We start from the raw sequence: 57,671 nt of genomic DNA, 5'->3' as shown, positions 1-57,671 counted from the left end.
AATTTAGTAATTATTGAGAGTACATTCAAAAACGAATTAAAAGAGGAGGCTAAAAAAAAATTACACTTAACAGCAAAATTAGCAGCAAAAATTACAAAAGAAGCAAAGGTAAATCAAACAGGACTAATCCATTTTAGTGAAAGATATACACTAAATAAAGATCTATGCGAGCTACTAAACGAAGCAAAACAAGAATATCCAAATGGAGAGATATTTTTAACAAAAGATGGAATGAGACTTAAAGCAAATAAAGATAAATTTATTATAAAATAATAGTACTTAATAAGGAGACATCATATGATAAATGCAAAGAATATCACTAAAACATATGGCTCATTTGCAGCTCTCTTTAATGTAAGCTTCAAAGTTAACGAAGGAGAGGTTCTTGGAATACTTGGTCCAAATGGAGCAGGAAAATCGACATTAATCAAAATTCTAACATCATTTCATTATCCAAATAAGGGCAATGTAAAAATTTTCGGAAAAGATATTACAGAAAATTCAAAAGAAATATTGCAAAATGTAGGATACATACCTGAAAAACTGACTCTTTATCCTGAATTATCTGTTAAAGAGTATTTAAATTTTATATCAGAAATCAAAGGTGTTAAAAATCCAAAAAAAGAAATAGATAAGGCAATAGGTATTTTTAAGCTTGAAGGTGTCCAAAACAAACTAATATCGGCACTATCAAAAGGATTTAAGCAAAGAGTAGGCATAGCTGGTGCTATAATCAATAATCCCAAACTTGTAATACTTGATGAACCTACAAATGGGCTTGATCCAAACCAAATTATAGAATTTAAAGAATTTTTAAAAGAACTTACAAAAACTAGTACAATACTGTTTTCTTCTCACATTTTAAGCGAAGTTGAATCAATTTGTAAAAGAATAATTATTATTAATAATGGAGAAATTATTGCTGATGATACTAAGGAAAATATAGTTAAAAACAGACTTAAAGAAACTGAGCTAGATCTCATTATTTATAAAGATTCTGGAACAACAAAAGAACATTTAAGTAACAATGACATATTTACCTCAATTAAAATAGAAGAGTACGAGACAGAAATAAATGTTTCATTAAGACTTGCACCTGATAAAACTGAAAAAGAACTTTTTAATTATGTTGTAAGTAAAGGAATGATAATAAAAGCAATGATTCCAAAACATGAAAGTTTAGAAAAAATATTTAGTAAACTAACAAAGGAGAAAAAATAATGAAAATAGATCTAAGACAATCCTTAGCTTTGTCAAAAAAAGAATTAAAAGTTTTATTTGGCACACTAACTGCATATGTTGTAATGTTATTTTTTCTAATATTTATAAATTTTTCTTTTATTTTTTTATCAGGATTTTTTATTAAAGACAATGCATCATTAATGTCTTATTTCTCATCAATGCCTATCATTTTAATGTTAGTGCTTCCAGCTCTCAGTATGGGAGTATTCTCAGAAGAGCATAAAACAGGAAGCATTGAATTACTTTATGCACTACCAATAAGTCCACAAGAGATAGTACTTGGCAAATTTATCACACTTAAGATATTTACATTAATACTTTTTGCTCTCACACTACCACTAACAATAATGACAATTTTCATGGGCGAATTTGACCTTAGTATAATATTTCTTCAATATTTAGGAATAATACTTTATTCTTACTCAGTGCTTAGCATGGGAGTATTTATATCATCTATTACTAGAAGTCAAATAGTGTCTTACATACTAAGTGTATTTATCTTAATCATAATAGTCTTTTCAGGAAAGTTAGTAATGATATTTGGAAAAGACAATATATTTGGACAAATACTCAACTTTATCTCAATTACTAATCATTTTAGTTACTTTAATATGGGAATATTAAACTTATCAGATCTTATCTACTTCATTACATTTTCAGTTACATTTTTGATGTTAAGTTCATATAGCATAAGATTAAAAAAATGGAGATAATTATTTTATGAAAAATAAACATAAAGAGATTCTAAATTTAACCTTAAATCTTACAATAATATTTTTGCTCTTTTGCAACATATCTATTTTTATTTTTAAAATAGATTTTACTAAAAACAGAGCTTTTACAATTTCTAAAGTTACAAAAGATTTGATTTCAAATGCAAATGAAAACATATATATTACTTACTATAATTCTGCAAGTCTTGGAAATTATTTTGCATTTCCAGAACAAATAAAAAACTTTCTAACAAGCTTTGCTGATTCTTCAAGCGGAAAAGTAATTTATAGAGAAATAGATGCTGACAAATTAACCACTCCTTTAGAACAAATTGGAATTCCATCCCAACAAATCGATCTAAGAGAAATCAATCAACTTTCAATACTCAAAATATACTCAGGAATTGAAATAATTTATGAAGGCAAACGCGAGGTACTCCCAATAGTAACAGAAATTAGCAACTTAGAATATGATCTTGCAAGCAGCCTGGATAAGCTAATAAATAATACAAAAAAAGTATTAGGACTTGTGTTTGGAGATGCCAAATTAAAAGCAACACACAAAAATTTCATAGAAATAATGCAGAAAGCTTTCAAAACAGAAGTTAAAGAAATAAATCCCAATAATGAAGAATTAAAAGACATAAATGGATTATTTATAATTGGCTCTAAAGAAATAAATGGAGAGACTTTGAGAAAAATTGACGAATTTATTGTTAATAACGGAAAAGTCTTATTTACTACAAGTAAGATTGATTATAATCCTCAAAACCCATATAACACAACTTCAATCAAATCCGAACTTTTCAATCTAATTGAAAGTTACGGCATCAAATATAATGATAATATTATACTTGATAAAAAAGCACCAAGTCTTTTTTTAGGGGGTAATTTTCAAACTTACTACCCATGGATCTTGATTGATAAAAGTAATATCATAGATCTCGGTAATCCCTTACTTAAAAACTTCTATGATGCCATAATTCCTTGGGGTAATTCAATAGATCTGATAGAAACTAAAAACAATGGCGATATAAAATATTTACCCCTATTTGCAAGCTCTAAAGAATCTTGGCAAATTAATGATGAAGAAGTTGCAAGCATAGCTATGCATTCATTTAACGTTCCAAAAACCTTTGAGAAAGAAGATAAGCAAAAAATTCTTGGATATTCAGTTGAAGGACAAATTAAAAGTTTCTATAAAGATAAAAAATCTGAAAATTCAAAAATAATTTTATTAGGCTCAAGCATGATATTTAGTGATTATATGTATAATGGTTCACCCTCAAACTTTGAACTTGCCGGAAGAATTTCTGATTACTTGATGCAAAAGGAAGCGTTTTTTAGCATTAAATCAAGAGAAGTACGTTCAAAATTAAAATTTATAAATTCATCAAAAGAAATGTTAAATGCAAAATTTTCATTAATAATCATAAATTTAATTATATTGCCTATAGCAATAATAATATTTGGACTTATTAGATTTACCAAAAAAAGAAGAATCAATTAATCAAGGAGAGTTTATGGACAATAAAAAAATGTTGCTAGGAATGAAAGAAAACATAAAAATAGTAATAATTGTAATATTAATATCCACATTTTTGTTAGGAATAATATTTTCCAATCAAAATCAAGTTGCAAGGCTTCTAGAAGAAAAATTTTTTACAGTAGATTTCAATCAAACTGCAAAAATCGAGACAGAACTTGACGGAATAATTACAAAATCGGGAAAAGGTTGGGAACTTCAATATAACGACATAAAACTTCCAATTGATGACAAAAAAGTCAACTCTATGATCCAAGATCTAGAAAAACTTCAAAAAAATCAACTTGTAAGTAGAGATCCAAAAAAACATAAAGAACTAGGAATAAAAGAAAAGCCAGATTTTAAATTCTTCGACGATAAAAATAATTTGCTAACAGAAATATTTATTGGAAATTCAGACGAAGGGGATTCAAGATTATCTTACATAAAAAACAGTGATTCAAACGTATATTTAACAAACAATATCTTCCTATCTTACAAAGGCAACTCTTACAATACATTCTCAAATACTAAACTTTTTGATGAACAAAACACAAAAATAGAACGTTTATCTCTCAAAGTATTAAATAAGCCAAAAAAAACTGAAGAAGATACAATACACAATGATTATAATATATCTATTCAAGACGGTCTTTACTTCTTCAATAAAGAAATACTACGCAATGAAAAAGTCTTACAAATGATCCAAGAATTCACAACAGATGGTATTGAAATAGATAAAACCAAAATCAACGACTATGATCTCCAATATAATATTGAAATACAATGGAATAACAAAGGTGTTAATAATATTGATGTTTATTTCAATAAAGATGAAAAAAACAGAGACATCCTACTAAAGAGAGATAATGATGTATATTACTATATCACTAACAAGTGGACTTTCTTTGACATATTTAACTTAGAGAAAAAGATAAAAATTAAAGATAATGATCCTAATGAAGCTAATCTAAAAGATAATAACGATCATCATGATCACCACCATTAATATCTCGATATATGCAATATAAAACAAAAACAGAAAAACAAAAATAGGCAAGAGATATTACAAAGAGATAAAAATGTAAAATGTAGACTATCCTGCTCTTTGGCAGGATATTATAATATACAACTAAACTAACAAGGGCATTACTCAATTCAAAATTAACTTTAATTCTTCTTATAAAAACACTATTTTTAAGAAAAGTCGGTTCTAATTTATCAGTCAGTTTATAAATTAAATCATCTTTTGATTTATAAATCAATATTCCATTTACCGATGAGAGTAAATAATAAGAATTAACCAAATCATTATCAAATAAAGTTTTATCGAAATAATTTTCTAAATCTAAATCCTTAAAAAAATCTATGTTATATGATTTTACATCATCTATTAAATCATCAAAATCAAAATTAATCTGATTTAAAAATTCATTAATAAAATAAAAAAAAGTCAAAAATAAAAATAAAACTGAAGCAACAAAAAACAAAAAATAATATCTAATTAAATAAATAGCCTACTCTCTTACTAGTAAACGCTTAATTTTTTGTAAAATCTCATATTCTTTTTTAATTTTAAAACTATTACCCTTAGAACTAGACTCAAGATCACTTTCCAATTTACTAATAAAACTAATTAATATAACCCGTTCTTCATCACTCAACTTAATCTTACTCAAATACTCATTATCATTAAACTTATTTATTATAGTCTCAACATCAGAAAAACTAAAATCGGAAACATAATTCTCATTGCTGACCTCTTGTCCCTTTAAAGAACACAAATCCAATTCTTCATCCTGCTCAAACTTTTCTTCCAAATCACTTACCTCAGCATCATAGAGATTTTCTTCCTCTAAATCTTCAATACAACATTGCAAGTCTACACAATTTAAATCTGCCTTTAACACATCTTCAAAATTATCAAGCTTTTTTAAACCAGAAGAAATATTATCAATTTCTTGATTTTGTCTCAAAATATCATTACCAACAACAGTATCTCTTTTACTCAAAGATGCATCATCACTCAAATTCACATCCACACTATCAATTTTATGAACAGCAATATCATTAAAATTACTTAATTCTTCATCTCCTTCCTTAAATTGCTCGTCATTTAAATCTTCTAAGCTTTTGTCTAAATATTCAATTTTATCTAAACTATCACCCAAAGAATAATCATGATCCCTCAAATTATCTTGCTCATAAGATGAAACATTCTCTTCTTCTACAATTTCTATACTAGAGGGTTCTTCATCAAGTATAAAATTACCTAAATGAGCACTATTGTTTACCTCCAAGTCAATATTAACAGAACTTTGATCAACTATAGATTCTCTTAAAATTTTATCCTCTCTATCTAAGCTTGTTACCAAATCCTGAACCTTACTATCATCTCCATTAACAACATTAACTAAACCAAAAGAAGAAGACTCACTTAACGAATCATTATCCTGGAATGTAGTAAAATCAATACACACAGGCTCTATATTTTCTTCATCTTTTTTATTAGATAACGAATCAACAACATTATAAATATTGTCATCTGAGTTTGAAGACAAAGTATGATCGATATTCACACTACTAGATTCATCTCTAAGAGCTTTGTCAAAAGAAACACCTATATCTGCACCATTATCCGATTTATTACTATTACTAAAACTTTTTTTGTTATCCCTTGAAATTTCATTAAGACCTTCAAGCAGAGCATCTAGCTCTTCTTGATTAAGTGAAACATTTGGTAAATTATTTTCTTTTCTTACTAATTCACCAAACTCATTCTCTTTAACATTAGTCTCATTCTGAAAATTCATAAGATTCATTGTTTTTAAACTAGGATTATCAAGTTCCTCATGAGCACTCAAACTACGCGTAAGTATTTCATCTTCAACCTTTGAAATACGACCTTCAACTTTTTTTAAATAATCAACTAACTCACTATGTCTTTGTTTTAAAGAATAATCAAGTCTTAATAATTTTTCATCTAAAAGATCTTCAATCTCCTCAGAACGCAGAGAAATAACTTTACCATTAACTGAATGCTGTAAAAATACACCATCTATATCGAAATCAACTTCTCTAGGGCCCTCCTTGATAAAAAAAGAATTTTTATGATTTGTCATATTAAAAAGTTCTTCTCCAACTCTATTCAAACAAAGATTATAACAACCTATAGTCAACAACTATATACTTGTAAATATAATATATTAAAGATATAATTACAAGATAATATGTCTTTAACAAAAAAAATTATGTTATCTACTTATACAGGAGTAATAAGTTATTTTATAATTACACCAATCTTTGGAGAGACAGGGATTATTAATTACAACAAATTAAATAATAATCTAATTTTAATGAAAAGCCATACTGAAAAATTAAAAGAAATACAAAAAAACTTAACAACAAAGTACATTAATTTGCAAATATCTAAACCAACAATTCTAAAAGAAGCTAGTAAATTAGGATATTATCCTAAAAATTCCATAATCATAAAGGATCTTGATGAAGATGAAAACTACTACCAAGGCAATTTTTTAAATATAAAACACACATCAGAAAACAAAAACATAGGCAAAAATTTTTACTTAATCTCAATAGTAATTTCACTAATATTTTACTTTTTATTAAGTTATCTAGACAAAATAAAATTTTAAATAAAAGAAAGTAAAAGGAGATAGAATTACAGCTGCATTTATTCTAAAAAATATATTATATATGTTGCTTAATGCTATTATATCAACATTTTTTTGCATATCATTGCTAAACATATTTTCTAATAATAATTCAAACATCCCATTTATACAAAAGAATATATTTAAAGATTATTTGGAATATATTGGAATACTTAAGAGCATCGAAAGCTATAAATTAATATACGACTTTGACCCAAACATTCCCCTAAGCAAAAGTTATTTTGTTAAACATATTGCAAGTAACTTATACATAGTTTATGAAACAAAGTATAAAGGAATAATATGGGGAACACCTCACAATTCCCCTCTTACAAACGGTAAATCACCAATGAAAACAATTTTTAGCAAAATGAAAAATACATTAAAAATATCAATACCAGGTATCGTACTGTCTTATGTCATAGCCATTTTTTTTATTATCATTTGGACTTTATTTATAAAAAACAAAATTTTAAATAATATTTTAGAATACATAATGTTATGCTTGCATTCACTACCAAGAAATCTGACTGTAATATTAATCGTTTCTCTACTCTACTATCTAAAAGTAAATCCAAAAAATTTAATAATAGGTGGATTTGCATGGTTTTTTTCATTTTTCATATTTAATGCAGTCATTTTTAAACAATCCCTAGACAAAAATTTATCCGAATTTTATATAATATCTGCAAAATCAAGGGGAATAAAAATTTTTAAAATAATAACAGTCCATGCATTAATTCCCTCTTTAGTTCCATTAATTACCAATCTTAGACCTACTCTAGCAACAGCTTTCTTGGGTTCCTCTTTTATTGAAATAATGTTTGGAATTGATGGAATTGGGGCTCTAACAATTAATGCAATAAAAAATAATGATTATATTGTTTATAGAGATTTGTTATTCGTTGGTGTATTTATTATGCTCATACCAAATTTAATAACAGATATTCTAACATATAATGTTAATCCCTATAAGGACGTACTAGAATAATAATGTATAAATTCAAAAAACTATATGTTATAGTATCAGGAATCTTCATCTCATTTTTAATGATAACTCCTAAGTTAATTAATGAAGGTTCAAAATTTGCAATATACAAAAAAGATCCAAATAAAACATACATTCAAACAATAAACAAACTACCTCAAACACCAACAGCCTCACATCCTCTAGGAACGGATAAAATGGGCAGAGATATATTAGCAAGACTAATACTTGCCACTAGAAACTCTATTTTACTTGCTTTTAGTTATGCAGCAATTTCTGCAATAATTGGAATTTTTATAGGAATAATAATAGGAAACTTAAAATTTAAAACTTGTCTGATAATTTCAAAACCAATAGAATCACTACAAACAATACCATTTTCTTACATATTAATGCTAATTTTTTACTACTTTGCAAAACAAAAAAATTATAACATATTAGAAATTTCATTTACTCTAGCCTTAATACACGGATGGATCAAATTTTCATTCATAACAAGAAATAACACACTAATAATTAAAAATCTTGACTACGTGCATGCAAGCAAGATTATAGGTGCAAGTCAATTTAGAATAATCACATATCACATATTTCCGGAAGTTTTAACATCAATATCATCAATAATTCCCCTACAAATCTCAAAAAGTCTAACTACATTTGAAGTAATAAATTTTTTACAACAAGAAGATAAAAGCTCTTATCCAAGCCTTGGAGAACTTTTAGGATATATAGAAATGGGAAGAGAATACTTTTGGATATGGTCAAAACCCTTAATCATATTACTCATCATTAACATTATACTAACATCAATAAGTTTAAAACTTAAAAAACATATGAAATCCTTCATTTCATCATAAACTACAATCAAACAAGTCTTGGTGCAAATTTCTCTAAAAAACAATTCTTGCAAGTCTTACTACGTGAAGTACAAATATCTCTCCCATGCTTATTAATAGCCATAGAAAATTTATATTGCTTATCATAAGATATTTTACTCTTTAAATCTAATTCAATTTTTAAAGGTGTTCTTTCAAATGTAATCCCATGTCTGATAACAACCCTACTAAAATGAGTATCTACAATTATAGCCGGCTTATCATAAACAACTCCAAGAATAACATTAGCGGTTTTCCTACCTACTCCTGGCAAAGACACAAGATCAAAAATATTATTTGGAATAATACCTTTAAAATTTTCTAAAACCATTCGTGCACAATTTATAATATTCTTAGATTTATTTGAATAAAATCCTAACTTATAAATTAAGTTCTCAACATTTATCAAATCAGCATTCGCCAAACTCCCAAAATCCCCATATCTTTTAAAAAGCTCAGGTGCAATCTTATTGACCATATTATCAGTTGTCCTTGCACTCAAAATTACCATTATCAAAAGCTCATAACTATTTCTGAAATTTAAAAAAGGTTTAACATCTGGATATCTGGATAGAGTTTCATCTACAATCAAATCAATATCAAGCATAAAATAATTATAAAACATCCACAATTTTAACAAAACATAAAGTAACAATATTTTTATTGACAAGGGGTTTTCAACATGATATACTCAAATTTAGGCTCAAAAGCGCTAATAGCTCAACTGGACAGAGCAACAGACTTCTAATCTGTAGGTTTTAGGTTCGAGTCCTAATTGGCGCGTAACTTTTTCGGGACATGGCCTAGCGGCTAAGGCACCTGCTTTGGGAGCAGGGGAGCGTGAGTTCGAATCTCACTGTCCCGACTGTTTCTATAATAATATAAAGGAAGAACAAAACTTTGTTCTTCCTTTTTCAATTACTTAAACAATGTCTAGTCAAAAAAAACAATTTAAGATACTTTTTTTAAAGTATTTAGATCCAAAATAATAATCTTTTTAGATGCATCTTGCAAATAAACATGCCCTGCATTAACAGTAAAACTTGTAAATGGCAAAACTTCATCCTCTGATAAAATAAACTCACTCAAATCCCTTGAAGAAAACTTTGCTAATTTCCAAACATTATTATCCTTAACAACTACCAAAATCATTTTTGAATCAACAAAAAGAGAAGAATCTCTACTTAACTCAAAGTTTGCCTCAGATTCAACTTTTAGATCTTTTGCCTTATTAAGCAACTGAAGCTTTGCAATACCTGAACAAAGTTTTATAGCTACAAAATCATCCTCTCTCTCATAAACTCCATATCTTCTAATACCATACTGAGAAATTTTCTTACCCAATTGGTCTTTATCTGAGTCAATTAACCTAAGGACTCCTAAATTCGTATTGGGATTTAAAACCTCTAAAAATACAGGTTTATGATTTTCATTTTCAAGAAACAATTTATCTACAGCTTCTTGTTGAACCAACTGATCTTTAGAATTTAAAGGCTTATTGGACAAGGGCTTAGATGATAGATTATTTGAAACACTAGAAGTACTCTTAGAAGTATCATCAGTAGCTTTCTTAAGTTGTTTTTTCAACTCTTCAGCCGAATTCAATTTTTTATCTTTGGCTGATAAACTTACTTCCCTGGGTTTTGGAAAATTCCTATCTTTTTTAACTATATCTTTTTGCTTATCTAATTTTTTCTGTGACTTCTTAAGCCCTTCTGCTTTATTCTTTAAAATATTCCTCCCGACTATTTTGTCATTAATTTGCTTCTTAATACCTGTCTTTTCAACATCATCAGTAACCTTCTCAAATTGCTTTTTTAAATCTTCAGACGACTTTATTTTTTCATCTTTTTTTGAGGAACTTACTTCCCCAGGTTTTGGCAAATTCCTATCTTTAACTGCATCCCTTTCAATTATTTTATCATCAATCTGCCTCTTAATTTCTTCCCTCTCAGCATCATCAGTAACCCTATCAAGCTGTTCTTTCAAATCTTCAATAGTTTCAGTTAATTGCAATTTTTCATCTACTTTTGGCGAAATTATGTCCCCAGGCTTTGGCAAATTCTTATCTTTGTTCTCCTTATCAATACTTTCTTGTATTTTATCTTTAACTATATCCCTTTGCCTATCCAACCTATCCTGAGAACTATTTAATTTTTTCTGTGATTTCTTAAGCTCTTCTGCTTTATTCTTTAAAATATTTCTCTCGACTATTTTGTCATCAATTTGCTTCTTAATACCTGTCTTTTCAACATCATCAGTAGCCTTCTCAAGTTGCTCTCTTAAATTATCAATAGTCTCTGTTAATTCATCATCAATGCTTCTCAAAGTAACAGACTCAACATCAATCTTTTCCTGATCAATATCACGAATTTCATCCTGTACATCGGTTAGATCTCTTGCAAAGTCCGTACCAACTTCTTCATTTTCACTTAAAAGAGATATTACCACCTTCTCTGTAACTATTTTGTCAAGATCAACATCTGATTCAATGTTGCCTGATAAAATATTTCTCTTAAGAGGAATAAAAATATGAGTTTTACCAGCCCATTGGCTATAAACTCTTGAGAGTCCTACATTATGCTTACTTAAATCTTTAAGGGCAGGCTGAATATAAGAATCACTATAATACTCCAAATCACCTCGGTAAGTAGCATTATATATTGTAATAGCTTTAGCAAGTAATTCTGCACTCTCTTTACTGTAACTAAAACCTTCCATTAAATACCCTATGAGTATTTTTCTAAGATTTAAAATACTATCAAGAGAAGATCTCTCACCAATAATAAAAACATCTGAACTACTCTTTTCATCCTCACTGTCAATATACCTATCAACATAATATTTATTGTAATAATTAGATTTGTTATTGATTAAATTCCTAGCTAAAAATTCACCAATACCTACTATTTGCTGATAAGTATCTGTAGAATCATAAGGACCCCGATAATTAACAAATTCAAGATCCATATTAATAAAATCTTTCAACTTTTTCTTATCAACTTCTCTAGAATGAAAAGTAAAAACATTGAAAAAGATGAACAAAAAAATAAAAAGTACCCATATTCTTTTCATAATAAAATTCTCCCATAGTCAATTATAAACCCTATTATTAACTAAATCAGCATAAATTAAACATCAATTCTAATACACTATAATAAGATGTATTTAACAAATGATAACATAAAACTAGCAACAAAATGAATCAAAGCACTACAATAATTTCATTAACACACTGATTAATTTTGTCAGAAAAATTTTGTCGCTTTATAAATTTCAAAAGAGTTAAATATTTATTTCTATACTTTTTAAGATTATCCTCTGTAGAATTCAAAATTATCTTGCGCAAGCTTAGAAGAACAGCATAAGCTATCTCTAAACTGCCCTGATAATTCAATATTACATAATGAATATAATTATACACAAGTTCATCTTGCCCATAATAATATTCAAACTTAGCAATACTTTTAACCAATTGAATTACATTGCTAATATCCTTTTCTTCAATCGCTATATTAATAAAACTCTTAACTGAATCTGCATCATCAACATATATAAAATACTTATAAAGTTGCCCTCTTTGAGCTATTCTATCTATTCCATTTTTTGGAGCAAGCCAATTATTAATAGCTTTTTTATATAAACCCAAATATTTTTTAGGAAAACTACCATATTTAATTACCAGAGAATCTAGAGTACTTAAAAAAGTATCATAAGCCCTCCTATTGTAAGGAGAATTCAACATTTCATCAAGAGCCAAATAAATATCTTCATGATCTACTAAATATTTTTCGATAAAATCTATTCTATTTTGATGATACCTATTACCTAATGTATGATTCCAAACAATAACATCAAGTTCATCTTTATATTCATAATAGTAAGTAGCTAATATCCAATTAAGCCCACCAGTAGCAATGATTCCAACATTAGCTACAAGCCCCGATATTTCCTTCATACCATCATATCTATCAACCGGGTTGAAATATTCATCAAGAGCTAAAACACCATTTGATTTCATAACAATAAAAAGATTTTTGTTATCATAAAGCACAGCTTCCTTAAGCTTTAAAGATAAATTTTTAGAAAACATAAGTTCAAAGTTTTTACTTAAATTAAAAAAACCCCCATTATCAGACACTGCAACATATTCTCCATTAAACTTTTCAAATAAAAAATTAATAGGATAGTTCAAACTAATAGAATTTAACATATCACCAAAATCACTATCATACACAACAACATCTCCAGATTGATATCCAACAATTATCTCATTATTAGTACTTATAATTAATACATTGGGAAAAGAAATAAGAGAAACACTCCATATTTTCTCTCCCTCAGGATTAAAAGCAAACATTCTATAATGTTCATTTGCAATATAGAAATTACCATTTTCAAGAACAACAGAAGAAGTCACTGCCTTTCCTTCTATACTCACCTCAAAAATTTTCTGGCCATCACCAAGTCTTAAAGCAATAACTCTCTCATTAGCCTGAGGAATTAAAATATAACCATTCCCCATTGAAGGAGCTTTTATAGGAGAAGCATCTAAACTATATCTCCATATAAGCTTTCCTCTTCTAATCTTTTGAACTTCATTACGTCCTGTAATAATATAATACCCACTACCAAAATCCTTTAAGAGAAAAGGATAGGGAACTCGATCTAACCTATAAGAATATTTCTTATCTAAAGACATAGTATAAGTTATCAACCACCTATCCTTTGTTAACACCGTAATAGTATTACGTAGCTCATCAAGAATAGGACTTCCTAAAATCTGCCCCGTTAAAGCTTTCTGAAAATAAAGGTTAACATTTGCTGAAAGGGAAAAACAAACACCTAAAAATATAAAAATACAAATATTTAACTTCAAAACCATAAACATCCTGTAATGGTTAAACATATAACTAAAGTTTCAAGCTGGCATGTCCTTCATAAAACTTATCCCTTAACTCCTTAACTTTAGGATCATCAATATACTCTGAAAAAGTCATAAAACGATCAATTATACCATTAGGTACAAACTCAATAATTCTATTAGCAATGGTATCAATAAATTGATGGTCATGAGACGTAAATAATACAACTCCTTTAAAATCTCTAAGACCGGTATTTAAAGATGTAATTGCTTCAAGATCTAAATGATTGGTCGGTTGATCTAACAATAATACATTAGCCCCACTAAGCATTATCTTTGAAAGCATACACCTTACCTTTTCACCCCCTGAGAGGATATTAACTTTTTTTAAAGCCTCATCTTGACTAAAAAGCATTCGTCCCAAAAATCCTCTAATATAAGTTTCATCCTGATCCTTTGAATACTGCCTTAGCCAATCTACCAAACTTAAATCCACACTAAAATATTCTTCATTATCCTTCTTAAAGTACGCAAAATTAACAGTAGTGCCCCATTCATAATGCCCCTTATAATCTCTATCTTCATTGGTGATTACATCAAAAAGAAAACTTGCCGAGATTGGACTGCCTAAAAAAACAATCTTTTGCCCAGGTTCTACAACAATGCTAAACCTGTTTAAAATATGTTGTCCTTCAAACTCCTTAGTCAAATTTTTAATTGTAATAACATTTTTTCCAAGATCTCTCTCACTCTTAAAGTTAACATAAGGGAATTTCCTTGAAGATGGTTTTAGATCTTCAACTTTAATCTTATCAATTAACTTCTTTCTCGAAGTTGCTTGTCTAGATTTTGATGCATTACTTGAAAACCTTTGAATAAAACTCTTAAGTTCTGCTATTTTCTCTTCAGATCTTTTCTTAGCATCTTTTAGTTGCTTATTAAGAATTTGACTGGTTTCATACCAAAAATCATAGTTACCAAGATAAACTTGAATTTTTCCATAATCAATATCAACAATATGAGTACAAACTTGATTTAAAAAGTGCCTATCATGTGACACAACAATAACTGTATTTTCAAAATTAATCAAAAATTCTTCTAGCCACTTAATCGATTGAATATCAAGATTATTAGTAGGTTCATCAAGAAGTAATATATCAGGCTCTCCAAACAGAGCTTGCGCTAAGAGTACCCTTACTTTTAAAGCTCCCTCAATATCTCTCATTAAATTAGAATGAACCGACTCATCTATGCCCAGACCTCTAAGAAGTACCGCAGCATTAGACTCAGCCTCATAACCTCCAAGTTCGGCAAATTCAGCCTCAAGTTCTCCAGCCCTAATTCCATCTTCATCGCTAAAGTCAGGCTTTTCATAAATTTCATCTTTTTCCCTTTGCACAGCATAAAGCTTCTTGTGACCCATGATTACAGTATCAATAACCCTAAAATTATCATAAGCAAACTGATTTTGCTCAAGCACAGCCATTCTTTGATTTTTTGCAATTGACACTTCACCTTTGCTCGGTTCAATCGTTCCACCTAAAACTTTCAAAAACGTACTCTTACCTGCACCATTAGCTCCAATTATCCCATAACAATTTCCAGAAGAAAACTTAAGATTAACATCTTTAAATAAAATTCTCTCTCCAAATGCAACTTCTAAATTACTCACTGTTATCAAACTATTTTTCCACCTAAATTTGACATTTTATTAAAAGAATTATCTTTAAAATCAGATTAAGTTTCAAGTATTATCTAAATATATTGACTTAATACTTCAATTTTTCGTATATTTATATTATCAAATTAAGGAGATGTTTGAAAATGAAAAATATTAAACCTTTAGCTGATAGAGTTTTAATAAAAATAAAAGAAGCCGAAAGTAAAACAATTTCAGGACTATATATACCAGAAAATGCAAAAGAAAAAACAAACATTGGGACAGTTATAGCTATTGGCTCTAACAAGGAAGACATTACTGTTAAAGTTGGAGATACAGTGCTTTATGAAAAGTACGCTGGAGCTGCTGTCAAGATTGAAGAAAAGGAACACTTAATCCTAAAAGCAAAAGAGATAATAGCTATTATAGAAGAATAAAAGAACAGAGAAACTAAAGTTTAAGTTTAGTTTCTCTTACAAAGGCAAAACCTTAAAATGAGCGGTTTACGTCCTATTATCCTAGTCAAACAAATCAAATTCAGGTTGATATATAACAATAATAATGTTACTTCTCAAGGTAGTAACTTTTTTTAAAAGTGAATTTTTATAAATGAGTAAATCACTTTATGATTTATTCATTTGTTACTTTACTAATGAATAAATTAATATTTAAAGATAAAACCATATATTCAAGTAAATTTAAAGATATTTATTATAATCCACAATACGGACTTGAAGAGAGTATTTATGTATTCATCAAAGGCTGTGAACTAGACATAGACTTAGCAGATCTACAAAGTGCAACAATTGCAGAATTAGGATTTGGAACTGGTCTTAATTTAATAGCACTTTTAAAATATTTAAAAGAAAATAACCTCAAAACAAAAATTAATTATTATTCAATTGAAAAATTTCCACTGAAAAAGGAACAAATCAAAAAAGTATCACAATTTTTTAGCAAAGATATAAATTATTTTAAGACACTGCTTAAAAAATATCCTAACACCCCAACAAAAAACATAAAGTACAAAATAACAAACAATATTAATTTAAAAATTTTAGTTGGAGAGGCCAAAGAAAAGCTTAAAGAGCTGCCAAAATACATAGATTACTGGTTTTTAGATGGGTTTAGTCCAAGCAAAAATCCCAAAATGTGGAATAAAGAAATATTCACCATAATTACAAAAAAGAGCAAAATTGGAACTAAACTTTCAACATTTTCTGCAGCAAGAATTGTAAAAGATGGCCTAAAACTCGCTAATTTTAATTACTCTAGAATAAAAGGATTTAACAATAAAAAACATATGATAAAAGCACAAAAAAAACAATAAAAGGGCAAAAATGTGAATGTTAAAAACACATCTTAATGATTATACACAAAAGCTGTCTTAATAAACAAAATACTAAAAATACTGAACGTAAACGCAACATAATTACAAGTAAAATCATAACTTAAAAGGTTTTTACTATTTTTTTAAATTATGAATATAATTGTTAATTTTTGCAATAAAAGAATCAAATTCTTCTAATTTTGACTTCTCAAGATCAATAATCTCCTCAGGAGCATTTGATAAAAAGTCTTGATTTTGAAGCTTTGCCAAAACTAAATGCTTAAGTCTCTCATATTTCTCTAGTTGTTTACCAAGCTTTACAAGCTCTTTCTCAATATCTATTAGACTCTTAATATCTGCAAAACTCTCAAAATCAACATTAGGAACTCCTATCATACCAACATAATTTTCATTGTAAAAGATGCAATCAAAGTTAATTAGCTTCTTTGCAATATGCTCATGTTCCTTAAAATAGCTCTCGTATTTAAAAGTATTACCAAATCGCAAAGCAACATTAATCTTAATATTAGGAACTATACTAAATTCACTCCTAAGAGTTCTAATTGACACAATAAATTCTTTCAATAAATTGAACCGATGATACTCTTCCTTAAAATCTCTTTGACTAACACACTCAGGATACTTTTCTAATGCTAATATATTTTGCAAAGACGTAAACTTAGAATAAATCTCTTCGGTAATAAAAGGTATAAAGGGATGCATAATGAGTAAAGATTCTTTCAAGAAAAATATCAGTTTAGAAATAGTTATATTTTGAAAATTAATATCATTACTATTTAAATTAATTTTACTAATTTCAATGTACCAATCACAAAAATCATTCCAAAAAAATTCATATACTGCTTTAGCAGCCTCATTATACTTATAATTTTTAAAAGCCCAATCTATAACGGCAACAGTTGAATTTAAACTCGTAAGTAACCATTTATCGATATCATCTAACTCAAAATTGTCTAATACTAGCCTACCCTCTAAATTTGATAAAATAAATTTAGACGCATTAAATACTTTATTTAAAAACTTAGCTCCAAACATAAAATCTTTAGTGTCAATATTCAAATCCTGACCTTGCACAGATAAAAATGCAAGAGTAAAACGTAAAGCATCACTTCCATACTGATCGATAATTTCAAGAGGATCTATGCCATTACCTAAAGATTTTGACATTTTTCTACCCTTTTTATCTCTTAAAAGGGGTGTTATATATATATCTTTAAAAGGAACTTGTCCTGTAAACTCAAGTCCTGCCATTACCATTCTTGCTACCCAGAAAAATATTATGTCATAAGCAGTAACCAAAGTATTCGTAGGATAATAATTTTTAAAATCAAGAGTAACTTTTGGCCAGCCAAGAGAAGAAAATGGCCATAACCAAGAAGAAAACCAAGTATCAAGTACATCTGGATCTCTAAAGAAACTTCTGCCCTTATATTCTTCTCTTAGAGAAGGATCAAATTCACTAACAATAATCTCTCCTGTTTTAACATCATACCAGGCAGGAATTCTGTGTCCCCAAACTAACTGTCTAGATATACACCAATCTCTAATATTTAATAACCAATGTTTATATGTATTTTCCCACTTTTTAGGATAAAACCTAATCTCACCATTTTTTAAAGCTTGCAAAGCAGCATCAGCTAATGGTTTCATTCTCACGAACCATTGATTTGATAAATAAGGCTCAATGATCTCTCCAGATCTATGACAATGCCCAACCTGATGTTTATGATTCTTAACATCTATTAAAAATCCTCTGTCTCTTAAATCCCTTTCTATCTTGTCTCTTGCAACACTCACACTTAAACCTTGATACTCAATTGGAACACTTTCATTAAGTTTTGCATTCTTAGTTAAAATATTTATCTTAGCAAGATCATGCCTTTTTGCAATTTCAAAGTCATTAGAATCATGAGCAGGTGTTATTTTTAAAGCACCACTACCAAATTCCATATCAACATAACTATCTGCTATTATTTTAACCTTTCTATTTGCAATAGGAATTGTAACGTCTCTACCAATCAAAGATTTATACCGATCATCATTAGGATTAACAGCAACAGCCACATCTCCAAACATTGTCTCAGGTCGAGTGGTTGCAACTTCAATAAAGTTACCATCATCTAATAAATACTTAATAAAATAAATTTTTCCAATAACATCTCTGTACTCAACCTCTTCATCACTAACAACACTTCCAGACCCAGGATCAAGGTTGACAAGATATTCTCCCTTATAAATAAACCCCTTATTATATAAATCAATAAAAACCTTATTAACAGCCTGACAAAGCCCAGCATCAAGAGTAAATCTCTCTCTGGAATGATCATAGGAAGCTCCGAGCCTCTCTATTTGATTAACAATTATTTCTCTATGTTTATCTTTTAATTTAAAAATTTCTTTAATAAATTCTTCACGACTAAAATCATCCTTACTTTTTCCAAGCTCTTTAAGCTGTTTTTCAAAAATCGCTTGGGTTGCAATTCCAGCATGATCTGTCCCAAAAAGCCAAAGAGTATCAGCTCCCTGCATTCTCTTGTAACGAACAAGAATATCTTGCAAAGTAAAATTAAGGGCATGTCCCATATGAAGAATGCCTGTAACATTTGGAGGAGGTGCTACTATACTAAACTTAGGCTCAATCCCATAATTAGGAATAAATACCCCATTATCTAGCCATCTTTTATAAATTCTATCTTCAAAAACCTTAGGATTATAATTTTTTGAAAGGTTATCACTCATTACTTAAGATTATCTCCTATAATATCCATTCGACTTAAATTTTTAAAAAGCTCCTCATAATTACTTGATTTCATAATATTATGAAAATACTCGCTACATCTTTCATCTTCATTAAAATAAATTTTAAAGTACTTTTTAAGTTTATTAAAATCCTTAGTAAGACTCCAAGTAGAATGAAAATCTGTTATATGCAATTTTAATATATTTAATCTAAAATTTAAATCATTACTCAAAAAGTTAGGAAAACCTTTTCTAAATAAGTTTAAATTTCTAAAAATTCCACGACCAAACATTACTCCATCAATAGAATGTTTCTCTACAATCTGATGAGCTTGCTCTAAACTCAAAATATCTCCATTACCAATAATTAATGCAGAAGGATTGATTTGATCCCTCAGATTAACAAGTTTATCAAATACAGAAACATCTATAGGACCTTCACTTTGATTAATAGCAAGCCTGGGATGCACGGTCAACATATCAATACCTAACTTAAGTAAAAATCCCAACCAATCTTCAACCTCAGAATAAAAAAAACCATGTCTTGTTTTAACACTAAGAGACAATCCAAATTTTAAACATGCCTCTTTACTTGAAATAATTATCTCACGAGCCAAAGATTTATTATTAATCAAAGCAGAACAAACTCCTTTTTTAACTATTTTCTTCTTAGGACAGCCCATATTAAGATCAATTCCCCAAAATCCCAAATTACTTAAAATTTCTATTGCCTTAAAAAATTCATCAGGATCATTGCCCCAAATTTGAGCAATCAAAGGTCGATTTAGTTCATCATTTTTTGTCAAAATATGTTGCATTGACTGCTTTGATTTATTTAAAAGCCCTTTTACAGAAATAAATTCGGTAAAATAAATATCAGGAGCATCCTTTCCATTACCTATCAAATGAATCAAATTTCTAAAAACAGTATCTGTAACATCTTCCATTGGAGCCAAAATCATAATTGGACGACTCATATAGCTTAAAAAATTCATAAAATAAATATATAATAAGACAACACCATGGTAAAGAAGTGCGCAAAATGAATCTTAAAGAAGCTAATATAGCTTGCAAAAGAACAAAAAAATTCTCAATATCAACTGAGGATGGATTTAAGAATATATTAAAAATTAACAAAGACATAATAATTCTTTTCTATATTAATTTTCATTATTATAAAAATGTTCACATTGCAATAAACAATCACATAAACTTTATGGAAAAATCCCTTGAGTAGAGATAATAATGATAATTTGGAGCAACATTTCAAAAAATGAGCTCAATTTATAGCAACTCAAAATTAAATAATTTCACAAATAATATTTACAAAAATATTTTTAAAGAATCAATAAAAAGGATACTTACTAAAATTGAACTTAATTGAATATATATTCAAAAAAGCAGAGTTAAACATCAAAGACTTTGTAAAAAGAAAAACACAATTAAAGATGATCGAAAAAATAAGTAAAGCCCTTGAAAATGAAAATTTCTTAGTTATTGAAGCACCAACAGGAACGGGAAAAAGTTTTGCATACTTAATTGCTGCTATTGACTTCATTCAAAAAACACAAGAAAAAATAATAATCTCTACAGCATCTATTAACCTTCAGGAACAATTAATAAAAAAAGATATCGAATCTCTAGAAAAAATCATTCCTTTTAAAATGAAGTTTGGAATAATTAAAGGAATGAAAAACTACCTCTGCCTTCGCCGGCTTAAAGAATTTGAAAGGAACCTTTTAACATATACATTTAATAAAAAAAATTTACAAACACTAATCTACTGGTCACAAAACACACAAACAGGTGATAAAGACGAACTTAACTTTATTGATGAGAAAATCTGGGAAGAAGTATCGGCAAACCCTGAGACATGTTCAGGTATTACCTGTCCTGATGACAATAAATGTTTTTTTAAAAAGGCAAGAAAACAAATATTAGAATGTGATATTATTATAACCAATCATCATTTACTTCTAAATGATCTCTACATAAAAAATGAAATATTAACAGAAAAAGAAAATTATGAAAACGGTTCTGAAAAAAATGATGATGAGATTAATTTAATATTGCCTAATACAAAAAACATAATAATTGACGAAGCTCATTATCTAGAAGAAGCTGCAAGAACATTATTTAGCAGAAGTTTTTCAAGAATTGGGATAAAAAAAACTTTTACTAAAATAGATAAAATAATAAAAAGACAAAACATAAATAATAAATATAAGAAAAATTTTGAAACTTCAACAATGCGATGCTTAGAAAATATTGAATATATAATACAAACACAAAAAGATTTTCCATTAATTTATAGAATTACCAATGATACACATAAAACAGATTTTTATATAAGAATTAAAACACACTTACAAAGTGTCATATATAACTTAGAAAGTTATAAAGCAACCATAACATCTTTAACACAAGAGATAGAAAATAAAACAGCAAAAATAGAACTAAACAGACTAATTAAAAACATAGAATATAAAAAATCATTAATTAAAATTTTAATCTCTGAAAATCAATATGACAATCTTTGTTTTTGGATAGAAAATAAAACAAATGTGCTTATATTTAAAATATCAGAGATTTATTTAGGGCCTGGTCTAAACAAAGTTATGTATAAACGAGTAAAAAGAATAATTTTCACCTCAGCTACTCTAATGACAAATCAATCATTTTCATACTTTTTAAATCAAACAGGATTGAACTTAAGTAATCAAAACATCAAAATGGAAAAGTTGCCATATTCTTTTCCTTACAGGCAAAGATCAATACTCACCGTTATATCAGATATTGAATACCCTAATAAAGAAGAAAAATTTTTAAATCAATCAACACAGTATATTAAAGAACTTGTAATGTTAAACAAAGGCGGTACCTTAATTCTTTTAACTTCACTTAAAAGCTTAGAATATATAGGCAAAAACATTAAAGACTTTTTATTTACAAATGACATAAACCTCTTCATACAAGGAAAATTGCCAAAACATGAATTAATAAACTCTTTTAAAGAATCACAAAAAAAAAGCGTACTCATAGGAATAAAAAATTTTTGGGAAGGAATTGATATTAAAGGAGATAAATTAACAATGATAATAATTCCCAAATTGCCATTTCAAACTCCTTCTGATCCCATCTTAATGGCAAAACAAGAATTAGCTACAAAATCGAATAAAAATTTTTTCACACAAGAAACACTGCCACAAGCAATAATGAAATTCAAACAAGGATTCGGAAGATTAATTAGAGATCCAAAAGACTATGGGATTATAGTATGTTTTGATAAAAGACTCGTTGAAAAAAATTATGGTACATCATTCCTACACTCCTTACCTAATATCAAAACTTATTACTCAAAATTTGAAAATATTAAACACATAATAGACATATTCTTTAAAAAGATAGATAAAAATACTAATCCATAGGAATACTATCTCCTGGTATTTTAGTCTTTCTTACCAAAATATCCCTATATCCTGTAGATTTAATAAGTTCAACATTTTTATGAATATCATCAGCATAAGTAGGAATGAACACTGTAAAAAAAGGTCCATGAGAATTTACTAAAACATTAAGTCCAGCTTTTTGAAGTATTCTATAAGCTCTTTGGGCATAATCTTTAGTCTTATAAGAACCAACTTGTATATAAAAATCTGGTTCTTTAGTCGAATTATCTAAAATCTTTTCTGCAACATCAAAGTGATCTTTATCCAAGTCAGCATTATCCTTTAATTTTGAACCCGAAACAACTGAATTATCCTTAGAAAAATCTTCAGTATTAACAATTTTTTTAGATGCTTGAGCCACAACTTTATTTTCATCCAATTGTTCCAATATCTCAACTTTTACAGGAGCAACACCTATTCCTAGAAAATCTAACTTTTCAGCAGCAGATTTTGACAAATCAATTATTCTATCTTTCCTAAAAGGACCCCTATCATTAATTCTTACAACAACTGTCCTATTATTAAGTAAATTAGTAACTCTTACAATAGTATTAAATGGAAGTTCCTTGTGAGCAGCCGTAAGAGCTGTCATATCAAATTTTTCACCATTAGCAGTAGATTTGCCATGAAAAGCCTCGCCATACCATGAAGCAAGTCCAACAGTAGCACTATTTAATTGAGTAAAAGCAAAAAACAAAAATAAGAAGCCAAATCTAATATCCATAATAAGATTAAATAAATTTACCATAACATGTATTATATCATATTGCATATTACAATATAAAGCTTAAGACTTATAACATAAAATCAACAAGTTAAGTTAACCTAAATTGTTTATTTGCAATTTTTTTGCTTTAATAAATAAGTAAGTAAAATTAATAATAGGAAATGACATTAATGAAAACAGAGATTATAGAACAACTCGAGATAAAAAAAGCAGCAAAATTCATAAGAGCAGGAGAATTAGTAGTATTTCCTACAGAAACAGTATATGGAATTGGGGCTAATGCATACAATGACGAGGCCATACGAATGCTCTTTCTAGTAAAGAGACGTCCTATCACAAACCCTTTAATAGTACATGTTGAATCAATAGAAAAAATAAAAGAACTTGTAGAATATATACCAAAAAGTGCACTGATTTTAATGAAAAAATTCACCCCAGGCCCTCTAACATTTATACTAAAAAATGCGGGTAAAATATCTAAATTCATAAACGGGGGACTTGACAGCATAGCAGTAAGAATACCATCAGAACCTGTAGCCCTCAAGTTAATAAAAATGAGCGGAGTTCCAATAGCAGCCCCATCAGCAAATTTATCAAGACGTCCCAGTGCCACTAATTTTGAAATGGCAATCAGGGAACTTGATGGTCTAGTTAAAGGAATTATCAAAAAAAATGAAGAATCAAAAATTGGTATAGAATCAACCGTTATAGGATTTAACTCTAAAGGAAATATATCAATACTAAGACCAGGTTCAATCACAAAAGAGATGATAGAAAAAGAACTTAAAGGAAAATTTAAAGTAGAATACTTAGTAGGAAAAGAAATGCTATCTAAATCACCTGGAAACTTACTAGAACATTACAAACCACGCATACCTGTTTATCTATTCAATCAAAAAGATAATATAAGACAGTATGCATCAAGGCAAGATACAAAAGTGCTCATCATGAAAGATACTCTTAATTCATATTGGTTTAACAAATCTTGGAATATGAATAATATCTGTGTTTTTAATACATTAGAAGAATATGCAAAAAACATTTACAAAGTATTTGTAGAATCTGAGAAAACATACAAACAAATACTTGCTGAATTTGTAGATAATAGTCAACTTGGATACTCAATCAATAATAGACTTAAAAAAGCAAGCCTTAATAAATTTATTACCTAAAAGCAATACAACATAAATTAAAACTCACTACTCAATAGTTCCAAATATTTAAGGGCAATAGGATCACTCGAATCATATTCAAGAACTATCTCAAAACACTCTCTAGCCTTTTTCTTACATTCCATTTTTAGATAAAGAATTCCAAGATTTAAAACAATTTTGATATTATCAGGTTCAAGCTTCAAAGCCTTAAGTAAATACTTAAGACTATCATCAAACTCAAGGAGTTCCATCAAACAGATTGCAAGCTCGTTCATAGCATCGACATTCTTAGAATCAAGAGATAACACCTCAAGAAAAGCGTCTTTTGCCTCAGAGTAAAAACCCTTTCTTCTATATCCCCATCCAAGCAAGAACCAAGCATTCCAAGAATTTTTATGATATTCTAAAAGTTTAACAAGTTTAGAAATAGCCTCATCTTCCTTCGATAAAATTATCATATCATATATTCTCTCAAGATTTAAAGCTAAACTTTTATGAACTCCTATAGCATTTAATACTTCACTTACCTTATTTTTCAATCTTAAATTATTAGAAATTTTTAAATAATGCTTAAGCAACTCTTGAGCCCTGTCCAAGTTATATTGCTTAACAAAAAAAAAGCCAGCATTTGCAAACACATTTTCATTTGGATTCTCAAACTCTAAAAGTTTCTCATAAATCTCTAAAGCATTTTGATTACTAGTCATAGCATTTATGTCTTGATCAACCCTTAAGAAGGTTTCAGCCATTTTCTCATACAATAATGCCAAATTAAAAAGAAAAACTTCATTTTCATTATCAATACCTTTTAATGCCAAAAAAATCTCAAGAGCCAAATTATAATCTCCCTCATCAACCTTAGTAAGTCCAACATGAATAAGTGTATTGACAATATCAGGATTTAAAGCTAAGAGAAGCTTTTTATAATAAGAAAAATTCACATTACCTTGATCATAAGCCAAAATCTTAAGAATCGCAGACATAACAGCCTCAAAATTAAGTTCATCTTGAGAAAAATGCTTAATATCATCAACCTCAAAGGGTAAAAGTACCTTAGGATCAAATATAAAATCCTTAATTTGACTTGTAAAATCTTCTGGAAGAGAAATATAAACAATATTTTTAAGCATAAATCCTCTAATTAAAATAATCATGAATTAACATAGTATAATCAAGGGGAATCTTTTCCTCACAGAATGCAATGCCTAAAGCTAAAACCTTCCCATTAGGAGTTTGAATAACACTCAAATTTTTTGCCTTGCCAACAATAGATACTTCCTTGTCTGCAATATCAAAACTTAAAGTTAAATCAGCATTACTTTCATCTATTCCCTCATAATCAAAATAAGATATTAAAAGTGCACCTCCATAAGAAAGGTCTTTAATCAAACATTTATGCTTAACACCCTTAAGTTCAATAAAAGCTTTATCAGAACTAAGATTAAGCTTTCTAAGTGAATCTTTATCAATAATAATACGTTCATGTATCCTTTGATTCTGTCCAAGTTTTAAATCAAGCAATTTGCCAATCTTAACTGCAACTTCTTCTGGCATAGGAGATAAAAAATCTAGAGTCAGCAAATTATACTCCTTCTCTTGAACAGAACAAGAAGATATATTTACAAACTTCACAACTAAAGAGGGAATAAAAAAAGAATTATCTCCAACATTATCAAAACTTTTAAACTGAATATTGCCTGAATTCCCATTTTGTGCTAAAACAGGCAAAACTTTATCTTCTTGTAAAATAATCTTAATAGCATTCATAGAAATAGAATAAATTACACCATAGGCCAAATAATTACCAACTCTAATTTCAACAGAATTTTTAATGTTAAGGAAACTGTTGATTTCAGTACTCATCTTAATTTCTTTACCTCTATATTTAGCTTCATAATCCTTTATTTTCCTAGACAAAAACATAAACCTCTCCTTTAAAATCTAAAAAACATGCTAAAATCGATACTCAGGAACTTTAAAGTAATAACATTCAAAAAATTTTAAGTTATGCATACACTTTAAAATAATTTTATCCCAAAATATTAGATACAACCAATAGTTAATAACTTATTCAACATATCTAAGAAAATCACATTAATACTCCAATACTCCAAATAAAATCAAAATGTAAAATCAATTGTATAAACAAAAATAACAAAAAAAAAGCCTTAACAAAAGAGAAACCCTTACTTGTACTTACTTTAAATCCATATTCTCATTTGCATTAAAGAATCCACATAGTATATATGTAAAGGAACTATAACAATAATTTCACATTAATAACAACTTACAAAAACATGTTCATTCTAACATATTTATAGTATAATTACATTGGAAGGATGTAATTTGAAAAATCTTAACTTTAGCAAAAAAGCTAAATTACTCATCTATCTAACATATTTTACTACTAGTTTCTCTATTATCTTACTATCAATTGCAATAGTTGAGACTGTAAACATTCAAAGAGACAAAAATTTTGGGGATATAAACCCTGCCATCCCCTCAAAACTTTTTGATACAAATGGCAGGATAATAACACAATTCATATCCGATGAGAATAGAGAATTACTCTCTTTAAGAGAAATACCTAATAACTTAATAAGTACACTTTTAATACGCGAAGATCTCAGTTTTTTCTTTCACAGAGGCTTCTCACTAATGGGAATCTTCAGAGCTGCTTTTAATATTGCTATTGGAAGATACTTTTCAGGGGGAAGTACTTTAACGCAACAACTGGCAAAACTCCTTTACACCAATCAAGCAAAACGATCAATCTTAAGAAAGCTAAATGAAATTTGGTGGGCCATACAACTTGAAAAGAAACTATCAAAATATGAAATACTTGAAAAATACTTAAATAAAGTGTATTTTGGAAACGGAAATTACGGAGTAGTAGCAGCCTCAAAATTCTTTTTCAACAAAAGCGTCAAAGATATTAACACTGCAGAAGCGGTTTTAATGATTATACAACTACCAAACGCAAAACTCTATTCACCATTTTACAATCCAGAATTCGCTAAAAAAATACAAAAGGCAGTATTGAACCAAGTAATATCTAATGGAATTATAAGTACTGAACTAGCTGAGAGAGAGTTTAATGAATACTGGGCAAACTACGATTGGACTCGTATGGCAGACACATCGGCTATCTCTGATAAAGAAGATCATGCACCTTATTTCTCAGAATACATAAGGCAAAGAATAATTAAACATCTTCCATCCGGAGCAAACATATACAAAGACGGGTACTCAATATACACAACACTTGATCTTGATGCACAAAAATATGCAGATGAAATTACACAAGAAATGATCATAAAAACAAGAAAAATGTATAATTCTACTAAATCATCTGAGACTCTGGTAATTAATTCAGAAATAGTTCCCATAATTGATACAATATCTGATCTGTTTGGAATAAGAAGCACTAGAGTAAATGGAAGACAATACAAAAAACTAAGAACAAGAAAATTTTACGAAGACAATATTGATTTAATTGCAAGTTTCGCAGCAATATTAGGCATTGATAAAATAGACAAAGCAACAAGAGAATACACAATAAACAATAAAACAAATCCAAACTTCATTGTACAACCAGAAGGCGCATTCATAGCACTAGATACCACAACAGGAGCAATAAAAGCAATGGTTGGGGGAAGCGGATATAGAAAGGGAAGCGAATTTAATAGAGCAACCCAAGCAAAAATACAACCTGGAAGTGCATTTAAAGCATTATACTTTTCAGCAGCTATTGATCTTAAAAAAATCACAGCTGCAACAATGTTTTCAGACTCTCCAGTAGCATTTTTCAATCAAGAAGGAGAAGTCTATGCACCTGAGAACTACGGAGGGAAATGGAGAGGCAATGTATTAACACGTAAAGTATTAGCTTTATCACTAAATATTCCCTCTCTTAGAATACTCGATACATTAGGATTTGAAAATGCAATTAAATATTCTGCTAAATTATTAGGAATAAAAGATCAAAATGAAATAAACAAAACATTTCCTAAAGTATATCCTCTTGCACTAGGTATCATATCAACATCTCCAATACAAATGGCAAGAGCATTCGCAATTTTGGGTAACAATGGAAAAGAAGTGGAACCATATGGAATTAAATATATTGAAGATAGGAATGGAAAAGTAGTAGCAAATGTAGAATCTGAAACGCTAACAGCAATTAAAAATAAAGGGGCTAATGCACAAATAGTATCTCCTCAAACTGCCTATATTATGACAGATATGATGAAATCAACAATTCAGTATGGAACCTTAGCAAATCAAAGACATACAAATCTTAAAGACTTTAAATCTGATATTGCGGGAAAATCAGGAACTACTCAAAACTGGGCTGATGGATGGGCAATAGGATACTCACCCTATATAACAACTGCTTTATGGATTGGTTTTGATAAAAAGGGATATTCATTAGGAACTGCTGGAACAGGAACAGGACTTGCTGGTCCTAGTTGGGGAAAATTTATGGCAGAATACCATAAAAATTTACCTAGAAAAGTTTTCATAAGACCTAAAGGCTTAATTAATGTACAAGTACAATCAGAAACAGGACTATTACCAGAAGGAATACCTAACGAAACAACAATAAATGAAATATTCATTGCAGGAACTCAGCCATTTGAAAAGTCAAAATACTATGAAAATAAATCTGAATTTTTAAATAAAATGGAATTTAATGTTTATGGAATCGATAAAATCGATGACAATAATGAGTTAAACATTGAGGTTAATGAATTTGAATATCTTATAGATGACTTTAATCCATTAAATAAAATAGAAAACAAAACAGAACTTGAAAATGATATCAATGAAACTAACAATAGTAACTTGGATAATAGTTTAGAAAATGAACATAATCAAGAAAATGTGAATCATGACATACAAGATATAAATCTAGATGATAATATCAACAACACAAGTACAGATGATAATGATGACAATATTAACATAGACGATACTAATACAGACAAAAAAGGCAAAGAAAACGATACAAAAATTAAAGCAAATTCTCTCATTGATGAAAATGAACAAATTGACGAAAATGGACACAAAGATGTAAATGGAGAAAATATTCAATTGGATTAATAAAAATGTTAATAGATTTAGAACAAATAAAAATAAAAAAACGAATCAGACAAAATATAGGAGACACTTCAACTCTTAAAGAAAGCATCAAAAAACATGGTTTAATCTACCCAATAATAATAGATAAAAACAAAAATCTAGTAGCAGGTTTTAGAAGATATCAGGTATTAAAAGAACTTGGATATAAAGAAGTCGATGTTAAGGTAATCCCCACAGAAGATAAAAAAATTTTACTTGAAATTGAACTTGATGAGAATAATGCCAGAAAATCATTTACAAAAAGTGAATCGGATGCAGGTGAAGAACAATTAAAACATTATTCAGAAAAAAACATAATAATCAGGTTTTTAAAATCTATAATACTTAAAATAAAAAAAATACTAAAAATAAAAAAACAAAACAAAACTTAAATACATAAGAACTATTAGAGGAGGCTTTATGCTTAAGTATATTAACCTTAATAAACTTAAAAAGTTTCAAGAATTAAGACAAACTAATCCCGAAGAACTAAAAAAGAATCTAAGTGAAGATAGAATAAAAAAATATGACATCAAAATAGAAGGATATCAAGTACATTATAACTATGCTACAAAACAAATTAACGAAACTCACTTAAACATATTTCAAAATTTAAGCGATGAAGCAAATCTAATAGAAAAATATAAAGAAATCCTCGATGGAAAACATATTAACATCAGTGAAAATAGAAAAGTTCTGCACCATTTAACAAGAGGGCAACTTGGAACAGAAGTCATAGAGAATAATGAAAATATGAGGGAATTTTTTGAAAGAGAACTTAAAAGAATTTTTGAATTTGCAAAACAAGTTCAAAATGGATCGATTAAGAGCATAAGTGGAAAAGTCTTTAAAAATGTGGTACAAATCGGAATTGGTGGTTCAAGTCTTGGTCCAAAAGCACTATATACTGCGATCAAAAATTACGCTAAACAGAAAAATTTACACCTGATGAAAGCCTATTTTATTTCAAATATTGATCCAGATGAAACAGAAGAAGTATTAAGTGAAATAAACCTTCAAGAAACCTTATTTATTATAGTATCAAAAAGCGGAAACACACTAGAGACAGCAGCTAATATGCAATTTTTAATTAAAAAATTAAAAAATAATGGTATCAAAGAATACCAAAAACAAATCATAATCATTACATCAAAGGGAAGTATGCTAGCACTTGAACAGGGATATCTTGAATATTTCTTTATGCACGATTCAATTGGTGGAAGATTTTCACCAACATCAGCTGTTGGAGTTACCTTAATTACTCTTTGCTTCACAGAAAACGTTACAAAAGAAATATTAAAAGGAGCTTATGAGGTTGATAAAAAAGCATTAAATAAAAACGTAAGAGAAAATGCGCCTCTCTTATCAGCACTAATTAGTGTATATGAGAGTAATATTCTTAACTATAGTAGCAACTGCATTATTGCATATTCAAAAGCAATGGAAAACTTTTATCTTCATCTGCAGCAACTTGAAATGGAAAGTAATGGAAAAAGTGTAAACAGATTTGGAGAAAAAATTGATTATAAAACAGTAAGAATGATTTGGGGAGGAATTGGAACGGACGTTCAACATTCATTCTTTCAAATGCTTCATCAAGGAACAGATATAGTTCCAATGGATCTAATAGGTTTTAGTGAATCTCAACTAAAGCAGGATAACACCTTAGAGGGAACATCAAACAATGATAAGTTAAAAGCAAATCTAATAGCTCAAATAATTGCATTCTGTTATGGCAAAGAAGATACAAACAAAAATAAAAACTTTGAAGGCGAGAGACCTGCTGCATTAATATATTCAAAAGAACTTACACCTTACACAGTAGGTGCAATACTATCTCATTACGAAAACAAGGTAATGTTTGAAGGATTTTTACTCAATATAAATTCATTCGACCAAGAAGGAGTTCAACTTGGAAAAATAATTGCAACTAAGATTTTAAAGGACAATAACTTAAAAGATGAAATAATAAAATCTTATGATAGACTACTTCAATAATAAAAAAGTAACAAAGCTAATTCAAGAATTTATGATTAAAATCATGCTCATTACATTAAGATTTATAAATAAGAGGCAAAAAGAATGAACACAACAATAATATATATACTATTAAATATCACAATCATGCTTACATTAATAGGACTTCTATATTTCCTACACAAAAAACACATCTCATTTACAAAAAGATTACTAGTAGCCTTAGGATTAGGAATAGCCTTTGGTATAACTATGAAACATTGTTATGAATCAGAATCAATAATACTAAAAGAAACTATTGAGTGGATTAATATCTTAGGCACAGGATATATAAGACTCATTAAAATGATGATAATACCACTTATACTTGTTTCAATAATATCTGCAATAGTAAAACTAACAAATAGCCAAGATATTTGGAAAATGAGCTTATCCGTAATACTTATGCTTATATTTACAGCAGGAATTGCTGCAATAATTGGAATTGGTACCTCTCTCTTCTTTAATCTAACAGCAGAAGGACTTCAATCTGGAGTAGATGAAATTACACAAGGAAAAAAATTAAATCAGGGTCTTGAACGCCTACAAAAAACCCCAATTACACAAAAATTATCAGAACTGATCCCTGAAAATATATTTGCAGATATGGCAGGAACAAGATCAAACTCAACAATTGGAATAGTAATATTTGCTGCCTTAGTAGGAATTGTTGCCCTTAAAGTTGCCAAAAAAAAACCAGAATCAATAGAATTTTTTAAACAAATAATATCCACAGCACAAGATTTGACCTCTGGAATGATAATTTTAATTTTAAAATCAACACCTTATGCCATATTAGCAATGATTACAAAAATATCAGCAACAAGTGATATTTCAAGTATAATGAAACTTGGAAAATTTGCACTTGCTTCCTATATTGCCATTGGCATTACAATTTTAATGCACATGACACTAATTGCACTTAATAGGCTAAACCCAATTATCTTCATTAAAAAAGCATGGCCGGTTTTGACATTTGCATTCATATCTCGTTCTAGCGCAGCAACAATACCTGTTAATGTAGAAGTACAAACTAAACAATTAGGGGTCAGTGAGGGAACTGCAAATCTTGCAAGTGCATTTGGAGTGTCTATTGGACAAAATGGTTGTGCAGCACTCCATCCTGCAATGTTAGCAATAATGATTGCTCCTACTCAAGGAATAAACCCAACAGATCCTTTATTCCTACTTCAACTTATAGGAATAATAATAATAACCTCATTTGGAGCAGCCGGAGCTGGAGGAGGCGCAACAATAGCTTCTTTAATGGTTCTCTCATCAATGAACCTACCCGTTAAACTTGTTGGACTTATAATATCTATTGAACCTTTAATTGACATGGGTAGAACATCTGTCAATGTCAGCGGTTCAATGGTTGCAGGAATAATAACAGCCAAAAACCTTAACCAATTAGACAGAAATATTTATAATAATCAAAATGAAATAGAAAAATAAGGAATTTTTATGAAAATAATAATTATTGGGGGAACTGCTGCAGGAACTAGTGCTGCTGCAAAAGCAAAACGAACAAATAAAGAATTAAACATCACCATTTATGAGAAAACAAATATTACATCTTTTGGAGCTTGTGGATTACCATATTTCATTGGGGGATTCTTTGATGAACCAAACAACATGATAGCTAGAACACCTTATGAATTTGAACAAAATGGAATATCAGTATTCACTGAACATGAAGTTACGAGAGTAAATATCAAAAATAATACCCTTCAAGTAAAAAACCTTAAAACAAAACAGATATTCAATGATACTTATGATAAATTAATGATTGCAACTGGAAGCAATCCTATCATCCCACCAATTAGCAATATCCAACTAACTAATTTTTATACTCTAAAAAACATGCAAGATGGAAAAGAAATAAGAGAAATTTTTAAGAAGAAAGACATAAAAGATATAGTAATAATTGGAGCTGGATATATTGGAATTGAAATGGTAGAAGCTGCTAAAGCTTTAGAAAAAAATGTAAGAATAATTCAACTAGATAAACGAATACTAACCGAATCGTTTGACAAAGAAATTACTAATATAATGGAAGAAGAATTAATAAAAAACAATATTCTACTCCACACAGATGAATTTGCAAAAAGCTTAATAGGAAAAGAAAAAGTTGAAGGAATCATTACAAACAAATCCGAATATAAGGCGGATCTTGTAATTCTTGCCACCGGGAGCAAACCTGCTACTGAATTTTTAGAAGGTCAACTTGAGACCCTAAAAAATGGTGCAATCATTGTCAACGAATATGGAGAAACCAGCGTAAAAAACGTTTTTTCTGCAGGGGACTGCGCCACAATTTATAATCTTGTAAGTAAAAAAAATGATTATATCCCCCTTGCAACAACAGCCAACAAATTAGGAAAAGTAATTGGTGAAAATCTAGCGGGCAAACACGTTGCTTTTAAAGGAACACTAGGATCTGCATCAATTAAAGTCTTATCTCTTGAAGCAGCCAGATCTGGTCTTACAGAAGAAACTGCTTTAAAGCTTGGAATTAAATATAAAACAGTATTTATAAAAGATAAAAACCATACAAACTATTACCCAAACCAAGAAGATTTGTATATTAAACTGATATATAATGAAGGAACAAAAGAAATCATTGGGGCACAAACAATTGGCAAAAATGGAGCTGCAATAAGAATGCATGCATTATCCTTAGCGATATATTCAAAACTTACAACAAATGAAATTGGAATGATGGATTTTGCATATTCTCCACCATTCTCAAAAACTTGGGATGCATTAAATGTTGCAGGCAATGCAGCAAAATAAATAAAAGAACACTTTAATACTTTTATTTTTAGTTCTTCATACTAAATGGCTGTCCAGTACTTGCAAGAACATCCCTCCAGAAAGAACCATTTATATTGACTTTATTTCTGGCAATTACTGCCATTTTTATTGGAATATGCACAAATTTTGTACTCCACAAGCTAATTAATAATTTTGTCTTACCTGCCATAGCAGCATGAACAGCATTGGAACCAAGACGAGCACAATAAAGAGAATCACTAGCATTAGCTGGAGAACTTCTCACAAGATAACTAGGATCAATATATTTAAGATTAATTGAAATATTTTTGGATTTAAAATACGTATTAATCTTATCTTTAATATAAAGTCCAATATCTTCATAAAGCAAGTTACCAGAATCGTCTTTTTTACGACTACTAGGATCAAAATACTTTTGTCCTGCACCCTCTGCTATTAATATTACTGCATGGGGCATTTCATCCAAATTCTCTTTTGCCAAAAGTCGTCTTTCAAGATGTGCAAGAAGCCCATTAGGCCCTTCAATATCAAAATCTAGTTCTGGAATCAAACAAAAATTAACATCATTAGAAGATAAAGCCGTATGAGCAGCAATAAATCCAGAATCTCTACCCATCACTTTAACAAGACCAATTCCATTATAAGCACTATTTGCCTCAAAATGAGCACCAGCAACTGCAGCAACTGATTGCTCCACAGCTGTTTCAAATCCAAAAGATTTTTGAACAAACATAAAATCATTATCTATTGTCTTTGGAATACCTACAACAGCTATTTTCAAATTTCTCCTCTCTATTTCCTCAGAAATTAGAATAGAACCTTTTTGTGTCCCATCTCCACCAATATTAAAGAGCATATTAATGCCCATTCTCTCCAAAGTATCAACTATTTCAACAGGTTTAATTCCTCCTCTTGATGAACCAAGTATTGTACCACCAAGTTGATTAATATCATCTACTACATCAGGATTTAGCTCAACAAAACTTAAATTAGAGTCTGGCAAAAGTCCCTGATATCCGAATTTAACTCCATAAATATTATGCACGCCATATACTTTCCATAAAGTTCTAACAATTGAACGAATAACATCATTAAAACCTGGACAAAGACCTCCACAAGTAGTAATTGCCGCTCTAACATGCTTTGGAATAAAATAAATTTTATGTCTAGGGCCGGCTTTTTCTAAAAAAATATTCTCATATTGCTCCCAAGCCTCGTCATTTTTATAAACATTAAATCTAATCTTATTAGCCTCACCAGTACAATGAATATGACTCTCAGCAGCATAAAAATTAATTAAAGGATTATCTTGTTTACATTCTCCTAAATTTTCTATTTTAAAATCTAAATTCTTATTCCCAAGTCTATGCATTTTAAGTTGCCCCTCCATAATAAGTATTATTATAATTCAATTAATTCCTAATAAATTGACTTTGATCCTTAATCATATCGTATATATCATCATAAATATAAGGTGAACCTTCAACAGGAGACTTAATTAAATTACCTGCAATAAACTCAAAATACTTATTGAGCTTTGAATTTTTATCAAAATCAATAAAAGGAATTCTATTATTAACAGATTCTCTAAAACTCTTTGCAAACGGAATAAAACCAATAAATTCTACTGGTACATTAATATTATTTTTAACAACATTGATTAAATTTTCACACATAGCTATTTCTTCACTAGATTCTATCCTATTTAGTACAACTCTAGGATAAAAACTGTTCATCATCTTTTTTATCTTAAGTGATGAACTTAAAGATATAACTTCAATTCCTGTAACTAAATCTTTAAACTTAACGTTTGTACCTTCTATTTTATTTTTAAAAAAATTACTAATATATTCACGTTCAGCGCTCTTTGGGGGAAACCCCAGATATAAAAGCCGATACAGTGCATTTTTCAAAAAAGAATAAGCGTTAAGTATGGAAGGAGTCTCTGGAACAGTAACGATTATACCACTGTAAGCTGATAAATAAAAATCCACTGTATTATAAGATGTACCTGAACCTAAATCTATAAAAACAAAATCAGCAACAAGATCTCTTTGAATCGAGTCTATTATTCTTTTTTTTATAGAAAAAGGAATATTGGCTGTTCCCGTATAAAGAGCATCTCCTGGAATCAGATAAAGCTTTTTATAAGACGTTTTAATAATTAAACTTGAAAAATCTTTTTCACGCTTATTAATAAAAGAACCTATTCCAACACCAGTATTCTTAACCCCTAAACAAGTATGCAAATTAGACCCACCAAGGTCAAGATCAACAAGTATTACAGTTTTACCTAAACATGCAAGTTTATAACCAATATTAGCAACAAAAGATGTTTTTCCAACACCTCCCTTTCCACTTGCAACAGGAATAATCTTAGTCATCTCAAAATCCTATTAATCATTTTTCCTATCTTTACTAAACTTTTTCATGAAATTAAAAAACCTTAAAAATCCTAATTTCTTGGAATTTTCCGTATAAGAAGCATCCTCTGATTTAGAAACTGATATTAAGTCTTTAATTAAATCCTTATTATTTGTAAAATTTTCAATTTTATCAGGCTTGCCACAAATTACAATTTTATCATCCTTTAAGAAAAAATAATCACCATCTACAAACTCATACCTAGAATTGCTTAAATTTCTAACAGCAATAACAGTAATGCCCTTCTCCCTTCTCAAATCAGCCTCAAGAAGAGTTTTTCCTACATACTCTTTAGGAATAATAGTCTCAGCAACAATGATATCATGACCAACAATACTGTACGTCGAAAGATTAGGCGATACTAATAGTGGTGTTAACCTTCTTGCAGCATCCTTACTTGGAAATATAATTTTTGTAGCACCAAGAGTTTTTAATATCTCAGCATCATCCCTATCTTCAGTTTTAACACATATCTCTTTAACACCTAAAAGATTACAATAATGAGTAACAAGAGCACTCTTACCAAGATCATTATCAAAATCAATAATAACAGCATCAGTATCTACAGGTATAACTTTTTTCAAAGTATTTTTAGTAAATTGGTCCAAAATAAAGCTTTCTGTAGAAATAACATCATATTCCTCAACCAATTCCTTTGAAGTGTCAACAATAATAATTTGGCAATCAAGTTTACTTAAATTTTCAAGAACATGAATCCCTAAATTGCTAAGACCAATAATAACAAACGTTTTCACTCTTTCCTAACCCACCAAAATGTCTTGTCTTGGTCTTGTAAATTCTTCAAAACGAGATCTTCGTGAAACAAAAATTGCCATAGAAAAAAGTCCTATCCGACCTGCAAACATAGTAAAAATTATAATTACTTTACCTAAAAATGACAAATCCTGTGTAACACCAACTGACAAACCAACAGTACCAAAGGCAGAAAAAACTTCATATCCCAAATCAATAACTCTCCACTTTCCACCACTCTCAGAAGCAAGAAGAACAAAAAATGAAAAGCACAAAATAAAAACAGCCCTTACAAAAAATAAAAGTGCAAATCTTATGCTATCAATTGAAACTTTATAAGAACCAATAATATAACCATTACCATCCTGAGATTTTATTACCGCAAGAATAATTAAAAAAAAGGTAGTAATCTTAATCCCACCAGCAGTTGAACCTGGAGCACCACCAATGAACATGAATGGCAACGAAAGCATTTGGGTTCTACTTGTGATAAGAGAATTGTCAAGATAATTAAAACCAGCGGTCCTTGTGCTTATTGAATAAAATATTGAATTAAATATGAGAGTTCCAAGTGAAAAACCTTCCTTAAGTTTATGCATTTCTGAGAAAAAAAATAAAATTGTACCTAAAATAATCAAAAAGAAACTCAGTAAAAAAACAATTTTAGCATGAAGAGACAACTTTTTCCGATATTTAATAGTATTTGTAATATCACGATATACCATAAACCCAAGTCCTCCACAAATAATCAAAACAGCAATAACAACTATTGCCTCAGGAACATCACGCCACGCATAAATACTATCAGAATGCATAGAAAATCCTGCATTACAAAAAGCTGAAATTGTTGTAAATAAAACTTCAAGTAATGAAATATTAACACCTCGAAGTTTAAAACACACTAATATTAACAATACTCCGATTAATTCAATTAAAAAAGTTACAAAAAGTATACTTTTCAAAATCTTTACAGGATTATACTCAATATTTGAAAGAGAATATTGTTTAATTATCCGAGCATCGGTTAAATTCAACTTACGCTTAGGAATAAGCAAATAAAAAGTAGCAATTGTTATAAAACCAAGCCCCCCAAACTGAATCAATAACATTATGATGATAAAACCAAAAGTAGAAAAATTTTCTATCTTAACGGTAACAAGTCCCGTAATACTAACAGCAGATACAGATGTAAACAAAACATCTATGTACTCTAATTTTTTCTCACCATTCCAAGCAATAGGCAATGACAACAATAAAGAGCCTAGGAACATAATCAAAATAAAATAACTGAAAAGAAAAAACCTATCACTAAACTTAAATTTCAACATAAACAAATAAAATATAACAAAACATATAAGATATCATCATCAAATTTATAGGCCATTGAAATACTACCATAATTTTATTATTTTTAATACATGTTTGAAATTGAATTGAAAGCTTTTATTCCCAAAAATGAACTTAAAGAAATTTTAAAATTGGCTAATCAAAAATTCAAATTTATCAAAGAAGAAATAAAAGATGATACTTACTACTGTAATACAAAAAAAATAATTAGAATAAGAAAATTTAACACTTCAGAAGAAATTGTAACCTTTAAAATTAAATCTTTAGAAAATGACATAGAAATAAACAAGGAAATCGAATTTAAGGTAGACCAAATCAACAATTTTATATCTTTTCTAGAAGAAATGAATTTTAAATTTTTATACAAAAAAATCAAAAAAAGTTTAATTTATAAAAAAGAAAATTTAAACATAGAAATTAATGAAATTGAAAATCTTGGTTTTTTTTTAGAAATCGAAAAAATAATTTATGATAAGAATGAATTAAGTCTTGCCAAGACAGAAATTTACAAAACAATAAAAGAATTCAAATTACAAAACAATATCGAAAAAAAATCCTATTTTGAACTAATACTAGCTAATCAAGCTAAAGTATAAAACCTTAAAATCTAAGCTCAAATATGACAATATAAACCCTTTATCCTGATATTTTGAAAACTGGGGCTTACAAACAGATTTTTGAAAAATTTCAGATTCATTAAAAAAATACCAAGTATTATCATCAAAATAAATAAGCCTGATATCATTACCATCTTCAAAAGTTAAAAACAAATCATTCCTATAACTTAAAATATCACTAGTTACTCCATCAATCTTAATATTTGGACTTATATTTTGCCACTTATCATATTGCAATGTAGATACACTCACAATAGGTCTATCCTTTGTTATATAACTTAAAACAACTTGGTCAGATTTAGAATTAAAAAGAATTTTGACAGAATTTGCTACATTTGCAGACTGAATATTTGCATTGCCCCAAGTTTTACCACTATCAATAATAAACTCAGAATTAACATAATCATTTACTTTATAATTATAAAAAATCCCCAGAAAAGGCTCAGAAATAATACCAATACTTGAAACATCATCAACATCAGCATTGCCTTTAGACAAATAAGAATCCATGACACTATTCCAAATATTACTATATCCTTTATTCGCAACAAAATTTACTTTATACTCACTGCCAATTTTCCTTAAGTAAGCTACATACAAATTATCTCTATTATCAATGCCAATATTTACCAAAAATCCAACATTATCCCTAAATTTAGGACTAATATCAATCCACTTTCGACCATTAAATTTCTTGACTATAAGTTCGCTAGAAAAATAACTGGTATTCTTAGTCGTAAATACAACATATAATTCTCCTTTAGAATTAATTGCAAAATCAAAACACGCAATATCAGTAATATTATCATTAACAGCAGTACTTATATCAAACCAACCAATATTCTCAATAAATGAAGACACCTTAATATCATCATCACCTTCTATCTGATAAGCAAGATAAATACTGCGATTATAAGTCCTTAAAATATATCTTTTAAGATTCGAACCTAATTGAAAGTTTGGCAAATTTTTTAATAAAAAAGTTTTATTTTTTTTCTTTATACCAGATATTTTAGCTCCTAAAGAGCTATCACTTATTATCGACAAATCTAAATCAGTAAGGACAAAATTAATATTTACATCCTCAGATGTGACATAAATCACAGCATAAAGAATATCCTTATTCAATTTAAGCTTGATATCTTTTTTTCTTATCTTATCTGTGATATATTTTTTATTAAAAATGTCATATACCATATAAACAAAATCTGAACCTGAAGAAACATCAAAAGTTAAGATATAGTTAGAAGACTTACTAACTTTTAGATAAATACTCCCCTTTCCACTTGAAATACTTAAAGGCTTAACTTCCGTTAACATTTGCTTTAACTGAGCATGAGAATAAAAACCAATTAGTAACCAAATAAATATTAATAATACATTACTTCTCATACTTGCTAAGATACAAAAATATCACAACATAATCAATTAACGATATTACAGTTAGAAAGGCAGACATAGCATATATCATTCCAACAATAAAAGAAAAACTAAAATCTAGATTTAAAATTGAACTAATAAAATTCTCAATCAATGTAGTAATTCTCAACTTGTTTAAACTATAAAAAAAAAGACTAGCAAATGTTGCAATAGCATAAAATAACGACTTTATTTTACCCAAAAATTTAGCTTGTTGGACTATATCAAACTGAATAATTAAATTCCTAACAACACCAACAGAAAGTTCACGGTATATAAATATCATAAAAAAATAATATGGTGTAATCCCTTTATAAAAGAAAAAGGCAAAATATGTTAAATGTTGCAACACATCTGCATAAGGATCTAAAATCTTGCCTACATTACTAACCAAACTATACTTTCTAGCAATATACCCATCAATAACATCTGTTATTTCATTAAAAATAATTAAAAACCAAATCAGAATTAAAAATAAATAAGAATTCCAAAGATTTTCAAAACATAATATAAATAAAATAACAAAAGATAATATAATTCTAAAAAAAGTTATTTTATTCGGACTCATTATACTTTTGCTATTCAAACTACAAAATCTCCTTACTAGATATCTTTAATTTCACAAATTCAAGTGCTTCTTTCAGCTCAAGTCCATTAATCTGCTCATTTGTCCTGGTTCTAATCGAAATCTTTCCCTCTACTACCTCTTTTTCTCCCACAATAAACATATAAGGAACTTTTTGGGATTGATATTGTCTAATTTTTGCACTCATTCTCATATTACAATCATTATCTAGTTTTATTCTAATTCCTTCATTTTTAAAACGAGACAATACCTCCAACGCATACTCTTCTACAATATTGTTTACAGGAATAATTACAACTTGAAGAGGTGCCAACCACACAGGAAATGCACCTCCATAATGTTCTACCAAAATTCCAAAAAATCTTTCAATAGAACCAAGAAGAGCCCTATGAATCATAAAAGGTTGTCTCTCCTTACCATCTTCTGCTGTATAAGTCATTTTAAATCTTGCAGGAAGATTAAAATCAAATTGAATTGTACTCATCTGCCATTCTCTCCCAAGAGAATCTATTATTTTAAGATCAATCTTAGGTCCATAAAAAGCTCCACCTCCCTCATCAATATCATAATCAATACCTAAATTAATCAAAGCTTCCTCTAAAACTTTTACAGACATTATCCAATCATCCTCATCCCCTACAAATTTTTCCGGCTTTGTAGAGAGATATGCTTTTAAATCAGTAAATCCAAATTTATTCCACATATAAAGAGCAAATCTTAAAACCTCCTGGATCTCAAACTCAACTTGATCATAAGTACATATGATGTGTGCATCATCTTGAGTAAATCCCCTAACACGCATAGTACCATGAAGAGCACCTATCTTTTCATAACGATAAACCGTACCAAGTTCAGCCCACCTAAATGGCAAATTTCTATAAGAATGCCTACCGGTATTATAAATCGCAATATGAAATGGACAATTCATAGGCTTAACATAATAATTACTCTTATCCATCTCCATTTTCTCAAACATGCTTTCTTTATAAAAATCTAAATGCCCAGAAGTTTCCCAAAGCCAAGATTTACCAACATGAGGCGTAAAAAGTATATCATAACCATTCTTAAAATGCTCTTCTCTCCAAAAATCTTCTATTAAAGCTCTTATTCTAGAACCATTTGGATGAAAAAATATAAGACCAGGTCCTATTGATTCATGAACAGAAAACAAATCAAGTTCTCGACCAAGTTTTCTATGATCTCGCTTCTTTATCTCTTCTCGCAATTTAAGATATGCTCTTAAGTCCTTTTCATTGTTCCATAAAGTCCCATAAATACGAGTAAGCATCTTATTTTTCTCATCGCCACGCCAATAAGCACCTGCAATACTAATTAACTTAAATGCCTTTGAATCAATTTTTCCCATATTATCAATATGGGGACCTTTACAAAGATCAGTAAAATTATGACTTTTATATATTGAAATCTCATCTGAAATATCAAGCTCTTGAATTAAATCAATTTTATAAGGTTCATCTTTGAAAAGCATTAAAGCCTGTTCTTTAGTTATCACTTCCTTTACAAAAGAACTACCTGTATTTAAAATCTCTCTCATCTTTTGTTCTATTAACAAAAGATCATCTTCTGTAATATGTTTGTCAAAATCAAAATCATAATAAAAACCATCTTTAATCGGAGGGCCTATAGCAATCTTAGTATTTGGAAATAACTCAATTACAGCTTCTGCCATAACATGTGCAATCGAATGTCTTTTTTTATAAAGAACATCCTCTTTATCTAATTTTTCATTCATAATAACACCTTACAAACTCTAAGATTCTAAATTAGAATATCATAATAAATTTAACCACTAACCACAGTTATAGATAAACAATAAATCTTATCAATACAATATACAAAAAAATTTAGTAAAAAAACAGACAAAACAAAAAACGCAATAAAATTTTTTAATCCATAGTGACTATAGACTCAATATTAAAATAAAGAGCCATAGCCAAAAAGAAAGTAATAGTAGATGAACCACCATAAGATAAAAAAGGCAAAGGAATGCCTGTAATTGGCAAGAGACCTAAAGACATACCAATATTAAAAGAGGTATGAAAAAATAAAAGACCCAATACACCAGCAAGTACCAAAGACATATATTTATCTTTACTTTTATTCATTATTATTAAAATCCTAAAAAAAATAAGAAAAAATAAAATCAAAACTACACTAACTCCCAAAAAGCCAAATTCTTCAGCAAGAATTGAAAAAATAAAATCTGTACTCTGAGATGGAACATAATTTGCATGAGTATAAGGACCTTTTAAAAATCCTTTACCGAACATACCTCCAGAACCAATAGCAATTTTTACTTGATTTAAATTCCAACCAGCCCCTTTAAGATCAATATTTGGATCTAAGAAAACCAAAAATCTTTTAATTTGGTAAGGTTTCATGAACTTTGACAAAAATTTAGAAAAAAAAGCAGCAATTAGTAAAATTGAACTCATAAATAATATATAAAAATAAATAAGTCTAATACTGAAATTATACTTTGAAACAAAAAAACCTATAGCAGAAGACAAAAACACCAAAATTAATACTAAAAAAGCTAATTGAAAATAAAAATTATTAGAAAAAATCAAATACAATACATTTCCCATATCTGCCTTGTATTCATACCAAACAGGCAATACCACAAAAAGAAATGAAAAAAATCCTGTTAATGCAAAATACAAAATATAATGTATATCTATACCAGCAAAAAAGGAAACAAATATAAACATATTCAAGTAAACTACAGCAGTACCAAAATCAGGCTGTAAAAACACAAATAAAATAACAGGAACAATTAAAATAAAAGCAAAAATAAAAACAAAAAAATTATGATATTCATTCCTACTACTATAGAACTTAGCAAGGGTCAAAATACTAATAATTTTACCAAACTCTGATGGTTGTCCACCTAATTTCCAAATTCCAATCCAAGATCTAGCTCCATTAACAGTAACACCAAAAAGCGCAGTAAAAACCAAAGAAGCAACCAATAAAAAATACAAAGGATAGATCATACTATGTATAATCTTAAGATCATATTTTCCTATTATAAAAATTACACAAAATCCACCAAGAACCCATACAATTTGTTTGATATACTCAATCTTAATCAAAGAACCATTAGAAGTATAATCACTAGAATATATAAGCAAAACACCAATAAACGATATCATTACCAAATTAAATAATGTTAAACTATCATAACTTTTTCTAAAAACAGCCATTTACTTTACCTAATATACCATGGTCTATACTCTTTAAGAATATCCTCATAACTCTGATTAGCAAAAATCCCTTGCATCATTAAATCTATAGATTTAGCAGACCACATATTATCTGTATTACTTCTTCCTTCAACCAAACTAAAAATAACAATTTGTTCACTAGGTGAAGCATTATAAGGAGCAAGAGCAACAAAAGAACTATTCTCAAGTCCAGTAACACCAGTTTGACCTGTACCAGTCTTTCCTACAACCACAACAGCTTTTGTAAGAACTGAATTTCTAGCAGTACCATAAGTTATAACATTTCTCATATATTTTTTCAAAAACTTAAAAGTATTTCGACTAATAATATCTGTTTTCTTAAGAACTTCAGGAACATTTTCAAGAATAACTTCATTAGTACTCCCATTTAAAATCCTATTAACAATCCTTGGTTTATAAATCACACCTTCATTTGCAATCATAGCTATCATATTGGCAATCTGCATAGGGGTAGCATTTAAAAAACCTTGGCCTATTGAAAAATTGACAGTATCGCCACCTACCCAAGGTTGATTAAAAATTTTTTCCTTCCACTCAGGACTTGGAAGAAGGCCTGAAACCTCATTTGGCAAATCAATTCCGGTTTTTTCACCAAATCCATACTCTTTTGCATACTTAAAAATTTTCTCAACACCAAGATACTTAAGTCCCAATATATAAAAATAAACATTACATGAATGAGCAACAGCATGTTCCAAATCGACATAACCATGACCACCTCGTTGCCAACAATGAAACACTCTATTGCCTACTCTAAAATATCCCGGACAATAAATTTTTTTAGCCCTATCAAGAACCTTCTCTTCTAATAACGCTGTGGTCAAAACCAATTTAAAAACAGATGCAGGGGGATAAACTGATTGTATTGCCCTATTTAGAAAAGAATAATCTTCCTTAGAATACTTATTATAAACATCATTCATTGAATAGTAAGGATAATTATGTAGTGCTAACACACCGCCTGTTGAAGGTTTTAACACTACCACAGTTCCATACCTTTTACCTAAAGTGTTCTTAGCAAGCAGTTGAATATCCTTATTAATATTTAAAACAATATTATTCCCAGGGGTCATATTCTCTATAATAGAACCACTATCCATTTTTCTCTCTTTAGAATCTACCCTATATTTAATTAAACCTTCCTTACCTCTGATATAACTATCATAAATTTGTTCAATGCCTAATTTTCCTATTGTAGAATTATTATCATAGCCTTTAACATTATAAAAAGAACGAAGTTCTCTTTGATTAATCCTACCAACATACCCAATAGGATGAGAACAAGAATCATCTACCAAATAATTCCTTTTAAAAGAATATGTCCATAAAAATGCAGGATAATAACTTCTCTTCTCAGCAACTCTAAACAACATTTCTGGACTAAGTTCAACTATTTCTACATCCTTCAAATATCCTCTAGGAGCCTCAATTTTAGAGAGAATAAGTTCTCTTTCAATACCTAAAATACTTGATAAAAAATCTAACATTTCGTCCCTATCCTTAAGAGACATGCCATAATATTGTTCCAAACTAATCTTTAAAACAAATGCTGTAAGATTATTTGCAAGAACATTAAAGTTTGAATCTAAAATTTCACCTCGTGAAGCCTTGATTTTTTCAACTCTAGATAAAAGGACTGTTGCTTCTCTATCATAAAACAAGTGTTTTCCAATCTGCATTTTAAATAAAGTGAAAAGATAAGAAAAAAAAACAAAAAATAGAAGCAACAGGCCAAACATATATCGGCCCTTCAAAATAACCTTCATTTCAATATTCCTCTTTAATAGTATAAAGATCTCTCGTACAATAATTTAAAATTGGATACAAAAAATTTAAAAACACTATATTTATAACAATATTAAAATCAAATATCAAATAATTGAATCCTTTAAGATCAATAAAATCTGCAAAAGTCATTGCTACAAACCAAATAACAAATTTTGAAAAAATAAAAAATATTGTTATACTAAACATGCTCTTTGGAACAATCAACTTAACTTTTTCAAGAAGATAAAATATCAAAACATAACTAAAAACAAAAAATCCAAGTGGCAAACCATTGAAATATTCCATAATAAAACCATGTAAAATACTTGAAATTAAACCTATATTAAAAACAAAGTTTAGAGAATTAAAAATTAAAATAATTAAAAATATATCTAGTGAAAAAGAAAAATTGATATCACAATAATATTGAAAAACTTGTCCCAAAAATATACTAAAGATATAATAGAGTATAAAAGATATCACTTTTCTATCCTCTGATTACCCTTAATTAAAAAAACATATTCTAACTTATCTAAAACTATTACAGGTTCTATTTTAATACTCAAAAGAGAATTATATTCAAGAACATCAAAATGAATAATTTTTCCTATATAAATTCCACTAGGATAATCACTAAATCCAGCAGTAACAACCGAGTCTCCAATCTTTAAAGTATTTTCAGCTAATTTATTAACATAATTCATCTCAAGAACTTCACCATATCCCTTACCTTCAACTAGACCAATGAACTTGCTATTTTGAATTCTTGCAGAGACAAAATTTTCATAACTGGTTAAAGGCAAAACTCTAGCAGTATCCGCATAAACCTTCACAACTTTGCCAACAAGACCACTAAACCCATCCTGATAAGCAACAGCTATCATATCTTTTTGAACACCATCATTATAGCCTTTATTAATAGCCATTAAAGATGAAACATTTGCATAATTTAAGTAAATTATTTCAGCTGAAATAAAATCATTAGAATGTACCGAATAAAATCCAAGCTGTTCTTTAAGCCTGGCATTTTCCTGCCTTAACACTTGCACATTCTGAATTACTATCTCAAGTTGCTGTATTCTTTTCTTATAAACTTCTATTGTCTCACCATAATCTTTATATTCATTTATCGCCTTAAAAATACTAGAAATAAAATTAAAAAACTCATGCACATTTCGTTGAATATATGAATTTAAAGTAAAAATAAAAAAATCGTCTCTTTTATTACTCTTAGAAGCACTTGAATCATATAGCATAAGAATGATAGCAAATATTAATACACTAAGTACCTTAATAAAATTCTTGAAATTAACAAGAAACTTCATATCTATTCATTAATAAAACTATATATATTTTTACTAATATCTATTCTATTAGCATAATCATAAAATAAACCCGCTCCAACAGCTACAGATAAGAGAGGATTATCTGCAACGTAAACTGGAACTCCCGTCTCTTTTGATAAAAGCCTACTGAGTCCTTTAAGAAGAGCTCCACCTCCCGTTAATATGATTCCACGCTCAACAATATCTGTTGCAAGTTCTGGGGGAGTTGCTCCAAGCGTTCTCTTAACCTCATCAACAACAATACCTATAGGTTCTTGCAAAGACTCTCGAACTTCCATAGAATCAATAATTTGCTTTCTAGGAAGACCCGTAACAGCATCTGTTCCTTTAATATCTATTGTCTCTACCTTCAAATTATGAGTATCTGGATAAACATTACCTATCTTAATTTTCAATTTTTCTGATGTTTGTTGCCCAATAATAATGTTATGAGCATTTCTCATATACTTGATGATACTCTCATCAAACTCATCACCACCCGTTCTAATAGCTCTACTTACTACCATACCACCAAGAGAAATTACCGATATTTCAGTAGTCCCCCCTCCAATATCACACACCATATGACCTGTTGGTTCAAAAATGGGAATATCAGAGCCAATAGCAGCTGCAAGAGATTCTTCAATAACCTTAACTTCACGAGCACCAGCATTCATTGCACTCTCTTTTACAGCTCTTCTCTCAACTTCCGTAATGCAAGTTGGTACTCCTATTACCATTCTAGGTCTAAAAAACAATTTTTTCCGAGAAAAAATTTGACTTATAAAATATTTAATCATTTTCTCAGTATTTTCAATGTCAGCAATAACACCATCACGAAGAGGTCTTACGGCCTTAATATTTTCCGGTGTTTTCCAAAGCATCTTCTTTGCATTACGCCCAACAGCTACAACCCTATTATTCTTATTAACGTCAATAGCAACTACCGAAGGCTCACTCATCACCACACCATAATCTTTAATGTAAACTAAAGTGTTGCATGTACCAAGATCAATACCAATATCTATCAAAAAAGATTTAAAAAAATTCAAATTAAGCTCCCCCTAAAAATCCTCTAAGCTAATTTTAAGTCTCTCTATTGCTTCTTCTAAATAAGGATTAATGCTTAACGCTTCTCTCCAATATTTTCTAGCCTTAGGATAATCTTTATCTCTTTTTCTATATATGTCTCCTATTTTAACATAAACATCAGGATTTAAACTATTAATTTTCAAGACTTTATCATAGCAATTTAAAGCATCCTCATAAGCATCTCTCTCCAAATAGATATCTCCATACAATAAATATACCTTTTGCATTAAATTATCATCACTTTTTTCATTTTTTAATGATTCATTACCTTCCTGTAAAAATTTATTTATATATTCCACACTCTTATCAACATTACCTGTCTTATAATTCACATATGCCAAACTCCAAAGCACAAGATCAGATTTATTCTCTTTATAAGCTTTTTCAAAAAACTTTAAGCTAGAATTATAATCTTTTAAAATCTGATAAGAATATCCCAGATATTCAAAAATATCCTCCTTTACACTCATAAAGTCAAAACTACTTGAATACAAAGCTTTACTTAAATACTTAACAGAAAGATCACTATAATACTCACCCTTATGAGAATAAGCTTTACCCAAAATATAATAAAGCGAACTCATAGGGACATCATCATTAATTGACATTAAAAACCGTAATCTTTCTATTGCATTGTCTAAAAATTGATTTTTTAAGTAACTATCATTCAACATTAATGAATAATAAAAATATGAAAACCCAAGAAGCAAATTTAGATTAAAATCAAATTTATTTTTTTTAAGACCATTTTCAGCATAATCTATTATTTCTTTATATTCCCTATTATCCCAAAGAACAAGTAAATTTACCTCAGTAGGACCTGCCTTTAAATAAGAATTGGAAAAAGTCTTAAAATAAGATAAAATATAAAAAATAAAGAATAAAAGTGACAAACTTACAATCAAATAAAAAGTACATTTTAGATAATTGATTCCCATAAAAACTCTCTACAAAAAAATAGAAGTTGACATCCATAAGCCGAGTTCTGTATTATGTCATCATCTATCTTGCTTTTCCATCACTGGAAAAATCATGCAATCTACCCACAAGCATACCCTCAAGAGCTAAGGAAGCTTGCTTATTTGATTTTGCTCCTAATGAGGTTTATCTTGACCCTATTTATTACTAAATAAGCGGTGAGCTCTTACCTCACCTTTTCACCCTTACCCTAAGGCGGTAATTTTCTGTGACACTCTCTTAAGTTTAACAACTCCTAGGCATTACCTAGCATCATGCTCTTATTGGAGCTCGGACTTTCCTCTTAATATACTTCAACATAGCATATCAAGCGATGACTGGATATCAACTTATTAAAATAAAACACAAAATTAAAAACATTATTCTATAAGATCTGCTAAACCACCAGGAACCATCTCCAAACCAACTTCAAATTTATCTTGATAATAGAGTATTCTACTACAATAAGGACAAAATTTAACATCATCAGGTTCACGCCTTACCTTATTTGCAAACTCAACAGGAAGTATCATATGACAACCTTTACAAACATTTTCAATCAAAGGAACAACTCCATTGGATTTATTTCTAATAATTCTTTGAAATTTAAACAAAAAATCCTCGTCCATTCGAAAAGCATATTTTTCCTCTTCACATCTTATAGAATCAAGCTCTTTTATAATCTCTAAAAGCTCATTCTCAAGATCATTACTCTCAGTAGCATACATATCCTGCTCAATTTCAAGCTTACTCTTAACATCTGTTATTTCCCTATCTACTTTTGTCTTAAGTCCAGTAATATGTGTCATTTTTTTTCTAATAGCAACTTCATCATCTATAATTGTCTGCAATTCTTTCTCAAGAGCCTCATATTCCCTCTGAGTTTTAATGCTATCAATTTTTTCTTCTGCCTTGCCCTTTCTTACATTAATGTCTTGAATATCTAATTTTAAAGATGAATCTTCTTTTTGATATTCCTTAAATTTAAACTGTAATTCAGCAAGAGCTTCAATAAGTCCATCAATTTTAGCCTTCTTGGCTTGCAAATATTTAGGAATATTTTTTTGCCTTTCCTCAAGCTCAAATTTAGCTTTATATATGCTTTCAAGATTCTTTAATACATCAATATTACTTTCCATAAAGCCTCCTATTCAATTTAAATCTTCTAAATAATCTTTAAGTTTTTGGGTTTTCTTAGGATTTTTAAGTCTCCTTAAAGCCTTAGACTCAATCTGTCTAATTCTCTCTCTTGTAACATTAAAATGCAGTCCAACTTCTTCCAGAGTTAAAGAATATCCATCTTCAAGACCAAACCTCATCTTAACAACTTCCTGTTCTCTTTCTGGAAGAGTCCCAAGAACTGCTCTTATTTGATCTTGCAAGACCACAAAAGACGTGTGCTTTGCTGGATTTTTTATAGCCTTATCTTCAATAAAATCACTAAGAACAGAATCTTCTTCTTCTCCAATTGGTGTTTCAAGTGAAACGGGTTCTCTTGAAACATTCTTTACAGTCTTTACTTTTTTAAGCTCCCACCCAAGTCTAGCTGACAACTCCTCATCTGTTGGATCTTTACCTAACACTTGAACCAAATATCTCGTTTCTCTATTCAACCTATTTATCTGCTCAATCATATGAACAGGAACACGAATGGTACGCGCCTGATCTGAGATTGATCTTGTTATTGCTTGACGAATCCACCATGTAGCATAAGTAGAGAACTTAAAGCCTCGCTTATACTCAAATTTTTCAACCGCCTTAATTAAACCAATATTGCCCTCTTGAACAAGATCAAAGAAATGTAACCCTCTATTAGCATACTTTTTAGCAATACTTACCACAAGTCTTAAATTAGCCTTAATTAACTGATCTTTTGCATGCTTCATCATCTGCTTGCCCTTAAGGATTTCCTCTGACATGCTTATTATCTTATCCATTGGATATTCATAATACATCTCAATTCTCTCAAGTTCTTTTTGAGCAAGTTGAGCTTCTGTAATTTGCTCTTTAATTAGATCTTCTCGTATATTTAAAGATTTTTCTATCCTCTCCCGTCTCTCAGGAATAGCTAAGTCTCTTCCCAAAATTCTCAGATTGCGTATCTTATCTATCTTTAATCTACCCAATATGGACTTTTGTTGCCTCTTTAAATCCTTTATTTTGCTAGCAGAATCAATGTAATCATCTGAAAAAATACGCAATTCTTCTTGATATAAAGGTACCGATTTAAGCATTTCTTTTATATGAAGTCTCTCACTAGTAATACTCTCTTCAAAAATATCTTCCCCAAGTTCATATAAGCTATGTTTTCTCTCAATATATTTTATTAAACGCTCCTGAAATGGTCTTAATGAAGCTTTATAAAAAGAAGTGATCCTTTTTTTTTTGCTATAATAATCGAAATTATTATCTTTTTCTCTTTCCTTTTCTTTCTTAAAAAACTCCTCTTTATCTACTCTTGAATAAATAGCATTAACTAAATTATAATAATTTTCTATGACCAGTCCTTCATTTTTAAGAATATTCTCAATTATGCTCTCACCAGAATCCATCTGTTTTGCAAGCTCAACCTCTTGATTCCCAGTTAACAAAAACTCTTTGCCTATTTCCTTTAAGTAAAGCCTTATGGGATCTTCAGAATTACTATCTTTTAATAAACCACTCTTAATATATCCTGAACTAAAATCTTCTTTGTCTAAAACTTCATCATCAAATTCATCCAATTTATCATCAATTTCATCATCACTCTGAATAGAATCATCTAACATCATACACTGACTATCAAGTTTATCTGCTTCATCAAATTCATCAATATCACAAATATCTGACCCCATCTTTTCATTAACCAAGCTTATTCCCTCATTCTCAAGGACTCCATAAATATAATCAATATTGTCAGGTTCCAACATATCCCCTGATAAAAAGGTAGATAAATCCTCAAAAGTAATTACCTTTTTGTCTCCCAAATGACTTAAGATGGCCTTTATTATTTTTGAATTCTTCTTCTTAAAAACCTGTAAGTCTTTATTCTCTATACTATTCATTCAAATATATCCTCAAGTTTTCTCTCTGCATATTTAAAAACATCAATTCCCTTATTTGAGCCTTAGCATCTATTGAAACATTATCCTTTCCCATATTTTTAAATACTAAAATTCGATTCTCCACTTTCCTTTTTTTAATTGCAAACAAAATTTGTTTAACCATCTCATCATCCACTTCAAACTCTACTCTTAGCATATTCTCAAAAAAAACTTCACTAACGCTATACTTATTATCTTTAAGCAATTCTTTTAAATTAAGCAATGAAAAACTTTCACTATTCTCAAATAGGTATTCAAAGCACATAAAAATTTTTTTTACATCAACGTCATACAAGTCACTATCACTAATATTACGCCTTATTATAGTAAAATAATTAAAGTCTTTCAATAAGGCAACTAATAAATATCTCTCATAGGTATTTATCTCATAAGAATATGCATTCCTCTTATAACTCGCAATTGCACTCCTCTCTCTCATACTATAATAATCTTCTCTTAAGGTTTCTAATTTAATACCCACCTTACTCCCAAGCTTTTTCAAAAGAAGATCCCTTTGCGTATTAGTACTTGACAAACTTATCAAATTTATAAACATACCAACCATACTATTTAAATCTGTTGTTTTACTTAAATCATATTTATCTGAATATTTTTCCAAAAGATACTCAAAAGCATCACAACTATCGTTAATTACATCCTTTAAGGCAAAAGCACCTTTATTCTTTAAAACATCTGCAGGATCAACTCCATACTTTATCCTAATTACACTTACATCAATATCAAACGGCAAACAAATCTGATAAGCCTTAAAGGTAGCTAAAAGCCCAGCATCATCATCATCAAAACACATGATTATTTTATTTGCATATCTCTTAATTAAAGCAAAATGCTCCCTTGAAAAAGAAGTACCAAGTGTAGAAACTGCAATTTTTACACCCGCTGTAAAAAAGGAAAGAACATCTATATACCCTTCTGTTAAGATTACAGATTTACTTTCCTTAATTACAGAAAAACCTTCATAAAATCCATAAAGCAATTCTCTCTTTTTAAAAACCTCTGTTTCACTTAAATTAATATATTTAGGCCCATTGTATCTACCTAAATATCTACCTCCAAATCCTACCACATTTCCTTTAAAATCTCTGATTGGAAAAATCAATCTTCCAGATAAAATTGAAAATATTCCCTTTTTTTTTGAAAATAAACCACTTTTACTCAAAATTTCATCAGAATATCCTTTCGAAATCAAAAAATTATAAAAATTAAACTTACCTGGAATATCGAATTGCAAATAACCAATATTAAATAAATCAATAACCTCTTTAGATATCCCTCTCATTTGCAAAATATAATTTAAAACTTTTTGATTATTATTTAAAAAAAATTCAAAAGTCTTAACCAACTTAGCATTTAAATCATATATTTTTGAAATTATTGATTTATCCTGAGTTTTATTCTTACCTACAGTGGTTTTATTAATATCATCATATACAATACCCATCCTACTGCACAAAGACTTAACAGCAGCATTATAATCAAGTTTCTCAATATCCATCAAAAATTTGATGGCATCTCCGCCCTTCCTACATCCAAAACAATAAAAAAGTCCCTGAGCAGGAGTTATAAAAAAAGAAGGGGTCCTTTCAGCATGAAAAGGACAAAGCCCCTTATAAGATGCTCCTGATTTAACTAATCTAACACGCTCACTTATTAAAGCTACAATATCTACTCTCTGTTTAATTAAATCTATAACCTTAGCATACTCCATATTTCCTTAATCCTTAGTAATAAAATTACGAATATAACTATTCACAGCTAAGAGATGGTCATTATAAGCTGAAGAAAATTTATGAGTTCCAACTTTAGGATCTTTTATAACAAAAAATAAATACTCTGTGTTAGCTGGAAAAAAAGCGGCCTTCAAAGATATAATCCCAGCGTTAGAAATTGGACCTGGAGGATAACCTTTATTAATATAGGTATTATATGCAGAATTAATCTCTAAATCTGAAAAATAAATTCTTGTAGGATGAGTTTTTCTTAGCTCTTCAGTAATAATATACTCAATTGTAGCACAAGATTGTAATGCCATATTAGAATTTATCCTATTATAAAAAACAGATGCCATTACTGGTGCTTCACTCTTAACTCGATACTCACGCTCAACAATAGAAGCAACTATCAATTTATTATAAAACTCTCCACTAGAATAAGATTTATGCTCTATTCCAATAGAACCAAGTTTGCTAAAAAAATTACCAACAAAAATTCGAATTATTTCCTTTATATCCATACCCTTATAAAATTTATAAGTATCTGGAAACAAAAAACCTTCAAGAGAATCATAACTAAGTCCAAGTTCCCTGATAAATTTAACATCATTTATTAAATCAACAAAACTTTGCGCATCACTAATAATGCCTGATTCATAAAGCTTTAAAGCTATTCTTCTACCAGTATACCCCTCAGGGATGGTGATATTAATAGAAAGTATAGGTCTGCCTTTCAAAAATTCTCTATATACATCAAAAGTTGAACAATGACCACTGATTAAATATTTGCCTTCCTTAAAATTTTTATCACTACCAAAAAGATAGGAAATAGCTATCAATAATTTGTCAGATCTGATCAACCCTTTTTTCTTAAGTTCCCAAGCAATTTTTTTTACTCCCCATCCCTTTTGAACTTCAAACTCATATATTAAATCAGATTTAAAAGGAGAAGAATTTAAAAAGTACAAAAAAAATGCTAAAAGAAAAAAAATAACAAATAACACAAAAAGGGAAATGAAAATTTTTTTTATTGCCATAAAAAACTAAAATCTCTTTTAAAAAAAGAAAATCACGCTTTCATGCCCTCAATTAAATAAGAAACAACAAAGCACATTATCCCTACAAAACATAATTTACAAACATTAATTAAAATTTTACTATAATAAATGCGAAAATATTTAAAAAGCACAACATCAAAGTTGTATCTCAAATAATCAAACAAAAAAAATTAAACCTCACAAAATATCTGGCTAAATCTCAATTTCAAATTGGGGAGGGTGGGATTCGAACCCACGTAGGCGATGCCAACAGATTTACAGTCTGCCCCGGTTAACCACTTCGGTACCGCCCCTAAAAGCCGACTGTCGGACTCGAACCGACGACCTGCGGTTTACAAGACCGCTGCTCTAGCCAGCTGAGCTAAGTCGGCATAATAAAGCTAATGGTTAGTTTATAAAAATAAAATATATTAGTCAATAGCAAGATTAAAATAAGCAAATTATGTTTCAAGAAAAAGAAAAATTTTAAAAAAAAAAGCACAAAAACAAATAATAAAACTAAAAACCAAAATGATATAATGTTTAATCCTCTTTCTTCTAAACAAATAAAAAATTAATCTCATAGCCTCAAGTCCAAAAGAAATAGTACTTAATACAATCGCAAATTCAAGTGAAAATTTTTGAAAAGAATACTTAAAAACATTATAAGCACCTGCTAAAAACATAAACAAACTAAGTACAGAATTAAAAAATAAAATTATTACTAAAACTCTAATCAAAATTAACAATAACCTTAAATCGTTTACATTAGAGCTTTTCATAACAACCTATAAATTTTCAAGTATAAAAAGAGATTGTTTAATTATAAACAAAACATTAGCAATAACATAACCTAAACTGACCTTCGCATTATCTTCCGTAGACAATTTATGAGAAATATTAAGAGTACTTTGTATAAAAGCATTACTATTCTCTAAAAGAGCAATGTACTTCTCCTTAAGATCAATAAAATAACCCATAAACTCAAAAACCAAACCTTTAACAGTCTCAACCTCCCTCAAGCACCATTCCAAAATTTTATCTCTATAAGAATCATCACTATCATAATCTTTGTTATATTGCTCATACTCTTCATTTTTATAATTAAGCTCAAAATACAAATCATAAACTTTTTTCCTCAACACACTTATATTTCTCTCAATCTTAATATACAAACTTCTTAAGTCGGTATTATTGACAAGTACTACATTATTTACGGTTCTCAATATTTCTATTATTTTTATGTCATAAATATATTTAAAGAATTCATTGAGAAAGTAAAGTTTTTTAAAATTTGAATATTCAAGCTCCATTCCCTTAAAAATTATGCTATCTAGATTAATAATAACACTATAATTTTCAATT

The 57,671-nt window shown here is 29.0% G+C and carries 49 protein-coding genes, 4 tRNA genes and 1 other RNA gene (2 of these 54 cut by a window edge); 21 read left to right on the top strand and 33 right to left on the bottom strand.

Annotated features, from left to right (window positions below):
* The 5 genes in view from bpuSUM_RS03830 to bpuSUM_RS03810 are tightly spaced (at most 24 nt apart) and all read left to right on the top strand, a layout consistent with a single transcriptional unit that may run on beyond the window.
* A protein-coding gene (locus tag bpuSUM_RS03830) for a ribonuclease Z (protein WP_247065982.1) crosses the window boundary here: on the top strand, positions 1 to 273 show its 3' end. Its footprint begins 687 nt before the window's first position; only the last 273 of its 960 coding nucleotides appear in the window; its start codon lies off the left edge, out of view; it ends in the stop codon at positions 271 to 273.
* 24 nt (positions 274 to 297) lie between these two features.
* Positions 298 to 1,221, top strand: a complete 924-nt coding sequence (locus bpuSUM_RS03825; protein ID WP_247065980.1) for an ABC transporter ATP-binding protein — start codon at positions 298 to 300, stop codon at positions 1,219 to 1,221.
* Complete coding sequence (locus tag bpuSUM_RS03820) at positions 1,221 to 1,955, top strand: ABC transporter permease (RefSeq protein ID WP_247065978.1); 735 nt, start codon at positions 1,221 to 1,223, stop codon at positions 1,953 to 1,955. Before bpuSUM_RS03825 ends, bpuSUM_RS03820 begins: the two co-directional genes overlap by 1 nt.
* A gap of 7 nt (positions 1,956 to 1,962) precedes the next feature.
* Entirely contained in the window at positions 1,963 to 3,465 is a 1,503-nt protein-coding gene (locus tag bpuSUM_RS03815; RefSeq protein WP_247065976.1) for a Gldg family protein, read from the top strand.
* 13 nt (positions 3,466 to 3,478) lie between these two features.
* Positions 3,479 to 4,489, top strand: coding sequence for a DUF4340 domain-containing protein (locus bpuSUM_RS03810; protein ID WP_247065974.1), 1,011 nt, complete (start codon positions 3,479 to 3,481; stop codon positions 4,487 to 4,489).
* On the opposite strand, the gene bpuSUM_RS03805 is transcribed toward bpuSUM_RS03810, so the two are convergent.
* Both bpuSUM_RS03805 and bpuSUM_RS03800 read right to left on the bottom strand, forming a co-directional pair.
* Positions 4,446 to 4,937: a hypothetical protein gene (locus bpuSUM_RS03805; RefSeq protein WP_247065972.1), complete on the bottom strand. Its 492-nt coding sequence runs from the start codon at positions 4,935 to 4,937 to the stop codon at positions 4,446 to 4,448. The genes bpuSUM_RS03810 and bpuSUM_RS03805 overlap by 44 nt on opposite strands.
* 60 nt (positions 4,938 to 4,997) lie before the next feature.
* Positions 4,998 to 6,632, bottom strand: a complete 1,635-nt coding sequence (locus bpuSUM_RS03800; protein ID WP_247065970.1) for a hypothetical protein — start codon at positions 6,630 to 6,632, stop codon at positions 4,998 to 5,000.
* 78 nt (positions 6,633 to 6,710) lie between these two features.
* On the opposite strand from bpuSUM_RS03800, the gene bpuSUM_RS03795 reads away from it, so the two are divergent.
* The 3 genes from bpuSUM_RS03795 (at position 6,711) to bpuSUM_RS03785 (ending at position 8,999) form a co-directional block, all read left to right on the top strand.
* The gene (locus bpuSUM_RS03795) at positions 6,711 to 7,136 is read left to right on the top strand and encodes a septum formation initiator family protein (RefSeq protein ID WP_247065968.1); all 426 of its coding nucleotides are present in this window, start codon (positions 6,711 to 6,713) and stop codon (positions 7,134 to 7,136) included.
* Positions 7,137 to 7,197: 61 nt separating this feature from the next.
* Positions 7,198 to 8,145 carry an ABC transporter permease subunit gene (locus bpuSUM_RS03790; RefSeq protein WP_247065967.1) on the top strand — a complete coding sequence of 316 codons (948 nt, stop codon included), beginning with the start codon at positions 7,198 to 7,200 and terminating at the stop codon, positions 8,143 to 8,145.
* A 2-nt stretch (positions 8,146 to 8,147) separates the two neighbouring features.
* Positions 8,148 to 8,999, top strand: a complete 852-nt coding sequence (locus bpuSUM_RS03785; RefSeq protein ID WP_247065965.1) for an ABC transporter permease subunit — start codon at positions 8,148 to 8,150, stop codon at positions 8,997 to 8,999.
* Positions 9,000 to 9,006: 7 nt separating this feature from the next.
* Here bpuSUM_RS03785 and bpuSUM_RS03780 read toward each other — a convergent pair whose 3' ends face one another.
* The gene (locus bpuSUM_RS03780) at positions 9,007 to 9,642 is read right to left on the bottom strand and encodes an endonuclease III domain-containing protein (protein WP_247066331.1); all 636 of its coding nucleotides are present in this window, start codon (positions 9,640 to 9,642) and stop codon (positions 9,007 to 9,009) included.
* An 84-nt stretch (positions 9,643 to 9,726) separates the two neighbouring features.
* Here bpuSUM_RS03780 and bpuSUM_RS03775 point away from each other — a divergent pair.
* Both bpuSUM_RS03775 and bpuSUM_RS03770 read left to right on the top strand, forming a co-directional pair.
* A tRNA-Arg gene (locus tag bpuSUM_RS03775) sits at positions 9,727 to 9,800 on the top strand.
* A 9-nt stretch (positions 9,801 to 9,809) separates the two neighbouring features.
* Positions 9,810 to 9,882, top strand: a tRNA-Pro gene (locus bpuSUM_RS03770).
* A gap of 86 nt (positions 9,883 to 9,968) precedes the next feature.
* Here the strand turns inward: bpuSUM_RS03770 and bpuSUM_RS03765 are convergent.
* From bpuSUM_RS03765 to bpuSUM_RS03755, 3 genes are all read right to left on the bottom strand, one after another.
* Entirely contained in the window at positions 9,969 to 12,092 is a 2,124-nt protein-coding gene (locus bpuSUM_RS03765; RefSeq protein WP_247065963.1) for a P83/100 family protein, read from the bottom strand.
* Positions 12,093 to 12,222: 130 nt separating this feature from the next.
* Positions 12,223 to 13,908: an outer membrane protein assembly factor BamB family protein gene (locus bpuSUM_RS03760; RefSeq protein ID WP_430644654.1), complete on the bottom strand. Its 1,686-nt coding sequence runs from the start codon at positions 13,906 to 13,908 to the stop codon at positions 12,223 to 12,225.
* 22 nt (positions 13,909 to 13,930) lie between these two features.
* Positions 13,931 to 15,562, bottom strand: coding sequence for an ABC-F family ATP-binding cassette domain-containing protein (locus tag bpuSUM_RS03755; RefSeq protein WP_247065958.1), 1,632 nt, complete (start codon positions 15,560 to 15,562; stop codon positions 13,931 to 13,933).
* A 143-nt stretch (positions 15,563 to 15,705) separates the two neighbouring features.
* Between bpuSUM_RS03755 and groES the strand changes: the two genes are divergently transcribed.
* Positions 15,706 to 15,978 carry a co-chaperone GroES gene (groES, locus tag bpuSUM_RS03750; RefSeq protein WP_247065955.1) on the top strand — a complete coding sequence of 91 codons (273 nt, stop codon included), beginning with the start codon at positions 15,706 to 15,708 and terminating at the stop codon, positions 15,976 to 15,978.
* Between the two features lie 215 nt (positions 15,979 to 16,193).
* Positions 16,194 to 16,871 carry a tRNA (5-methylaminomethyl-2-thiouridine)(34)-methyltransferase MnmC2 gene (gene mnmC2, locus bpuSUM_RS03745; RefSeq protein WP_247065953.1) on the top strand — a complete coding sequence of 226 codons (678 nt, stop codon included), beginning with the start codon at positions 16,194 to 16,196 and terminating at the stop codon, positions 16,869 to 16,871.
* A gap of 135 nt (positions 16,872 to 17,006) precedes the next feature.
* Here the strand turns inward: mnmC2 and valS are convergent, their stop codons facing one another.
* Together valS and bpuSUM_RS03735 are read right to left on the bottom strand one after the other, a co-directional pair.
* On the bottom strand, positions 17,007 to 19,631 hold the full coding sequence (gene valS, locus bpuSUM_RS03740) for a valine--tRNA ligase (protein WP_247065951.1): 2,625 nt from the start codon (positions 19,629 to 19,631) through the stop codon (positions 17,007 to 17,009).
* Positions 19,631 to 20,626, bottom strand: a complete 996-nt coding sequence (locus bpuSUM_RS03735) for a tRNA dihydrouridine synthase (RefSeq protein ID WP_247065948.1) — start codon at positions 20,624 to 20,626, stop codon at positions 19,631 to 19,633. Before bpuSUM_RS03735 ends, valS begins: the two co-directional genes overlap by 1 nt.
* A gap of 47 nt (positions 20,627 to 20,673) precedes the next feature.
* Between bpuSUM_RS03735 and bpuSUM_RS03730 the strand changes: the two genes are divergently transcribed.
* Both bpuSUM_RS03730 and bpuSUM_RS03725 read left to right on the top strand, forming a co-directional pair.
* The gene (locus bpuSUM_RS03730) at positions 20,674 to 20,868 is read left to right on the top strand and encodes a hypothetical protein (RefSeq protein WP_247065947.1); all 195 of its coding nucleotides are present in this window, start codon (positions 20,674 to 20,676) and stop codon (positions 20,866 to 20,868) included.
* A gap of 133 nt (positions 20,869 to 21,001) precedes the next feature.
* Positions 21,002 to 23,059 carry an ATP-dependent DNA helicase gene (locus bpuSUM_RS03725; RefSeq protein ID WP_247065945.1) on the top strand — a complete coding sequence of 686 codons (2,058 nt, stop codon included), beginning with the start codon at positions 21,002 to 21,004 and terminating at the stop codon, positions 23,057 to 23,059.
* Here bpuSUM_RS03725 and bpuSUM_RS03720 read toward each other — a convergent pair.
* A complete protein-coding gene (locus bpuSUM_RS03720) occupies positions 23,049 to 23,828 on the bottom strand; it encodes a septal ring lytic transglycosylase RlpA family protein (protein WP_247065943.1) in 780 nt (259 codons plus the stop codon). The genes bpuSUM_RS03725 and bpuSUM_RS03720 overlap by 11 nt on opposite strands.
* Positions 23,829 to 23,977: 149 nt before the next feature.
* On the opposite strand from bpuSUM_RS03720, the gene bpuSUM_RS03715 reads away from it, so the two are divergent.
* The gene (locus bpuSUM_RS03715) at positions 23,978 to 24,979 is read left to right on the top strand and encodes an L-threonylcarbamoyladenylate synthase (RefSeq protein WP_247065941.1); all 1,002 of its coding nucleotides are present in this window, start codon (positions 23,978 to 23,980) and stop codon (positions 24,977 to 24,979) included.
* Between the two features lie 17 nt (positions 24,980 to 24,996).
* Here the strand turns inward: bpuSUM_RS03715 and bpuSUM_RS03710 are convergent, their stop codons facing one another.
* Together bpuSUM_RS03710 and plzA are read right to left on the bottom strand one after the other, a co-directional pair.
* Complete coding sequence (locus bpuSUM_RS03710) at positions 24,997 to 26,091, bottom strand: tetratricopeptide repeat protein (protein WP_247065940.1); 1,095 nt, start codon at positions 26,089 to 26,091, stop codon at positions 24,997 to 24,999.
* A gap of 7 nt (positions 26,092 to 26,098) precedes the next feature.
* Positions 26,099 to 26,884, bottom strand: coding sequence for a c-di-GMP-binding receptor PlzA (gene plzA, locus bpuSUM_RS03705; RefSeq protein WP_247065938.1), 786 nt, complete (start codon positions 26,882 to 26,884; stop codon positions 26,099 to 26,101).
* A 423-nt stretch (positions 26,885 to 27,307) separates the two neighbouring features.
* Between plzA and bpuSUM_RS03700 the strand changes: the two genes are divergently transcribed.
* The 5 genes from bpuSUM_RS03700 (at position 27,308) to bpuSUM_RS03680 (ending at position 34,897) form a co-directional block, all read left to right on the top strand.
* Complete coding sequence (locus bpuSUM_RS03700) at positions 27,308 to 30,067, top strand: penicillin-binding protein 1A (protein ID WP_247065936.1); 2,760 nt, start codon at positions 27,308 to 27,310, stop codon at positions 30,065 to 30,067.
* A gap of 5 nt (positions 30,068 to 30,072) precedes the next feature.
* The gene (locus bpuSUM_RS03695) at positions 30,073 to 30,477 is read left to right on the top strand and encodes a ParB N-terminal domain-containing protein (protein WP_247065935.1); all 405 of its coding nucleotides are present in this window, start codon (positions 30,073 to 30,075) and stop codon (positions 30,475 to 30,477) included.
* Positions 30,478 to 30,505: 28 nt separating this feature from the next.
* Entirely contained in the window at positions 30,506 to 32,083 is a 1,578-nt protein-coding gene (locus bpuSUM_RS03690; RefSeq protein WP_247065933.1) for a glucose-6-phosphate isomerase, read from the top strand.
* A gap of 84 nt (positions 32,084 to 32,167) precedes the next feature.
* A complete protein-coding gene (locus bpuSUM_RS03685; protein WP_247065930.1) occupies positions 32,168 to 33,556 on the top strand; it encodes an L-cystine transporter in 1,389 nt (462 codons plus the stop codon).
* A gap of 9 nt (positions 33,557 to 33,565) precedes the next feature.
* Complete coding sequence (locus bpuSUM_RS03680; RefSeq protein WP_247065928.1) at positions 33,566 to 34,897, top strand: CoA-disulfide reductase; 1,332 nt, start codon at positions 33,566 to 33,568, stop codon at positions 34,895 to 34,897.
* A gap of 28 nt (positions 34,898 to 34,925) precedes the next feature.
* Here bpuSUM_RS03680 and bpuSUM_RS03675 read toward each other — a convergent pair whose 3' ends face one another.
* Genes bpuSUM_RS03675 through bpuSUM_RS03660 form a run of 4 tightly spaced genes read right to left on the bottom strand, consistent with a single transcriptional unit; the run spans position 34,926 to position 39,402 of the window.
* Complete coding sequence (locus tag bpuSUM_RS03675) at positions 34,926 to 36,269, bottom strand: ATP-dependent 6-phosphofructokinase (RefSeq protein WP_247065926.1); 1,344 nt, start codon at positions 36,267 to 36,269, stop codon at positions 34,926 to 34,928.
* 40 nt (positions 36,270 to 36,309) lie between these two features.
* The gene (locus tag bpuSUM_RS03670; RefSeq protein ID WP_247065924.1) at positions 36,310 to 37,281 is read right to left on the bottom strand and encodes a nucleotide-binding protein; all 972 of its coding nucleotides are present in this window, start codon (positions 37,279 to 37,281) and stop codon (positions 36,310 to 36,312) included.
* A 12-nt stretch (positions 37,282 to 37,293) separates the two neighbouring features.
* Complete coding sequence (locus bpuSUM_RS03665; protein WP_011772659.1) at positions 37,294 to 38,076, bottom strand: potassium channel family protein; 783 nt, start codon at positions 38,074 to 38,076, stop codon at positions 37,294 to 37,296.
* A gap of 6 nt (positions 38,077 to 38,082) precedes the next feature.
* Positions 38,083 to 39,402, bottom strand: coding sequence for a TrkH family potassium uptake protein (locus bpuSUM_RS03660; RefSeq protein WP_247065922.1), 1,320 nt, complete (start codon positions 39,400 to 39,402; stop codon positions 38,083 to 38,085).
* Between the two features lie 90 nt (positions 39,403 to 39,492).
* Between bpuSUM_RS03660 and cyaB the strand changes: the two genes are divergently transcribed.
* Entirely contained in the window at positions 39,493 to 40,017 is a 525-nt protein-coding gene (cyaB, locus tag bpuSUM_RS03655) for a class IV adenylate cyclase (RefSeq protein WP_247065920.1), read from the top strand.
* Here cyaB and bpuSUM_RS03650 read toward each other — a convergent pair.
* The 18 genes from bpuSUM_RS03650 to bpuSUM_RS03565 form a co-directional block, all read right to left on the bottom strand.
* Positions 39,994 to 41,430 carry a hypothetical protein gene (locus bpuSUM_RS03650; RefSeq protein ID WP_247065919.1) on the bottom strand — a complete coding sequence of 479 codons (1,437 nt, stop codon included), beginning with the start codon at positions 41,428 to 41,430 and terminating at the stop codon, positions 39,994 to 39,996. The genes cyaB and bpuSUM_RS03650 overlap by 24 nt on opposite strands.
* On the bottom strand, positions 41,420 to 42,025 hold the full coding sequence (pgsA, locus tag bpuSUM_RS03645) for a CDP-diacylglycerol--glycerol-3-phosphate 3-phosphatidyltransferase (protein ID WP_247066329.1): 606 nt from the start codon (positions 42,023 to 42,025) through the stop codon (positions 41,420 to 41,422). Before pgsA ends, bpuSUM_RS03650 begins: the two co-directional genes overlap by 11 nt.
* Before the next feature lie 19 nt (positions 42,026 to 42,044).
* Complete coding sequence (thrS, locus tag bpuSUM_RS03640) at positions 42,045 to 43,796, bottom strand: threonine--tRNA ligase (RefSeq protein WP_247065917.1); 1,752 nt, start codon at positions 43,794 to 43,796, stop codon at positions 42,045 to 42,047.
* A gap of 154 nt (positions 43,797 to 43,950) precedes the next feature.
* The gene (rodA, locus tag bpuSUM_RS03635) at positions 43,951 to 45,270 is read right to left on the bottom strand and encodes a rod shape-determining protein RodA (RefSeq protein WP_247065915.1); all 1,320 of its coding nucleotides are present in this window, start codon (positions 45,268 to 45,270) and stop codon (positions 43,951 to 43,953) included.
* Between the two features lie 5 nt (positions 45,271 to 45,275).
* Positions 45,276 to 47,078 carry a penicillin-binding protein 2 gene (gene mrdA, locus bpuSUM_RS03630; protein ID WP_247065912.1) on the bottom strand — a complete coding sequence of 601 codons (1,803 nt, stop codon included), beginning with the start codon at positions 47,076 to 47,078 and terminating at the stop codon, positions 45,276 to 45,278.
* A 1-nt stretch (position 47,079) separates the two neighbouring features.
* On the bottom strand, positions 47,080 to 47,562 hold the full coding sequence (locus bpuSUM_RS03625; RefSeq protein ID WP_247065910.1) for a rod shape-determining protein MreD: 483 nt from the start codon (positions 47,560 to 47,562) through the stop codon (positions 47,080 to 47,082).
* The gene (gene mreC, locus bpuSUM_RS03620; RefSeq protein ID WP_247065908.1) at positions 47,559 to 48,404 is read right to left on the bottom strand and encodes a rod shape-determining protein MreC; all 846 of its coding nucleotides are present in this window, start codon (positions 48,402 to 48,404) and stop codon (positions 47,559 to 47,561) included. Before mreC ends, bpuSUM_RS03625 begins: the two co-directional genes overlap by 4 nt.
* A 2-nt stretch (positions 48,405 to 48,406) precedes the next feature.
* On the bottom strand, positions 48,407 to 49,456 hold the full coding sequence (locus tag bpuSUM_RS03615; protein WP_247065906.1) for a rod shape-determining protein: 1,050 nt from the start codon (positions 49,454 to 49,456) through the stop codon (positions 48,407 to 48,409).
* A 12-nt stretch (positions 49,457 to 49,468) separates the two neighbouring features.
* Positions 49,469 to 50,434: a tetratricopeptide repeat protein gene (locus bpuSUM_RS03610; protein WP_247065904.1), complete on the bottom strand. Its 966-nt coding sequence runs from the start codon at positions 50,432 to 50,434 to the stop codon at positions 49,469 to 49,471.
* Positions 50,435 to 50,454: 20 nt separating this feature from the next.
* Positions 50,455 to 50,804, bottom strand: an RNA gene (gene rnpB, locus bpuSUM_RS03605) — RNase P RNA component class A.
* A 29-nt stretch (positions 50,805 to 50,833) separates the two neighbouring features.
* Entirely contained in the window at positions 50,834 to 51,592 is a 759-nt protein-coding gene (locus bpuSUM_RS03600; RefSeq protein WP_247065902.1) for a zinc ribbon domain-containing protein, read from the bottom strand.
* Positions 51,593 to 51,604: 12 nt separating this feature from the next.
* Complete coding sequence (rpoD, locus tag bpuSUM_RS03595) at positions 51,605 to 53,497, bottom strand: RNA polymerase sigma factor RpoD (protein WP_247065900.1); 1,893 nt, start codon at positions 53,495 to 53,497, stop codon at positions 51,605 to 51,607.
* A complete protein-coding gene (dnaG, locus tag bpuSUM_RS03590; RefSeq protein ID WP_247065898.1) occupies positions 53,490 to 55,265 on the bottom strand; it encodes a DNA primase in 1,776 nt (591 codons plus the stop codon). Before dnaG ends, rpoD begins: the two co-directional genes overlap by 8 nt.
* 6 nt (positions 55,266 to 55,271) lie before the next feature.
* Positions 55,272 to 56,306 (bottom strand): endolytic transglycosylase MltG, encoded by a 1,035-nt coding sequence (mltG, locus tag bpuSUM_RS03585; RefSeq protein ID WP_247065896.1) that lies wholly within the window; start codon positions 56,304 to 56,306, stop codon positions 55,272 to 55,274.
* Positions 56,307 to 56,538: 232 nt separating this feature from the next.
* Positions 56,539 to 56,620: transfer RNA gene (locus bpuSUM_RS03580), tRNA-Tyr, on the bottom strand.
* Between the two features lie 4 nt (positions 56,621 to 56,624).
* Positions 56,625 to 56,698, bottom strand: a tRNA-Thr gene (locus bpuSUM_RS03575).
* Positions 56,699 to 56,767: 69 nt separating this feature from the next.
* Positions 56,768 to 57,088 (bottom strand): hypothetical protein, encoded by a 321-nt coding sequence (locus bpuSUM_RS03570; RefSeq protein ID WP_247065894.1) that lies wholly within the window; start codon positions 57,086 to 57,088, stop codon positions 56,768 to 56,770.
* A gap of 6 nt (positions 57,089 to 57,094) precedes the next feature.
* Positions 57,095 to 57,671: the end of a DUF5312 domain-containing protein gene (locus bpuSUM_RS03565; protein WP_247065893.1), read on the bottom strand. Its footprint extends 1,190 nt past the window's final position; the window shows 577 of its 1,767 coding nt (coding positions 1,191-1,767); the start codon falls outside the window, past its right edge; its stop codon occupies positions 57,095 to 57,097.

Source organism: Borrelia puertoricensis (genome assembly GCF_023035875.1).
Classification (GTDB): Bacteria; Spirochaetota; Spirochaetia; order Borreliales; family Borreliaceae; genus Borrelia; species Borrelia puertoricensis.
This window is presented reverse-complemented; position numbering and strand designations above follow the sequence as displayed.

Bases quoted from the DNA above. Each gene is read 5' to 3' on its own strand.
- bpuSUM_RS03715 (WP_247065941.1), top strand. From the start codon at position 23,978: ATGAAAACAGAGATTATAGAACAACTCGAGATAAAAAAAGCAGCAAAA.
- cyaB (WP_247065920.1), top strand. From the start codon at position 39,493: ATGTTTGAAATTGAATTGAAAGCTTTTATTCCCAAAAATGAACTTAAA.
- groES (WP_247065955.1), top strand. From the start codon at position 15,706: ATGAAAAATATTAAACCTTTAGCTGATAGAGTTTTAATAAAAATAAAA.
- bpuSUM_RS03710 (WP_247065940.1), bottom strand. From the start codon at position 26,091: ATGCTTAAAAATATTGTTTATATTTCTCTTCCAGAAGATTTTACAAGT.
- bpuSUM_RS03690 (WP_247065933.1), top strand. From the start codon at position 30,506: ATGCTTAAGTATATTAACCTTAATAAACTTAAAAAGTTTCAAGAATTA.
- bpuSUM_RS03790 (WP_247065967.1), top strand. From the start codon at position 7,198: ATGTTGCTTAATGCTATTATATCAACATTTTTTTGCATATCATTGCTA.
- bpuSUM_RS03675 (WP_247065926.1), bottom strand. From the start codon at position 36,269: ATGCATAGACTTGGGAATAAGAATTTAGATTTTAAAATAGAAAATTTA.
- pgsA (WP_247066329.1), bottom strand. From the start codon at position 42,025: ATGAGTCCGAATAAAATAACTTTTTTTAGAATTATATTATCTTTTGTT.
- bpuSUM_RS03760 (WP_430644654.1), bottom strand. From the start codon at position 13,908: ATGTTTATGGTTTTGAAGTTAAATATTTGTATTTTTATATTTTTAGGT.
- bpuSUM_RS03730 (WP_247065947.1), top strand. From the start codon at position 20,674: ATGAATCTTAAAGAAGCTAATATAGCTTGCAAAAGAACAAAAAAATTC.
- valS (WP_247065951.1), bottom strand. From the start codon at position 19,631: ATGAGTGATAACCTTTCAAAAAATTATAATCCTAAGGTTTTTGAAGAT.
- bpuSUM_RS03660 (WP_247065922.1), bottom strand. From the start codon at position 39,402: ATGTTGAAATTTAAGTTTAGTGATAGGTTTTTTCTTTTCAGTTATTTT.
- mnmC2 (WP_247065953.1), top strand. From the start codon at position 16,194: ATGAATAAATTAATATTTAAAGATAAAACCATATATTCAAGTAAATTT.
- rpoD (WP_247065900.1), bottom strand. From the start codon at position 53,497: ATGAATAGTATAGAGAATAAAGACTTACAGGTTTTTAAGAAGAAGAAT.
- bpuSUM_RS03695 (WP_247065935.1), top strand. From the start codon at position 30,073: ATGTTAATAGATTTAGAACAAATAAAAATAAAAAAACGAATCAGACAA.
- mreC (WP_247065908.1), bottom strand. From the start codon at position 48,404: ATGAAGTTTCTTGTTAATTTCAAGAATTTTATTAAGGTACTTAGTGTA.
- mltG (WP_247065896.1), bottom strand. From the start codon at position 56,306: ATGGCAATAAAAAAAATTTTCATTTCCCTTTTTGTGTTATTTGTTATT.
- bpuSUM_RS03570 (WP_247065894.1), bottom strand. From the start codon at position 57,088: ATGAAAAGCTCTAATGTAAACGATTTAAGGTTATTGTTAATTTTGATT.
- mrdA (WP_247065912.1), bottom strand. From the start codon at position 47,078: ATGAAGGTTATTTTGAAGGGCCGATATATGTTTGGCCTGTTGCTTCTA.
- bpuSUM_RS03810 (WP_247065974.1), top strand. From the start codon at position 3,479: ATGGACAATAAAAAAATGTTGCTAGGAATGAAAGAAAACATAAAAATA.
- bpuSUM_RS03820 (WP_247065978.1), top strand. From the start codon at position 1,221: ATGAAAATAGATCTAAGACAATCCTTAGCTTTGTCAAAAAAAGAATTA.
- bpuSUM_RS03610 (WP_247065904.1), bottom strand. From the start codon at position 50,434: ATGGGAATCAATTATCTAAAATGTACTTTTTATTTGATTGTAAGTTTG.
- bpuSUM_RS03780 (WP_247066331.1), bottom strand. From the start codon at position 9,642: ATGTTTTATAATTATTTTATGCTTGATATTGATTTGATTGTAGATGAA.
- bpuSUM_RS03600 (WP_247065902.1), bottom strand. From the start codon at position 51,592: ATGGAAAGTAATATTGATGTATTAAAGAATCTTGAAAGCATATATAAA.
- bpuSUM_RS03815 (WP_247065976.1), top strand. From the start codon at position 1,963: ATGAAAAATAAACATAAAGAGATTCTAAATTTAACCTTAAATCTTACA.
- bpuSUM_RS03680 (WP_247065928.1), top strand. From the start codon at position 33,566: ATGAAAATAATAATTATTGGGGGAACTGCTGCAGGAACTAGTGCTGCT.
- bpuSUM_RS03685 (WP_247065930.1), top strand. From the start codon at position 32,168: ATGAACACAACAATAATATATATACTATTAAATATCACAATCATGCTT.
- bpuSUM_RS03670 (WP_247065924.1), bottom strand. From the start codon at position 37,281: ATGACTAAGATTATTCCTGTTGCAAGTGGAAAGGGAGGTGTTGGAAAA.
- bpuSUM_RS03650 (WP_247065919.1), bottom strand. From the start codon at position 41,430: ATGAGAAGTAATGTATTATTAATATTTATTTGGTTACTAATTGGTTTT.
- bpuSUM_RS03765 (WP_247065963.1), bottom strand. From the start codon at position 12,092: ATGAAAAGAATATGGGTACTTTTTATTTTTTTGTTCATCTTTTTCAAT.
- dnaG (WP_247065898.1), bottom strand. From the start codon at position 55,265: ATGGAGTATGCTAAGGTTATAGATTTAATTAAACAGAGAGTAGATATT.
- bpuSUM_RS03720 (WP_247065943.1), bottom strand. From the start codon at position 23,828: ATGGTAAATTTATTTAATCTTATTATGGATATTAGATTTGGCTTCTTA.
- thrS (WP_247065917.1), bottom strand. From the start codon at position 43,796: ATGAATGAAAAATTAGATAAAGAGGATGTTCTTTATAAAAAAAGACAT.
- bpuSUM_RS03735 (WP_247065948.1), bottom strand. From the start codon at position 20,626: ATGAATTTTTTAAGCTATATGAGTCGTCCAATTATGATTTTGGCTCCA.
- bpuSUM_RS03825 (WP_247065980.1), top strand. From the start codon at position 298: ATGATAAATGCAAAGAATATCACTAAAACATATGGCTCATTTGCAGCT.
- bpuSUM_RS03785 (WP_247065965.1), top strand. From the start codon at position 8,148: ATGTATAAATTCAAAAAACTATATGTTATAGTATCAGGAATCTTCATC.
- bpuSUM_RS03795 (WP_247065968.1), top strand. From the start codon at position 6,711: ATGTCTTTAACAAAAAAAATTATGTTATCTACTTATACAGGAGTAATA.
- rodA (WP_247065915.1), bottom strand. From the start codon at position 45,270: ATGGCTGTTTTTAGAAAAAGTTATGATAGTTTAACATTATTTAATTTG.
- plzA (WP_247065938.1), bottom strand. From the start codon at position 26,884: ATGTTTTTGTCTAGGAAAATAAAGGATTATGAAGCTAAATATAGAGGT.